We start from the raw sequence: 41457 nt of genomic DNA, 5'->3' as shown, positions 1-41457 counted from the left end.
CGCGCGCGCTCGGCCAGCGCGGCTACGCGGTGACGCTGGCGGAGGCGCGCCGCGAACTGGGCGGCCGCGTCAGCCGCGAGGCGCGCCTGCCGGGGCTGGCGGAATGGGCGCGCGTGCGCGACTGGCGCGTCGGCCAGATCGGCAAGCTGGCCAACGTCGCGGTCTACCTCGAATCGCCGATGGCCGCGCAGGACGTGCTCGACTTCGGCGCCGAGCACGTGGTGCTGGCCACCGGCTGCCGCTGGCGCCGCGACGGCTTCGGCCGCAGCAACGGCCTCGGCATCGCCGCGTTCGCCGATCCGGCGCGCGTGTTCACGCCCGACGACGTGATGGACGGCCGCCTGCCGCAGGGCCGCGTGGTCGTCTTCGACGACGACGGCTTCTACTACGCCAGCGTAGTCGCCGAGGCGCTGCGCAGGCACGGCTGCGAGGTGGTCTACGTCACGCCAGAAGACGTGCTGGCGCCGTGGAGCCAGCACACGCTGGACTACCGGCACATCCGCAAGCGCCTCGCCGAACTCGGCATCGAGGCGATCGTCTCGCACAACATCGCCGGCTTCGACGGCGCGACGCTGACCATCGAACATGTCTGGGAGCACACGCGGCGCGAGCTCGCCTGCGATGCCGTGGTCGCCGTCACCGCGCGCCTGCCCGAGGACGCGCTGTATCAGGAGCTGTTGCGGCGCGAATCGGCATGGGCCGACGCCGGCATCCGCACGCTGCGCTGCATCGGCGACGCCGAGGCGCCGGGCCTGATCGCGCACGCGGTCTACGCCGGCCACCGCTACGCGCGCGAGCTGGACGAGCCGCGCGGCGGCGAGGTGCCGTTCAAGCGGCACTTCCATGGCGCGGACGCCGGCGATTTGTCCAAGGACGCGAAGCCGTAGCGGACGCCGGCGGCCGGCGGCGCGGCACGCCTTCCTGGGCGCAGACCGCGCCCGCCGCTATCATCGGCGCTCGATTCCCAGCCGCCGACCTGCCATGAGCGTCCTCGCCACGCAAATCGATCCGCGCTCGCCCGAGTTCCAGGCCAACCACGCGCAATTGCGCGGCCTGGTCGACGACCTGCAACGGCAGCTCGAGCGCGTCGCCGAGGGCGGCGGCGTCAAGGCGCGCGAGAAGCACACCGCGCGCGGCAAGCTGCTGCCGCGCGAGCGCATCCGCGCCCTGCTCGATCCGGGCTCGCCGTTCCTCGAGCTGTCGCCGCTGGCCGCGCACGGCATGTACGAGGACGCCGCGCCGGCGGCCGGCATCATCACCGGCATCGGCCGCGTCCACGGCGTCGAGACGGTGGTGGTCGCCAACGACGCCACGGTCAAGGGCGGCACCTACTTCCCGATCACGGTGAAGAAGCACCTGCGCGCGCAGGAAGTGGCGCTGGAGAACCGCCTGCCCTGCGTCTACCTGGTCGATTCCGGCGGCGCGTTCCTGCCGCTGCAGGACGAGGTGTTCCCGGACAAGGAGCACTTCGGCCGCATCTTCTACAACCAGGCGCGCATGTCCGCACTGGGCATCCCGCAGATCGCCGTGGTGATGGGCTCGTGCACCGCCGGCGGCGCCTACGTGCCGGCGATGAGCGACGAGACGATCATCGTGCGCGAACAGGGCACGATCTTCCTCGGCGGCCCGCCGCTGGTGAAGGCGGCGACCGGCGAAGTGGTCGACGCGGAAGCCCTGGGCGGCGCCGACGTGCACACCGCGGTCTCCGGCGTGGCCGACCACTACGCCGAGAACGACCCGCACGCGCTCGCGATCGCCCGCGACATCGTCGCCAGCCTGAACCGCCGCAAGCAGGTGGCGCTGGCGCTGCGCGAGCCGCGCGAACCGCTGTACGCGGCGGAGGAACTGTACGGCATCGTGCCGCGCGACACGCGCCGGCCGTTCGACATCCGCGAGGTGATCGCGCGCATCGTCGACGGCTCCGAGTTCCACGAGTTCAAGGCGCGCTACGGCAAGACCCTGGTCACCGGCTTCGCGCACATCCACGGCTATCCGGTAGGCATCGTCGCCAACAACGGCATCCTGTTCTCGGAATCGGCGCTGAAGGGCGCGCACTTCATCGAGCTGTGCAACCAGCGCGGCGTGCCGCTGGTGTTCCTGCAGAACATCACCGGCTTCATGGTCGGCAGGAAGTACGAGAACGCCGGCATCGCCAAGGACGGCGCCAAGATGGTCACCGCGGTGGCCTGCGCCTCGGTGCCGAAGTTCACCGTGATCATCGGCGGCAGCTTCGGCGCCGGCAACTACGCCATGTGCGGCCGCGCCTACGGCGCGCGCTTCCTGTGGATGTGGCCGAACGCGCGCATCAGCGTGATGGGCGGCGAGCAGGCGGCGTCGGTGCTGGCGACGGTGCGCCGCGACGGCCTCGAGGCCGCGGGCAAGGCCTGGAGCGCGGAAGACGAAGAGGCGTTCAAGGCGCCGATCCGCGAGCAGTACGAGCGCCAGGGCCACCCCTACTACGCCAGCGCGCGGCTGTGGGACGACGGCATCATCGATCCCGCCGACACCCGCCGCGTGCTCGGCCTGGCGATCTCGGCCTCGCTGAACGCGCCGGTCGAGCCGACGCGCTACGGCGTGTTCCGCATGTAAGCGCGACGACGCCCCGCAAGGCGCGGCAGCGTCGCCGCGGGCGGCTCGCTCAGAAGAACTCGTACTCGAGCTGGAAGCGCAGCGTGCGGTCCGGGGTGCCGCGGGTGGCGCCGACGAGGAACGCGGCGTCGTACTTCAGCGCGCGGCCGCTGCCCAGCGCGGCGCGACCGAAGAACGCCGGGCCGAGCTTGGCCTCCTCGCTGCGCAGGCTGCCGAACCTGCCGAGCGAGCCGAAACCCTGGACGCCCGGCTCGAACAGCGGGTTGCCGCGCCATTTCCACTGCCAGGCGTACTCGAACTCGGTGCCGCCCTCGTCCGCGACGTCGCCTTCCTCGTCCGCTTCGGCGTGGCGGATGCCGAGCTCGCGCTTGAACAGCAGGTTGAGGTTGAACTGCGCGCGGCCGAATTCCTTCTGGAACATCGGGCCGAGCTCGATCTCGTTCTTGCCTTCCTCGCGGTCGCGCGCCAGCTCGGCGAACAGACCGACGTCCATCCAGTGCGCGCCGATCTCGGTGAGCTGGATCACGTTCTCCCACTCGATCTCGTCGACGCGTCCGGCGCTGCCCGGCTGCTTGGCGTAGCTGACCGCCAGCTCGGTGAACCAGCGCGGCGCGATGCCGTAACCGATGTCGGCGACGTACTGCTGCGCGTTGTCGCCGTCGTGGCCGGGCCAGTCCTGCGCGCCGCCGCGGAACTCGACCTCCCACTCGCGATAGCTGACCGTGGGCATGTACACCTTCTCGGCCGGGCCGGCGGCGACCAGACCCGGCGCCAGCGCGCCGGCGCACGCCAGCGCGGCCGCGGCCAGCCGGGCCGCGTGTCGGGTGCGAACGTTCATTGCGATGCTCTTCCTTTTTGTCGGGGCCGTGCGCGAGGCACGCGTGTCGCCTGGCCCGGCCGGCGGCCGGGCTGGGTGGTTGGCTTGCGGGAGGCCGCTGCTAGTGCGCCGGGTTGGGTGCGTTCGCCGCCGGGCTGCGCTGCGGCGGCGCGCCGCCGAACAGGCGCATGCCGATCAGCAGCAGCGCGGCGATGGCGACGTAGAACAGCAGCTGCATGCCGGAGGGCTGCGCGTCGTAACCGATCAGCACGTGCAGGGTCTGCCCCGGCAGCGAACCGTTGGACAGCAGCCAGGAGCTGTCCCACAACTGGTTGCCCCAGGCCGGCAGCAGGTTGGCCTGCACGAGATAACGCGCGGCGGTCGACGCCAGACCGGCGGCCAGCAGCACCAGCAGCCCGTTGGTGGCGCTGAAGAAGTGCTTCAGCGGAATGCGCAGCAGGCCGAAGTACAGCGCGAAGCCCACGGCGACGCCGCCGGCGACGCCGATCGCGAGGCCGCTGCCCATGCCGGCGGCGCCCGTGCCGCCCGCCGCCATGCCGTACAGGAACAGCACCACCTCGGAGCCTTCGCGCAGCACCGCCAACGCGACCACGGCCAGCAGCATGCTCAGCGAACTGGAACCGGCGCGCACCGATTGCCCGACCTGCTGCATGTGCCTGGCCAGCTCGCGACCGTGCCTGGACATCCAGATCACGTGCCAGCCGATCATCGCCACCGCGGCCAGCAGCACCGCGGCGTTGAACAGCTCCTGGCCGACGCCGCTGGCCAAGTCGGCGATCGTGCCGGCGAACGCCGCCACCAGCACCGCGCCGATCACGCCGAGCGCGATGCCGCCGCCGATGAAGGCGCCGCGCCGCGTCACGCCGCGCGTCGCCGCCGCCACGATGGTGACGATCAACGCGGCTTCCAGCACCTCACGAAAGACCAGCAGGGCGACGCCGAGCATGGCGGATCACTCCACGATGAGCACACCGTTGCCGGTGTCCTGGTGGAAATCGTCGAAGAACTTGTAGCGGCCCTTGGCGAGCGGGCCGACGAACACGGTCACCGTGCTGTTCGGCAGCACGATCTTCTCGCGGTTGAACTCGTTGCTCTCGAACTCCGACGGCGTGGGATCCTGGTTGGTCACCACCAGCTTGATCTTGGTGTCCGCCGGCACCTTCAGCTCGACCGGCTGGAACTTGTGGTCCTTGATGACCAGCTTGTATTCGGGCACGTCCGCGGCCTGCGCGGCGACGGCCGCCAGCGCGATCGGGATGCCGAGCAACAGCGACTTCATGAAACCGCCTCCGATGGGGACGGACAAATAGTAATCGTTCTCATTTGAGCCCGCAAGCGGCGACGGCGTCGCGGGCGCAACCGTTATCATGGGCGTCTTGCCCAGGGAGCCGCGCATGACCGAAAGCGCCAGCATCGCCCTCGCCCGCCGGGGCGGCGTCGCCACCCTCACCCTGCAGCGTCCGCAGGTGCACAACGCCTTCGACGACGCGCTGATCGCCGAACTGACCGCGGCCCTGCGCGACCTGGACGGGGACGACGCAGTGCGCGCGGTGGTGCTGACCGGCTCCGGCGCCAGCTTCTCCGCCGGCGCCGATCTCAACTGGATGCGCGGCATGGCCGCCGCCGACGAAACGGAGAACCGCGCCGACTCGCTGCGCCTCGCCGCGCTGATGCGCACGCTCAACTTCCTCTCCAAGCCGACGGTGGCGCGCGTCAACGGCGCGGCCTACGGCGGCGGCGTCGGCCTGGTCGCCTGCTGCGACGTCGCCATCGGCGTCGAGAGCGCCAAGTTCGCGCTGAGCGAGGTCAAGCTGGGTCTGGTGCCGGCGGTGATCTCGCCCTATGTGATCGCCGCGATCGGCGTGCGCCAGGCGCGCCGCCTGTTCCTCGGCGGCGAGGTGTTCGACGCCGCCGAAGCCGCGCGCATCGGCCTGCTGCACGCGGTCGTGCCCGCCGCCGAACTGGACGCCGCCGTCGACCGCGCGCTGCACTGGCTGGCCAAGGGCGGCCCGCAGGCGCAGCGCGAGGCCAAGCAGCTCGCGCTGCGCGCCGCCGGCATGACGCCGGAGGCGCAGCAGCGCATCGACGAGGAGAATGCCGCGCTGATCGCCCGTCTGCGCGTCTCCGCCGAGGGCCAGGAAGGTCTCGGCGCGTTCCTCGACAAACGACCGCCGCGCTGGGCGCGCGGCTAGCCCCCCTGCCGAAGGAGCCTGTCCGTGGACGCCAGCCCATCCCCCGTGCTGAACATCGCCGACGTCGAGCTGCAACCGCGGCCGCCGGCCTTCGCCGCCAAGGGCGAGGCCGCGCAGCGCTACGACGCGCGCATGGGCTTCATCGGCCCGCGCGTCGGCGCGCAGAAGCTCGGCTACAACATCACCGCGGTGTCGCCCGGCAAGCGCGCCTTCCCGCGCCACAACCACCGCGTCAACGAGGAAATGTTCTTCGTGCTGGAAGGCAGCGGCGAGGTGCGCATCGGCGACAGGACCTGGCCGCTGCGCGCCGGCGACATCGTCGCCTGTCCGCCCGGCGGCCCGGAAACCGCGCACCAGATCGTCAACACCGGCACGACCGAGCTGAAGTACCTCGCCGTCAGCACCAGGCAATACCCGGAAATCTGCGATTACCCCGACTCCGGCAAGTACGGCATCCTCGCCGAATGGCCCGGCCCCGACGGCAAGCCGCAGCCGTTCCGCGTGGTCGGCCGCCACGGCGAATCCGTCGACTACTGGGAAGGCGAATAAGTGGCTGCGCCGTTTGAAACCATCCTGATCGCCAACCGCGGCGAGATCGCCTGCCGCGTGATCCGCACCTGCCGCCGGCTCGGCATCCGCACCATCGCGGTGTATTCCGAAGCCGACGCCGACGCGCAGCACGTGCGCCTGGCCGACATCGCCTACCCGATCGGCGGCCCGCGGCCGCAAGACAGCTATCTGCGCATCGAGGCCATCCTCGAGGCCGCGCGCGCCGGCGGCGCGCAGGCGATCCATCCGGGCTACGGCTTCCTCTCGGAGAACGTGGCCTTCGCGCGCGCCTGCGCCGAGGCCGGCATCGTCTTCATCGGCCCGCGACCGCAGAGCATCGAGGCGATGGGCTCGAAGGCCGCCGCCAAGGCGCTGATGGAGAAGCACGGCGTGCCGCTGGTGCCGGGCTACCACGGCGACGGCCAGGACGGCGCGTTCCTCGCCGAACAGGCGCGCCGCACCGGCTTCCCGCTGATGATCAAGGCCGCGGCCGGCGGCGGCGGCAAGGGCATGCGCATCGTGCGCGAGGAGTGCGCCTTCGCCGAGGCGCTGGCCTCCGCGCAGCGCGAGGCGCAGTCCGCGTTCGGCGACGCGCGCGTGATCCTCGAGCGCTACGTCGAGCATCCGCGCCACATCGAGTTCCAGGTGTTCGGCGACGCGCACGGGCGCGTGATCCACCTGAACGAGCGCGAGTGCTCGGCGCAGCGCCGCTACCAGAAGGTGCTGGAGGAAACGCCCTCGCCGTTCCTCACGCCCGAGCGCCGCGCCGCGATGGGCGCGGCCGCGGTGGCCGCCGCCCGGGCGGTGGACTACGTCGGCGCCGGCACCGTCGAGTTCATCGTCGGCCAGGACGGCAGCTTCTACTTCATGGAAATGAACACGCGCCTGCAGGTCGAGCATCCGGTGACGGAGATGACGCTCGGCCTCGACCTGGTCGAATGGCAGCTGCGCGTCGCCGCCGGCGAGCCGCTGCCGCTGGCGCAGGAGGACATCCGCGCGCGCGGCCACGCCATCGAGCTGCGCCTGTACGCCGAGGATCCGCAGCAGGGCTTCCTGCCCGGTTCCGGCCGGCTGGAGCGGCTGCGCCTGCCGCAGCCGTCGGCGCAGGTGCGCGTCGACGCCGGCGTGATCGAGGGCGACACGGTGACCATCTTCTACGACCCGATGATCGCCAAGCTGATCGTGCACGACGCCGACCGCGATCTCGCGCTGCAGCGCATGCGCGAGGCGCTGGCGGGGTGCGCGGTGGTCGGACCGAAATCGAACGTCGAATTCCTCGAACGGCTGGTGCGCCATCCGGCGGTGACCGAAGGCCGCATCGACACCGGCTACATCGACCGCCACCTCGACGAATTCCTGCCCGCCGACGGCGAGGCCGACCGCGACGCGCTGTTCGCCGCCGCCGTCGTCTGCCTGCTCGACGAGGAGGCCGCCGCGCAGGCGCATGCCGCGCGGGACGGCGACCCGCACTCGCCGTGGGCGCAGGCCGACGGCTGGCGCCTCGGCCACGCCGGCCGGCGCGTGGTGGTGCTGGACGGCCGCGGCGGCCGCCACACCGTCGACGCGCGCGGCCACGCCGGCCGCTACGCGCTCGCCTGCGGCGACGACGCCTGCGCGGTCGACGGCGCGCGTCTGGCCGACGACACGCTGAGCGCGCGCTTCGACGGCGTCGGCCGGCGCTGGCGCGTCGGCCGCCACGGCCCGCGCGTGACCGTGCACGACGGCACGCGGCGGCACGGCTTCACGCACGCGCCCGCCTTCGCCTTCGAGGCCGGCGCCGCCGACGCCGCCGACCGCGTGCTGGCGCCGATGCCCGGCCGCATCGTGCTGGTCAAGGCCGAGGTCGGCGCGGCCGTGCAGGAAGGCGACGAACTGCTGGTGATGGAGGCGATGAAGATGGAACTGACCCTGCGCGCGCCGCGCGGCGGCACCATCGAGGCCGTGCAGGCCGCGCCCGGCGAATTCGTCGAGGCGGACGCGATGCTGGTGCGCCTGGCCGAGGCTTGAGCTTGCCGGGCCGCGCCCCGATGCTGCGCGGGAGGCCCGCCGTCCGCCGCCGCGAACCCCCGACACCACGAGCGCCGATCATGACCGTCGAACGCTTCTACGAGGATCCTTACCTGCGCCGCTGCGAGGCGCGCGTCGTGCGCCACGACGACGCCGGCCTGGTGCTGGACGCCAGCGTGTTCTATCCGCTGGGCGGCGGCCAGCCGGGCGACACCGGCGCGCTGATCCTCGAGGACGGCACGCGCCTCGCGATCGCCGACACCCGCCGCGACCGCGAGACGCGCGCGATCGTGCACCTGCCCGCCGCCGGCGCGCCGCGGCTCGCGCCCGGCGCGCCGGTGACGCTGGAGCTGGACTGGGAACGCCGCCACCGTCACATGCGCATGCACACCTGCCTGCACCTGCTGTCCGCGGTGATCAAGGCCGGCGTCACCGGCGGCAATCTCGGCGACCGCAGCGGCCGGCTGGACTTCGACGCCGCCGGCATGGAACTCGACGCCGAGGCGATCACCGCCGAGCTGGCGCGCCTCATCGCCGCCGACCTGCCGGTGCGCGTGCGCCACATCAGCGGCGCCGAGCTGGCCGCGCAGCCCGAGCTGATCCGCACCATGGCGGTGACGCCGCCGCTGCACCTGCCGGACATCCGCCTGATCGACATCGCGGGCGCCGACCTGCAGCCCTGCGGCGGCACCCACGTCGCCCGCACCGGCGAGATCGGCGCGGTGCGCGTCACGCGCATCGAGAACAAGGGCGCGCGCAACCGCCGCGTGACGCTCGGCTTCGTCGAGGACGCCGCATGAACGCCGCACCCGCCCGCGTGCGCATCGTCGAGGTCGGCCCGCGCGACGGCCTGCAGAACGAGAAGGCCATCGTGCCGACGGCGACCAAGATCGAGCTGATCGACCGCCTCTCCGCCACCGGCCTCGCCACCATCGAGGCGACCAGCTTCGTCAGCCCGAAATGGGTGCCGCAACTCGCCGACGCCGCCGAGGTCTACGCCGGCATCGCCAAACGCCCCGGCGTCGCCTATCCGGTGCTGGTGCCGAACGAGAAGGGCTACGAACGCGCGCGCGCGGCCGGCGCCGCCGAGGTGGCGGTGTTCACCGCCGCCAGCGAGGCGTTCAACCGCAAGAACGTCAACGCCTCGATCGACGAGTCGGTCGAACGCTTCGCGCCGGTGCTGGAGCGCGCGCGCGCCGACGGCGTGCGCGTGCGCGGCTACGTCTCCACCGTACTCGGCTGCCCCTACCAGGGCGCGGTGCCGCTGGCCGACGTGGTGCGCGTGGCGAAGCGCCTGCACGCGCTCGGCTGCTACGAGATCTCGCTGGGCGACACCATCGGCGTCGGCACGCCGGCGAAGGCGCGCGCGATGCTGCGCGCGGTCGCGGCCGAGGTGCCGATGCCGGCGCTGGCCGTGCATTTCCACGACACCTACGGGCAGGCGCTGGCGAACATCCTCGCCTGCCTGGAAGAAGGCGTGGCGGTGGTCGACAGCGCGGTGTCCGGCACCGGCGGCTGCCCGTACGCGCGCGGCGCCACCGGCAACGTCGCCAGCGAGGACGTGGTGTACATGCTGGAAGGCATGGGCATCGCCACCGGCGTCGATCTCGACAAGCTGATCGAGACCGGCCTGTGGCTGTCCGCCGCGCTGGGCCGGCAGACTTCCAGCAAGGTGGCGCGCGCGGCGCCGCCTGAACGCCGCGACCCGGGGAGGTTCGACCATGCACGCGATCCTGCGCCTGCTGCGCCGCGCCGCGCTGTGCCTGCCGCTGCTGGCGGCTGCCGCCCATGCCGCCGAGCCGGGCGGCTACGTGCTGCGCCCGGACGCGGTGTGGACCGGCGACGGCGACAGGGCGCACCGCGGCTGGGTCGTCGTCGTCGCGGGCGGGCGCATCGCCGCGATCGGCCCGCAGGATCGCGTGACGGCGCCGGCGGACGCGCAGCGCATCGACCTGCCCGGCACCACCCTGCTGCCCGGCCTGATCGACCTGCATTCGCACCTGTTCCTGCATCCGTACGACGAGACCTCCTGGAACGACCAGGTGCTGAAGGAGCCGGTGCCCTACCGCACGCTGGAGGCGGCGCAGCACGCGCGCGCCACCCTGCTGGCCGGCTTCACCACGCTGCGCGATCTCGGCACCGAGGGCGCCGGCTACGCCGACGCGGCGCTGAAGCGCGCGATCGACGAGGGCATGATTCCCGGCCCGCGGTTGTTCATCGCCACCCGCGCGATCGTCGCCACCGCCGCCTACGGACCCGGCCCGCGCGGCTTCCGCCCGGACGCCGAACTGCCCACCGGTGCCGAAGAGGCCAGCGGCGTCGACGCGGTGATCGCCGCCGTGCGCGAACAGGCCGGCCGCGGCGCCGACTGGATCAAGGTCTACGCCGACTACCGCTGGGGCGCCGACGGCAGCACGCAGCCCACCTTCACCCTCGCCGAGCTGAAGGCGCTGGTGGACGCGGCGCACACCGCCGGCCGCCCGGTCGCCGCGCACGCGCAAAGCGACGCCGGCATGCGCCTCGCCATCGAGGCCGGCGTCGACAGCATCGAGCACGGCTACGGCGGCAGCGCGGCGACCTTCAAGCTGATGCGCGAGCGCGGCATCGCCTACCAGCCGACGCTGACCGCGGTCGAGGCCTACGCGCAGTATTTCGAACACTACGTGCCCGGCCGCTCCGCGCCGACGCCGCGCATGCAGGAGGCCGCGCAGGCGTTCCGCCGCGCGCTGGACGCCGGCGTGACCATCGGCTGCGGCAGCGACGTCGGCGTGTTCCCGCACGGCGACAACGCGCGCGAGCTGGCCTGGATGGTGCGCCTCGGCATGTCGCCGGCGCAGGCGCTGCGCGCCGCCACCAGCGTCGCTGCGCGCATCCTGCGCCGGCAGGACACGCTGGGGCGCATCGCGCCGGGGCTGGACGCCGACCTGGTCGCCGTGCGCGGCGATCCGCTGCAGGACATCGCCGCGGCCGGCCGCGCCGCGTTCGTGATGAAGGGCGGCGTCATCTACCGCCGGCCCTGAGCCGCGCCATCCTTGACCCGATCGACATCCCGATCCGCGCAGCCGCGTGTATCCTAGGCGCACCGCCGGCCGCTCCGCGCTTTCGAGGGATGGCATGCGACACGAGTCGCGATCCCCCAACCCGAACGTCGCCGCCGCAGATGCGACGATGCGCGAACCGCCGCTGCGGCTCGCTTCCGGCATGCTTGCCGCGCTGGAGGCGCTGCGCAACCACGCCGTCGATCCGCCGCAGCGCCGCAACCTGGATCGGGTGATCGAGAACGTCCGCCGCCTCGCCGCCGACGCCGACGCCAGCACGGCCCGCTTCCGCATCCTGCTCGACGCCGTCCCCGACGCCGTCACCCTGCACGACGAGGAAGGCCGCATCCTCGACGCCAACGCCGCCGCCTGCCGCAGCTACGGCTACACGCTCGAGGAATTGCTGCACATGCGCGTGCACGATCTCAACCCGAGCCTGCCGCACGACCACATGCGCCGTCTGCTCGAAACCTTCGAGCTGGGCCGCACCGTCACCGAAGAGACGACCAACCGCCGCCGCAACGGCGACATCTTCCCGGTCGAGGTGCATTCCAGCGCGTTCCTCGACGGCGGCAAGCGGCGCATCGTCGCCGTCGCCCGCGATCTCAGCGGCCGCCGCAACATCGATGCCGAGCTGCGCACCTCGGAGGCGCGCTACCGCCTGCTGCTGCAGGCGATGGACAAGGGCGTGCTGGTGCAGGACGCGAACGGCAGCATCGTCTCCGCCAACCCCGCCGCCTGCCGCATCCTCGGCATGAGCGAGGCGGAGGTGCTGGCGCTGCGCCGCGACGACCTGCGCGACTGGCGCTTCGTCGACGAGCACGGCGACGCCGTCGATCTCGGCCATCTGCCCGGCTTCCGCGCCATCAAGCTCGGCCGCAACGTCGAGAGCTCGTTGCTCGGCGTGTATCTGCCGCACCTGCACCTCTACCGCTGGCTGTCCGCCACCGCGGTGCCGCAGTTCGAGGCCGGACAGGCGCGGCCGTTCCAGGTGATCACCACCTTCAGCGACGTCACCGCGCTGAAGCGCCAGGCCGACCTGTTCGACAAGACCCAGCGCCTGGCCGGCATCGGCGGCTGGGAGCTGGACGACCTGCGCGGCACGCTGTTCTGGACCGAGGAGATGTACCGCATCCACGACCTGCCGACCGGCAGCGCGGTCAACGAGGCGCGCGCGCTGGCCTTCTACGACGAGGAGGAACGCAGGCAGCTGCGCCGCGCGCTGCAGGAGGCGCGCACGGCGGCGCGGCCGTTCGATCTCGAGCTGCGCATGACCACCGCGATCGGCCGCAGCCGCTGGGTGCGCGTGATGGGCCAGCCGCTGGTGCGGCACGGGCGCATCTACGGCGTCGCCGGCACCGTGCAGGACATCACCGAGCGCAAGCTGGTCGAGGATCAGTTGAAGCGCCAGGCCTCCACCGACCGCGTCACCGGCCTGCCCAACCGCGAGGCCGCGCTGGCGCAGCTCGGCCGCATGCTGGCGGAAAGCGGCGACGGCGCCGGCCCGGCGGTGCTGTACGTCGACATCGACCGCTTCAAGCTGGTCAACGACGTGCTCGGCCACGTCGAGGGCGACCACGTGCTGCTGGAGGCGGCGGAACGCCTGCTGCGCTGCGCGGCCGGCACGCAGGCCACGGTGGCGCGCTTCGGCGGCGACGAGTTCCTGCTGCTGGTGCGCGACATCGCCGACTTCGCGCTGCTGATGGCGCTGGCCGAGCGCATCACCGCCACCTTCCACCGCCCGTTCCACCACGGCGGCTCCGAGTTCCTGCTGACCGTCTCGGTCGGCATCGCGCGCGCGCCGAACGACGGCGACAGCGTGCAGCAGCTGGTCAACCACGCCGAGGCGGCGATGCTGGAAGCCAAGCGCCGCGGCCGCAACATCTGGCAGCCGTTCGACCACGAACTGGCGCGCGACCTCGGCGACCGCCTGCTGATGGAATCGCTGCTGCGCCGCGCGCTGGACAGCGGCGAATTCCGCCTGGTCTACCAGCCGAAGATCGACCTGGCGCGCAGCAGCGTGATCGGCATGGAAGCGCTGCTGCGCTGGAACAGCCCGCAGCTCGGCGAAGTGTCGCCCTCGCACTTCATCCAGCACGCGGAAAACTCCGGCGAAATCGTGCGCATCGGCGCCTGGGTGATCGGCGAGGCCTGCCGCGCGCTGCGCGCCTGGCGCGACGCGGGCCTGGGCCTGCGCCACGTCGCCGTCAACGTGTCGTTCCGCCAGTTGCTGGGCGGCTCGGTGCTGGACGCGGTGCAGTCGGCGCTGCGCGAATGCGGCCTGCCCGGCAACGCGCTCGAGATCGAGATGACCGAGCGCGTGCTGATCGAGGACGCCGGCGACACCGTGGAGATGTTCAGCGCGCTGCGCCGCATGGGCGTCAGCCTGACCATCGACGACTTCGGCGAGGGCTATTCCTCGCTGAACTACCTGCGGCGCCTGCCGATCGACGGCCTGAAGATCAGCCACACCTTCATGCAGGGCATCCCGGTCAATCCGGTCGACAGCAACATCTGCCAGGCGATCGTGCAGATCGCGCGCAGCCTGGGCATGAAACTGACCGCCGAAGGCGTCGAGACCGACGCGCAGCGCGAGTTCCTGCTGCAGCTCGGCGCCCCATACGCGCAAGGCTACCTGTTCAGTCCTCCGCTCGAGGCTGCGCGCGTGGCCGACTTCCTCGAAGCCTGGGGCGACAACGGCAACGGCTGAGCCGGCGCGGGACGCAGCCGCCCCGCCCTATCGCGCCGGCACGAGCCGCTTCGACCGGCGACGACCGTTCGCCCTTCGACTTCGCTACGCTCAGGGCGAACGCAGATCCGAGTCCCGCGCACCGCACGCCCCCATCCCTCTACGCCCTTCTCCCTTCGACCTCCAACCTCCGACCTTTACCCTCCCCACATGACCGCGCCTTTCACCATCCGCCCGATCACCCCCGCCGACGACGCCGCCGTCGCCGCCATCATCCGCACGGTGATGCCCGAATTCGGCGCCGACGGCCCGGGCTTCGCCATCCACGATGCCGAGGTCGACGCCATGGCCGCGGCCTACGCGCGGCCGGGACGCGTCTACTTCGTGGTCGAACAGGACGGCCGCGTGCTCGGCGGCGGCGGCATCGCGCCGCTGGACGGCGGCGAGGCCGACGTCTGCGAACTGCGCAAGATGTATTTCCTGCCGGAGCTGCGCGGACGGGGCGCCGGCAAGGCGCTGATCCGGCGCTGCCTGGCCGCCGCCCGCGAACTGGGCTACCGGCGCTGCTACCTGGAGACGCTGACCGGCATGGAGGCCGCGCAGACGCTGTACGCGAAAGAAGGTTTCCGGCGCATCTGCGCGCCGATGGGCGCCACCGGCCACGGCGGCTGCGACCGTTGGTATCTGCGCGAGCTTTGAGCATCCATCGGGGTCGCGGCGACCGAAAGCCCGGCGCAAGGCTCCCCCGCCAGAGTGCGGGCGGGGTTGAAGCGGCATCCGCCGCGGCATAAGGTGGCGGTCGTGACACGGCCGGGACGCCGGATCGCCGCCGGACGGCACATCCCATCCGCAAAGGATGCACGACAGGACGACGCCTCGCGGGTGGAACACTGCAGTGGCCGCGAGACGGACGTCCGGAACCAAGGGGGAGCGCCATGGGCGCTGAGGGGGATCGCCGCGTGCCCGCCATCGTCGTGGGCAGCGGACAGACCGGGCTCGGCACGCTGCGCTGCCTGCGGCTCGCGGACATCCCCGCCTTCGTCGCCTGCCCGGCCGGCGACCTCGCCGCGCGCTCGCGCTGGTACCGGCCGACGCCAGGCGAGACCGCCTGGGACGGCGTCTGCAACGATGCCGCGCTCGACCTGCTGCGCCGCATGCCGCTGGAACGCGCGGTGCCGATTCCCGGCGCGGACGACGCCGCGCTGTGGCTGTCGCGCCTGCCCGACGATCTGCGCGCGCGCTTTCCCGTCAGCGGCAGTTCCACGCGCACGCTGGAGATCCTGCAGGACAAGGCGCGCTTCGGCGAGCACCTCGCGGCGAGCGGCATCCCGCATCCGCGCACTTTCCCGATCCGCCGCGCGGCCGACATCGACACGATTCCGTTCGGCGAGCTCGACCGCGTCTTCCTCAAGCCGACCAACTCGCAACTGTTCCTGCGCGCCACCGGCGCCAAGGGCCTGTGGGCGCGCAACCGCATCGAGATGGAGGCGATCTGGCACCGGCTGGAAGCGCATGGCCTGGAGGTGCTGGCGCAGGAGTACGTGCCGGGCGACGCCACCCGGCACTACTTCGTCGACGGCTTCCGCGACCGCAACGGCACGCTGACCGGCCTGTTCGCGCGCCGCCGCTGGCGCATCTTCCCGCCGGATTTCGGCAACAGCTCGTACTGCCGCAGCGTGCCGTTGAAGGAAGTCGGCAACGCCGTCGAAAGCCTGGAGCGGCTGCTGGCGGGGCTGGACTACCGCGGCATCTTCAGCGCGGAATTCAAGCGCGATGCGCGCGACGGCACCTTCCGCATCCTCGAGGTCAACACGCGCGCGTGGTGGTACGTCGAATTCGCCGCGCGCTGCGGCGTCAACGTCTGCCGCATGGCCTGGCAGGATGCGCTCGGCCTGCCGGTGCAACCGTCGCCGCGCGACTATCCGGCGGGCGAAGGCTGCGTCAACCTGCCCGGCGACATCATCACCGTCCGCTCGCAGCCGCGCGCCGTGCGCGGCCCGTTGCACCGCATCCTCGCGCAGTGGCTGCGCGCGCACTACCACGTATTCCGGCTGGACGATCCGCGTCCCGGGCTGTCGGTGGCCCGGGAGATCCTCGGCCGCCTGCTGCGCCGTGCGGGTCGCCGCCCGCGCGCGGCGGCCGCCACGCCGGGCGGCGAGGCCGCCGCGACCGACGTGCGCACGCCGTGACGGCATCCGCGCGGCCGCGCGCCGGCGCTTCGGCTAGAATGGCCGGCTGGCGCATTCGCGGAGGATCCCATGCAGCTCGATCAGATCAAGGCCGTCGTCACCGGCGGCGCGTCCGGTCTCGGCTTCGCGGTGGCGAAGCGGCTGGTCGGCCACGGCGCGCAAGTGGCGCTGCTCGACGTCAACGACGAAAAGGGCCAGGCCGCGGCCGCCGAACTCGGCGCCCACGCGCGCTTCTTCCGCGCCGACGTCACTTCCGAGGACGGCATCGCCGCGACCGTGCTCGAGGCGCAGCGGGCGATGGGCGGCCTGAACGCCGCGATCAACTGCGCCGGCATCCTCGGCGCCGGCCGCGTGCTGGGCAAGGAAGGGCCGATGCCGCTGAAGACCTTCGCCGGCACGGTGATGGTCAACCTGGTCGGCAGCTTCAACGTGGCCAAGGCCGCCGCCGCGCTGATGCAGCACAACGCGCCGGGGGAGGACGGCGAGCGTGGCGTGATCGTCAACACCGCCTCGATCGCCGCCTTCGAAGGCCAGATCGGCCAGGCCGCCTACTCGGCGTCGAAGGGCGGCGTGGTCGGCATGACGCTGCCGATGGCGCGCGAGTTCGCCCGCATCGGCGTGCGCGTGATGACCGTCGCGCCGGGCGTGTTCCACACGCCGATGGTCGACGGCATGCCCGAACAGGTCTACCAGTCGCTGTGCGCGCAGGTGCCCTACCCCTCGCGCCTCGGCAAGCCGGAAGAATTCGCCGACACCGTCGCCTTCATCCTGCAGAACCGCTACCTCAACGGCGGCGTGATCCGCATCGACGGCGCGATCAGGATGCAGCCGAAATGATGGGCGTCGGAAAAAATGGGAGTAGGGAGTAGGGAGTAGGAAGTAGGTAGAAAGAGCGCGGCGAGCGGTCGCGTTCCCACTTCTCACTTCCTCTCCCCGCACCCGCCCCGCAACCTCCACCAGGCAATCCATGAAAGCCTCCGAAATCAAACGCGGCTTCGTCGTCGAGCACGAAGGCAAGATCTACCAGGTGCGCGAAGTCGAGCGCAGCGCGCCGACGGCGCGCGGCGGCAACGTCACCTTCCGCTTCGCGCTGTACGCCATCCCCGGCGGGCAGAAGTACGATCTCAGCCTGCGCGCCGAGGACGAGCTGAAGGAAGTCGACCTGACCCGCCGCCAGTCGACGTTTTCGTACAAGGACGGCGACGCCTTCGTGTTCATGGACGCCGAGGACTACACGCAGTACGTGCTCGGCCCGGAACTGGTCGGCGACGCCGCCGGCTACATCGCCGACGGCCTGGAAGGCTGCTACGTGCAGTTGATCGACGAGCAGCCGGTAGCGCTGCAATTGCCGCCGTCGGTGGCGCTGACCGTGATCGACACCGCGCCGGAATTGAAGGGCGCCACCGCCACCAAGCGGCCGAAGCCGGCGCGCCTCGAAACCGGCCTCGAGATCCTGGTGCCCGACTACATCGCCAGCGGCGACCGCGTGCTGGTCAGCACCGCGACGGGAGAATTCGCGGGTCGAGCCTGAGGTGCTTATGCGATGCCATGAATGGCATCGCATGCCTCAGGCTCGGGCGAGGCAGGATGCCGAGCGGGCGGCGCCGCGGGGACGCCTGGGTGCGGGATCCGCCCTTGCGCAGCGCGCGCCCGCAGGATTCCTACCCGCCCCGCGCCAGCCACTTCCGCGCCATGCGCCGCAGCGAATCGTCGGCCTGCGCGTCGGCGGCGACGTCCGCGATCCGCCGCCAGGCCAGCGCGTGCGATTCGGCACCGACCACGAAACGCTCGTCCTCGCCGGCGCGCACCACGTAGCGCACGTCGTAGTGCCAGTGCTCGGGTTCCGCGCCGCGCGCCGGGATGCGGTGGCGGTCGAGATCGAAAATGCCGGGTTCGAGCGCCAGCGCGCCGAGCCCCGATTCCTCCTCCGCCTCGCGCAGCGCCACACGGCCGAGGTCCGCGTCGCCGTCGGCATGGCCGCCCAGTTGCAGCCAGCGGTCCAGCTTGCGGTGGTGGGTCAGCAGGACACGTTCGCCGTCCGCGCTGACCAGCCATGCCGAGCCGGTGAAGTGGCCCTCGCGGGTGGAACGCTCGAAGCAGCGCGGCTGCCGGCGCGCGAACTCGAGAAACCGCGGCGGCGCGCCCTCCAGCGGCCAGCGTCGGGCGTAGGCTTCCAGTTCGGCCAGCAGGGACGGGGGCGCCATGGTCGATCCTTGCCGCGGACAGCCGCGCAGAGTGCCGCAGCCGTCCCGCGGGCGCAAGCGCCCTCCGCCCGGCGCCCGGCCATGACCATGCGCGCTTGTGCATACACCGCGCATTTGGCAAGGTACGCCGCGCCATGCCGCGGCATGGTCGCCTTGCGACGTCTGCGCCATTTTCCACAAGAGCGCCCGCGCATCCATGCCGATTTGCTCGGAGGGGAGTTCATGTTTCGAGATTTGTTCGTCACCAAGCCGGTGCAGACGGTCGCCCAGGCCGATGCCGAGGCGGTCGCCAACGGCGTCACCCTGCGCCGGGCGCTGACCGCGCGGCACCTCGTGCTGCTCGGCATCGGCGCGGTGATCGGCGCCGGCATTTTCGTGCTGACCGGCCAGGCCGCGGCGGTGCATGCGGGTCCGGCGGTCGTGCTCAGCTTCGTGATCGCCGGCTTCGCCTGCGCCTTCGCCGGCCTGTGCTACGCCGAATTCGCCTCGATGCTGCCGGTGTCGGGCAGCGCCTATTCCTATTCCTATGCGACGCTGGGCGAATTCGTCGCCTGGTTCATCGGCTGGATGCTGGTGCTGGAGTACCTGTTCGCCGCATCCACCGTGGCGGTCGGCTGGTCCGGCTATCTCAACAGCGTGCTCAGCGACTTCGGCCTGGGGCTGCCCTCGGTACTGGCTTCGGCGCCGCTGGCCCTGGTCGACGGCTCGTTCCAGTTCACCGGCGCGATCATCAACCTGCCGGCGGTGCTGGTCATCGGCGCGATCAGCATCCTCTGCTACGTCGGCATCACCCAGTCCGCTTTCGTCAACTCGATCGTGGTGGCGATCAAGCTGGTGGTGATCCTGATGTTCGTCGGCTTCAGCCTGCGCTACGTCGATCCCGTCAACTGGCATCCCTTCGTCCCGCCGGCGCAGGGCGACGGCCACTTCGGCTGGGACGGCGTGATCCGCGGCGCCTCGGTGGTGTTCTTCGCCTACATCGGCTTCGACGCGGTTTCCACCGCGGCGCAGGAGTGCAAGAACCCGCAGCGCGACATGCCGATCGGCCTGCTCGGCTCGCTGTTCATCTGCACCCTGCTCTACATCGTGGTGTCGGCCGTGCTTACCGGCATGCTGCCTTACCTCAAGCTCAACACCGCGCACCCGGTCACCACCGCCCTCGACGCCTACCCCAGCCTGCGCTGGCTGAAGGACGTGGTCGGCATCGGCGCGATCGCCGGCCTGACCTCGGTGATCCTGGTGATGCTGATGGGCCAGCCGCGCATCTTCTACACGATGGCGAACGACGGCCTGTTGCCCGCCGCGTTCGGCAAGATCCATCCGAAGTTCCAGACGCCTTACGTCGGCACGGTGATCGTCGGCATCGTCGCCGCCGTGCTGGCCGGCCTGCTGCCGATCGGCGTGCTGGGCGACCTGGTGTCGATGGGCACCCTGCTCGCGTTCGCCACCGTCTGCGTCGGCGTGCTGGTGCTGCGCCGCACGCGCCCCGACCTCGCCCGCCCGTTCCGCGTGCCCGCGGTGTGGCTGATCTGCCCGGCGGGCGCGATCGCCTGCCTCTACCTGTTCGGCCGCTCGTTCGTGGACAACTGGAAGTGGATGGGCGCGTGGATCATCCTCGGCCTGCTGATCTACTTCCTCTACGGCTATCCGCGCAGCAAGCTGCGCCGCTGATCGGCCTGGCCGACGGGGCGACCCGTCGGCCTTTTTCGTATCGCCGCGCGGCGGGCATCGCCGCCGTCCACCGGATCGACCATGCTCTCCCAACTGCTTGCCAAGAAGCATCCCCAGGCCGAGGCCTATGAGGCCGGCCAGCCGGCGCTGCGCCGCACGCTCGGCCCGTGGGGTCTGACCGCGCTCGGCATCGGCGCGGTGATCGGCGGCGGCATCTTCGTGATCACCGGCCAGGCGGCCGCCGACCACGCCGGCCCCGCCATCGTCGTCTCCTTCATCCTCGCCGCGATCTGCAGCGGCTTCACCGCGCTCTGCTACGCGGAATTCGCCACGCTGATCCCGGTGTCGGGCAGCGCCTACTCCTACGCCTACGCCACGCTCGGCGAGCTGGCGGCATGGTTCATCGGCTGGAACCTGGTGCTCGAGTATGGCGTCTCCGCCTCGGCGGTCGCCGTGAGCTGGACCGGCTACTTCCTCAGCCTGCTCGACCACTTCGGCATCCACCTGCCGGCGGCGCTGACCAACGCGCCGCTCGACTACGTCGACGGCCACCTGGTCGTCACCGGCGCCCTGTTCAACCTGCCGGCGGTGGCGATCACCATGGCGCTCACCTGGGTGTGCTACGTCGGCATCCGCGAGTCGGCGGGCGCCAACATGGCGATGGTGATCCTCAAGGTCAGCCTGATCCTGATCGTCATCGTGGTCGGCGCGCGCTACGTCGACCCGGCCAACTGGCATCCGTTCATCCCCGAGCAGCAAGGTCCGGACAAGTACGGCTGGCCGGGCATCCTGCGCGGCGCGGCGATGGTGTTCTTCGCCTACATCGGCTTCGAGGCCACCTCGACCGCCGCCCAGGAATGCAAGAACCCGCAGCGCGACATGCCGTTCGGCACGCTGGCCTCGCTGGCGATCTGCACGGTGCTGTACATCGCCATGGCGGCGGTGCTGACCGGCCTGCTGCCCTACGCCCGGCTCGGCACCGACGAGCCGGTGGTGACCGCCGTGCGCGCGCACCCGCAGCTCGCCTGGCTGCGCTGGCTGGTCGAGGTGGGCGCGCTGATCGGCCTGTCCTCGGTGGTGCTGGTGATGATCATCGCGCAGCCGCGCATCTTCATGATCATGGGCCGCGACGGCCTGCTGCCGGAAGTGTTCACCCGCATCCACCCGAAGCACCGCACGCCGCACATCAACACCGTGATCACCGGCATCGGCATCGCCCTGCTCGCCGCGGTGTTCCCGCTGAACGTGCTGGGCGACCTGGTGTCGATGGGCACCCTGGTGGCGTTCTGCGCGGTGTGCGGCGGCGTGCTGCTGCTGCGCCGCACGGCGCCCGAGCTGCCGCGCACCTTCCGCGTGCCGTGGGCGCCGGTGATCTGCACCGCCGGCATCGCCAGCTGCATCGTCCTGCTCACCACGATGAGCTGGTACAACTGGACGCTGATGGTCGTGTGGACGGTGCTCGGCTTCGCGCTGTATTTCGGCTACGGCTTCCGCCACAGCCGACTGCGGGCGGAACGTGCGGCGTCCTGAGGCCGACGGCAACGTACGCATACGTATGGACGCGCCATGCTCGACATGGGACGAGTCCTTTGCAGCAAGTCATTGATGGATCGCTTATTCTCAACAAGAGAATAAATCATCACTTCCGTCTATTGGCCCATCGGGGCCGACCCGCGCTATGATCCGTGGTCCGCGGGTTAGTCAACTTGGCAGTGGACCCCTCGGATTGCCGCTCGGGCGCGTCCAGGCGACCCAGCTCCTCGACCTGGGCGCGCTCGAGCAGCGATATCTCGGGCGCCCGCCCGCTCGCATCCCCTTCCGCAGATCGCGCGCCCGCTCCGGCGCCGCGCACGTGCGTCCCGAAAACGCCGAAGCCGGCCCGCGGGCCGGCTTCGCTGCGTCGCGGTTGAAGAACGAGGCTCAGGCCTTCGGCGCGTGCGCCGAACACCATCCCTTCGCGTTCACCGCCTTGCCGGGGAACAGCTGGCAGCCCGCATAGGCTTCGCCCGGCTTGCCCTGGAAGAACTTGCAGTTGGCGCAGTTGTCGCTCGCCTTGTGGTTGGCGTACTTGGTCTGGTCGACCTTGCTGGTGTCCTCCACATAGCCCAGCGCCTTCGCCGCCGGATCGTTCGGCGACAGGTGCGGCAACGCCTGCGCGTTCACCATGCGCGGCAGCATCGCGGCGAGCGCGGCGGCGCCGGCGGTGCCTGCGGCGACCTTGAGGAAGCGGCGGCGGGACGCGCTGTTCTGGTCGTTCGACATGGGTAGAACCTCCGTCGTTGAATGTGGACGCGGCACGGCCGCGGAGATGCACCGGCCGTCTATCCTACGCCCCGCAGCCGAACGCTGCATGACCTGCGTCAGCCGCGGCGGGCGGCATGCATGCGCGTGCTATAGTGCCGCTTCACGTCTGGCCGTCCGCACACGATGCCGATGACCGTTCCCGCCGGCTACGACCGGACCCGACTCGCCGCCTGCGCACGCAGCATCGCCGACGCCGGCCGCGCACTGGCCGCCCAGGGCTGGACGCCGGCCACCAGCAGCAATTTTTCCGAACGCATCGACGCCGGCCACGTCGCGATCACCATCTCGGGCCGCGACAAGGGCCGGCTCGGCGAGGACGACGTGATGGTGGTCGATCTCGACGGCAAGGCGGTCGGCACCGACGCCCGCCCCTCGGCCGAGACCGCGCTGCACACGCAGATCTACCGCCGCTTCGCCGAGGCCGGCGCGGTGCTGCACACGCACTCGCGCACGCAGACCGTCGCCTCGCGACTGTACGCCGCGGCCGGCGTGGTGCGCCTGCAGGGCTGGGAGCTGCAGAAGGCGATCACCGGCTACACCACCCACGAGAGCGTGCTGGAGCTGCCGGTGTTCCCCAACACCCAGCACATGCCCGAGCTGACCGCGCGCGTCGACGCCTGGCTGGATGCCGGCAGGCCGCTGTACGCCTACCTGATCGAGGGCCACGGCATCTACACCTGGGGCCGCGACATGGCCGAGACGCGCCGGCACCTCGAAGCGCTCGAATTCCTGCTCGCCTGCGAGCTCGACCTCCGGAGGCTGTCCGCATGAGCCGCCTGCGCATTTTCGACGAGACCGACGGCAGCACGCCGCTGCGCACCATCGAGTCCCACGCCGAGATCGTCCGCGCGCTCGGCGCCGCCGGCATCCGCTTCGAGCGCTGGGAAACGGCGCGGCCGGTCGTTCCCGGCGCCAGCCCGGACACGGTGATCGCCGCCTACCGCGGCGACATCGACCGACTGATGCGCGAGGAAGGCTACCGCTCCGTCGACGTGGTCAGCCTGACCGCCGACCACCCCGACAAGGACGCCCTGCGCCGCAAGTTCCTCGACGAGCACACCCACGCCGAGGACGAGGTGCGCTTCTTCGTCGCCGGCTCCGGGCTGTTCAGCCTGCACCTCGGCGACAAGGTCTACGAAGTACTGTGCACCCAGGGCGACCTGATCGGCGTGCCCGACGGCACGCGCCACTGGTTCGACATGGGCCCGCAACCGTACTTCGTCGCCATCCGCCTGTTCACCAACCCGGCGGGCTGGGTGGCGAACTTCACCGGCGACGCGATCGCCGCACGCTTTCCGCGCTACGAGTGAGCGACAGGGGCGTCGCCGCACGCGCGTGAGCGTGCCGCCCCGCGGCTTGCTACGCTCGCCCCGTCTCCCGTTTCCCCTCTCCCGCCCATGACCGAAACCCGCGCCATCGTCACCGACATCGAGGGCACGACCAGCTCGATCAGCTTCGTCAAGGACGTGCTGTTCCCGTACGCGCGCAAGCGCCTGCCCGCCTTCGTCGAGACCCACGCCGACCGCCCCGAGGTGCAGCACTGGCTGCACGAGGCGGCGAAGGAAGGCGGGCTGATCGCGGCCAGCCGCACCGAGGTGATCGACCTGCTGATCGGCTGGATCGACGCCGACCGCAAGGCGACGCCGCTGAAGGCGCTGCAGGGCATGATCTGGGAGGCCGGCTACGTCGACGGCGACTACCGCGCCCACGTCTACCCCGAGGTCGCGGCGAGGCTGCGCGCCTGGCGCGCGCAGGGCATCCGCCTCTACGTCTACTCCTCCGGCTCGGTGCAGGCGCAGCGGCTGTTCTTCCGCTACAGCGACGCCGGCGACCTGACGCCGCTGTTCGCCGGCTATTTCGACACCGAGACCGGCGGCAAGCGCGAGCGCGCGTCCTACGAGCGCATCGCCGAGGCCATCGGCGAATCGCCCGCGCACCTGCTGTTCCTGTCCGACGTGCTTGAAGAGCTGGACGCGGCCCGTGCCGCCGGCTTCCGCACCACCTGGGTGCAGCGCCCGCCGCTGGCCTGCCCCGCCGACGCGCGCCATCCCTGCGTCGCCGACTTCGACGCCATCGCCGTCTAGGGATGTTCTCTCCGCCGGCGCGCCCGTGATCCGCGTGCAGACAGCGCCGGCGACGCCTGCGTAGAATGGATCAGAGCATCCCGAACCATGCGCACCCTGCTCACCGCCCTGTTCGCGTTCCTCACCGGCGCCGCGCTGGCGCTTTCGCTGGCCGGCGAACGCGCCGCGCCGGTCGCGTCCGGCGACGGCGCCGCCGCGACGGCGCCGGCCGACCCGGACACCGGCGGCGCAGCCTGGGCCGACACCGACCTCACCCCCGAACAGGCGCTGTACGAGCAGGCCGATCTCGTGCAGGACGCGCTGGCGAAACTGAAGCCGCGCACGCCGGGCCAGGTCAACCTGTACACGCTGATCTTCGCCGGCGACGGCGGCGAGGACGTGTTCCGCAACGAGGCCGAGTACGCCGAGCGCATGCTGGGCCAGCGCTTCGCCGTCGCCGGCCGCACCCTGCTGCTGGAGAACCATCCGGCCACGGTCGACCGCCGTCCGCTGGCCACCTGGAGCAACCTGGAAGCCGCGCTGGACGGCCTCGCCAAGGTGATGGACCCGCAGCAGGACGTGCTGCTGCTGTACTTCACCTCGCACGGCAGCGAGGACCACACGCTGATGGTCGACCTCGACCCGCTGCCGCTCGATCAGATCGGCGCCGAGGATCTCGGCGACATCCTCAAGCAACGCCCGTTCAAGTGGAAGGTCGTGGTGGTCAACGCCTGCTACTCGGGCGGCTTCATTCCGCCGCTGCGCGGCGACGGCACGCTGGTGATCACCGCCGCGCGCAGCGACCGCAGCTCGTTCGGCTGCGACAGCGATTCCGAGATCACCTACTTCGGCCGCGCCCTGCTGGCCGATGCGCTGAACCGCACCGCCGACTTCGTGCAGGCCTTCGGCTACGCCCGCGACGACGTCGCCCGCTGGGAACGCCGCGACCAGTTGACGCCGTCCGAACCGCAGATCGACGTCGGCAAGGGCATCGCCGATCGGCTCGCCGCCTGGCGCCGCACCTTCAAGCCGGGCGTGCCGCTGCCGTTCGATACCCAGCAGATCGTGGTCGCGCGCTGAAGGCCGGCACCCTCAGCGCCACGCATGCGCGGCCCGCGCGGCCACGGCGGTGTCGGGAAAATCGCAGAACAGCGCGTCCACGCCCAGCGCGAACGCCGCGCGCAACTCGGCGCGCACGTCGGCGAACGGCGCGTAGCCGAGGTCGTCGCGGAAGGTCCAGGCGTGCACTTCGAGGCCGACCGCGTGCGCCGCGTCGACCAGACCGCGATCGCGCCCGCGGGCATCCCACAGCAGGCGCTTGTCCGGCGCGATGCCGCGCGCCCAGGTCGCCAAGGCGCGCAACCTTGCGCCGCGCGCGTCGGCTTGCGCCGGCAGCGTCTCGACCAGCGCGTAGCACGGATTGCCGAGGCGCTCTCCCGCCTCGCGCAGCACGCCGTGGTCGAAGCACTGCAGCCAGACCGGCGCCTGCGGACCGGCCAGGCCGCGCGTCTGCAACTCCGCCGCCAGCAGCGCCACCGGATCGAGGCCGCGCGCGCGGCAGCGCTGCGGATGCTTCAGCTCGGGATACACCGGCAGCACGCGACCCTGCTCGGCACCGAGGCGCGCGGCGAGCTCGAGCACGGCGGCGAAACGCGGCAGCGCGTGCCGGCCGTCGTGCGCGTGGTCGCGCTGCGCGAACGGCTGGATCGCGCGCAGCGTGTCCAGCTCGGCGGCATCGAAATCGGTGATCCACCAATCGCGCGTGCCGTCGCGTTCGCGGGCGCGCGAGGCGAACGCGGGCCGCGACGCCACGTCGGTGCTGCGCGCCAGGCCGTAGTCGTGGCGCGCATACAGCACGCCGTCGCGGCTCGGCAGCAGGTCCGGTTCGAGCACGTCGGCGCCCTGTTGCGCCGCCAGCGCGTAACCGGGCAGGGTGTGCTCGGGCAGGTAGCCGCTGGCGCCGCGGTGCGCGATCACGCGCGGCGGCCGGCCGTCCAGGGTGCGCCAGGCGGGCATGCGGAATCCATCGGGAAACCGTGCGCAGCATGCCGCGCGCGACCGCGGCTGCCAAGCGCGCGGCGCTCAGCGCGCGTCGTGACGCGCCTGCAGGCGTGCCGCCACCTCCGCCAGTCCGCGCCCGCGGGCGCGCAGCAGCACGGCGAGGTGGAACAGCAGGTCGGCCGCTTCGTCGAGCAGCGCCTCGTCGTCCTGCGATGCGCCGGCCAGCGCGGCCTCGACGCCCTCCTCGCCCACCTTCTGCGCGATGCGGCGCACCCCGGCCTCGAACAGCGCGCTGGTGTAGCTGCCCGCCGGGCGCGTGCGCGCGCGCTCGGCGATCAGCGCGTCGAGCCGGCCGAGGAAGCTCAACGCCGGCGCCGCCGCCTCGTCGAAACAGGTGTCGGTGCCGCGGTGACAGACCGGTCCGGCCGGCTCGGCCAGCAGCAGGATCGCGTCGGCGTCGCAATCCGCATGCGCCGACTGCAGCGCGAGGGAGTGGCCGGAGCGCTCGCCCTTGGTCCACAGTCGGCCCTTGCTGCGGCTGTAGAAGGTCACGCGCCGCTCCATCAGCGTGCGCTCGAGCGCCTCGCGGTTCATCCAGCCCTGCATCAGCACGCGGCCGTCCAGCCCATGCTGCACGATCGCCGGCAGCAGGCCGCCGCCCTTCGCCCAGTCCAGCGCCGCCGGATCGATGCCGTTCATGGCCGCACCTCGATGCCCTGCCCGCGCAGGTACGCCTTGAGTTCCGCGATCGCGATCGCGCCGCCGTGGAACACGCCGGCCGCCAGCGCGGCATCGACGTCGGCCTCGCGGAACGCGGCGAGGAAATGCGCCGGCGCGCCGGCGCCGCCGGAGGCGACCAGCGGCACGCGGCAGCGCGCGCGCACCGCGCGCAGTTGCGCGAGATCGTAGCCGTCGCGCGTGCCGTCGCTGCCCATGCAGTTCAGCACGATCTCGCCGGCGCCGCGGCGCTGCGCCTCGTCAACCCAGTCCAGCGTGCGCCGCGGCAGCGCGCGCGTGCGGGCCGGATCGCCGGCGTACTGGCGCACGCGCCAGACGCCGTCGGCGTCGCGCAGGCTGTCGATGCCGATCACCACGCACTGCGCGCCGAAGGCGCCGGCCAGTTCCTCGATCAATCCGGGCCGTTCCAGCGCCGGCGAGTTCACCGACACCTTGTCGGCGCCGGCGTGCAGCACCTCGCGCGCGTCCTCGACGCTGCGGATGCCGCCGGCGACGCAGAACGGGATGTCGAGCACGCGCGCCACGCGTTCGACCCAGGCGCGCTCGACGCGCCGCCCCTGCGGGCTGGCGGCGATGTCGTAGAACACCAGCTCGTCGGCGCCCGCGTCGCGGTAGCGCGCCGCCAGTTCGACGATGTCGCCGACCACGGCGTGGTCGCGGAAGCGCACGCCCTTGACCACCTTGCCGTCCGCCACGTCGAGGCACGGGATGATGCGACGCGTCAGCATGCCAGCGCCTCCGCCAGCATCAGCCGGCCCTCCAGCAGGCTGCGGCCCAGCACGGCGCCGGCGACGCCGGCGGCGCGCAGCGCGCGCACGTCGCCGACATCGCGCACGCCGCCGGAGGCCTGCACGGCCAGCTTCGGCGCCAGCACGGCGAGGTCGGCATAGAGATCGAGATTGGGGCCGGCCAGGGTGCCGTCGCGGTCGATGTCGGTGCACAGCAGATGGCGCGCGCCGGCGGCGGCGTAGCGCGGCGCGAGCTGATCCAGCGTCGCCGTCTCCTGCTCGGTCCAGCCGGCGCTGGGCAGGCGCCAGGCGCCCCCGCGCCAGCGCGCATCCAGCGCCGGCACCACGCGCTCGGCGCCGAACGCGACGAGCCAGCCGATCACGCGCGCGGGCTCGCGCACGGCGAGGCTGCCGATCACCACGCGCGCGACGCCGGCATCGAACAGGCGGCGCACGTCGTCCTCGCCGCGCACGCCGCCGCCGGCCTGCACGCGCAGGCCGATGCGGGCGATCGCCTCGATCGCGCGCAGGTTGGCGAAGGCGCCGTCGCGGGCACCGTCGAGATCGACCACGTGCAGCCACGCGGCGCCGGCGTCGGCGTAACGCTGCGCCAGCGTCACGGGTTCGACGGCGTAACCGGTCTGCCGCGCGTAGTCGCCCTGCTGCAGGCGCACGACGCGGCCGCCGCGCAGGTCGATGGCGGGAATGGCGGTGAAGGTCGTGGCCATGCTCAGGTTCCCGTCGCGCCGGCGCGGACCGCGGCCGGCTCCCGCAGAAAGTTCGCCAGCAGCCGCGCACCCGGCGCCGCCGAGCGTTCCGGATGGAACTGCATGCCGACGAAGTTGCGCCGGCGCACCATCGCGCTGAAGGCGCCGCCGTAATCGGCGCTGGCCAGCGTCCACGGCCCGACCGGCGCGGCGTAGCTGTGCACGAAATAGGCGTAGGCCGGCTGCGCCAGTTCCGCCAGCAGCGGATCGTCGCGCTCGATGCGCAGGCGGTTCCATCCCATCTGCGGCACGCGCGGCGCGGCGCCGTCGAAACGACGCACACGCGCCGGGATCACGCCGAGGCAGGCGGTGTCGCCCTCCTCCGAGGCCTCGAACAGCAATTGCATGCCGAGGCACACGCCCAGCACCGGCTGGGTCAGCGTCGGGATCAGGCGGTCGAGGCCGCTCTCGCGCAGGCGCGCCATGCCGGGCGCGGCGGCGCCGACGCCGGGCAGGATCACGTGCGTGGCGGCGCGGATGCGGCCGGCGTCGGCGCTCACCTCGGCCTCGACGCCGAGCCGCCGCAGCGCGCAGCGCACCGAGCCGAGGTTGCTGCCGCCGGCATCGACCAGCACCACGTCGACATTCGGCCGCGCTCGCATCACAGCGTCCCCTTGGTGCTGGGCAGCGCGTCGCCGTCGCGGCGCAGCGCCGGCCGCAGCGCGCGCGCGACCGCCTTGAAACAGGCCTCGACCATGTGGTGCGCGTTGTCGCCGCGCACGGCGAGGTGCAGGTTGGCGCCCAGCGCGTCGCACAACGAGCGGAAGAAGTGCGGCACCAGCTCGGTGGGCAGCTCGCCGACGCGCTCGCGCGGGAACGCGCCGGCGAAGGCGAAACACGACCGTCCGCACAGGTCGATCGCGGCGCTGGCCAGCGCCTCGTCCATCGGCAGCGTGCAGCCGGACTGCGCGGGTCGCGTCTCCCGCACGGGAAGATCCTCGGGCGAGAAACCGTAGCGGCCGATGCCGCGCTTGTCGCCGAGCGCGCGCCGCAGCGCCTCGCCCAGCGCCAGCGCGCAGTCCTCGACGGTGTGGTGCTCGTCGACGTGCAGGTCGCCGGCGCAGTGCAGTTCCAGCGCGAAATCCGCGTGCTTGCCGAGCTGCGCCAGCATGTGATCGAAATAGCCGATGCCGGTGGCGACGCGCGGCTCCGCCGCGTCGTCGAGATCGACGCGCACGCGGACGCGCGTCTCGCGCGTGCTGCGCTCGACCTCGGCGATGCGCGGCGCGTCGCACAGCAGGTGCGCGATCGCCGGCCAGTCGAGGCCCTGCGCGCCGATGCGCAGGCCGCGCACGCCGAGGTTGGCGGCGAGCTGCATGTCGGTCTCGCGGTCGCCGACCACCGCCGAAGCCGCGCGGCTCCAGCCGTCGTCGGCCAGCCAGTGGCGCAGCATGCCGGTGCCCGGCTTGCGCGTGTCGCGGCCCTCCTGCGGCAGGCTGCGGTCGATCAGGATCTCGCGGAAGACGACGCCCTGCGAGGCGAGGATCCGCAGCAGCAGGCGCTGCGGCCCAGCGAACGCCTCCTCGGGAAAGGCCGGCGTGCCGAGGCCGTCCTGGTTGCTGACCATCACCAGCTCGTAGCCGGCGGCGACGCAGCGACGCAGCGCCGGAATCACGCCGGGCAGCAGCGCGAACTTGGCGTAGCTGTCGACCTGCTCGTCGGCCGGCTCCTCGATCAGGCAGCCGTCGCGGTCGAGGAACAGCAGCTTGCGCATCACGCCGCCTCCGCGCGCGCCGCCAGCGCGGCGAGCAGACGCTCGTTCTCGGCCGGCGCGCCGACGCCGATGCGCAGACAACCGGCGAGGCCGCGCTGGCGGCCGACGTCGCGCACGACGATGCCGGCGTCGAGCAACGCGCGCCACGTGGCGGCCGCATCGGCGAAGCGCACGGCGAGGAAGTTGGCCTGCGACGGCAGCACCGCCAGCACGCCCGGCAGCGCCGCGAGGCGCACCGCCAGCCGCGCGCGCTCGGCGCGCAGCAGCGCCGCGCGCTCGTGCATCAGCGCGACGCCGCGCGCGTCCAGCGCCGCCAGCGCGGCGTCGACGCACGGCGTCGGCAGCGGGTACGGCGGCATGATCCGCCGCAGCAGGGCGACGATCTCCGGCGCCGCCAGCAGCGCGCCGATGCGCGCGCCGGCCAGCGCCCATGCCTTCGACAGCGTGCGCAGCACGACGAGGTTGTCGAAGCGCGGCAGCAGGGCCGCGGCGCTGGGCGTCCCGGCGAACTCGACGTAGGCCTCGTCCACCACCAGCAGGGCGCGCCCCCGCAGCGCTGCAGCGAGGCGTTCGAGCGTCGCCGGCGGCACGACGCCGCCGGTCGGGTTGTTCGGCGTGCAGACGAACACCAGCTTGACCGCCGGCGTCGCCGCCGCCAGCAGCGCGTCCGCGTCCAGCGCGAAGCCGTCCGCGAGCGGCGCCTCGATCACCTCCGCGCCCTGCACGCGCGCGCTCACCGCGTACATGCCGAAGGTCGGCGGACAGACGACGACGGCATCGGCGCCGGCGCGGCAGAACGCGCGCACCAGCAGGTCGATCGCCTCGTCGCTGCCGCGTGCGGCCAGCACCTGCCCGGCGGCCACGCCGTACAGCGCGGCGAGGCGCGCCACCAGCGCGGCGGGCTGCGGACCCGGATAGCGGTTCAGCCCGCGGCCGCCGTCGCCGGGCGGCGGCCACGGCGACTCGTTGGCGTTCAACAGCACCTGGCCGCCGCTCGCCTCCATGCGCGCGGAGGAGTACGGCTGCAGCGCGCGGATCTCCGGCCGCGCCAGCTCGAGCACGCTCATGCCGCCGCCTCCAGCGCCGCCAGCCGCAGCGTCACCGCGGCGGCGTGCCCTTCCAGCGCTTCGGCGCGCGCCAGCGTCGCCGCGCACGGGCCGATCGCGCGCAGGCCGTCCGCGCTCAGTTCCTGCACGGTGATCTGCTTCTGGAAGCTCGCCACCGACAGCCCGCTCCATGCTCGCGCATGGCCCCAGGTCGGCAGCACGTGGTTGGTGCCGCTGCAATAGTCGCCGATCGATTCCGGCGACCACGCGCCGAGAAACACCGATCCGGCGGCGTCGATGCGCTCCAGCAGGGCGCGCGGCTCGCGCACGTTGAGGATCAGGTGCTCAGGCGCGTAGGCGTTGCTGATCTCGGCCGCCTGCGCCAGCGAGGCGGTGCGGATCAGTCGCGCGTTCGCCAGCGCGGCGCGCGCGATCGCCGCGCGCGGCAGCGCCGCGCACCGGCGCTCCAGTTCGCCGGCGACGGCTTCGAGCAGCGCCGGCTGCGGCGACAGCAGCAGCGCCTGCGAATCCGGCCCGTGCTCGGCCTGCGCCAGCAGGTCGGCGGCGACGAACCGCGCGTCGGCCGCGTCGTCGGCGATCGCCAGCACCTCGGAAGGCCCCGCCGGCATGTCGATCGCCGCGCCCTGCGGCTCCGCCGCCACCTGCAGCTTGGCCTGCGTCACCCAGGCGTTGCCCGGGCCGAACAGCTTGTCGCAGCGCGGCACGCTGGCGGTGCCGTAGGCCATCGCCGCGATCGCCTGCGCGCCGCCCAGCTTGAACACGCGGCGGATGCCGCACAGCCGCGCGGCGTACAGCACGGCCTCGTCGCAGCGTCCGTCGCGCGCGCGCGGTGGCGTGCAGAGCACGATCCCGGTGCAGCCGGCGATCTGTGCCGGCACCCCCAGCATCAGCGCGGTGGACGGCAGCGGCGCGCTGCCGGCGGGCACGTACAGGCCGACGCGCGCGATCGGCCGCGGCACGCGCTCGCAGACCACGCCGGGCGCGGTCTCGACGCGCACCGGCCCCGGCGCGGTCGCGCGATGGAACAGGGCGATGCGCTCATGGGCCTCGCCGATCGCCGCCTTCAGCGCGGCCGGCAGCGCCGCCTCGGCGGCGGCCCATTCGTCGTCGCCCACCTCCAGCGCATCGAGTTCGCAGCCGTCGTAGCGGCGCGTCAGCAGGTGCAGCGCGTGGTCGCCGTCGGCGCGCACCTGCGCGAGGATGCGCGCCACCGCGCGCCGCAGCGCCTCGTCGTGCGCTGACGCGGGCCGCGCCAGCGCAGCGGCGCGCGCGGCGGCGTCCAGCGCGTTCCAGTCCAGTATCGCCGGGGCGCATGCGTTCATATCAGCATCCGCTCCACCGGCATCACCAACATCTGGCTGGCGCCGGCGCGCTTCATCTCCTCGAGGTGCTGCCAGGTGACGCTGCCGTAGCACAGCGCCTGCAGCGCCACCTTGTCCTCGCTGCCCTCGATCGGCATCACCGTCGGCTGCTGTCCCTGCGGCAGGATGCGCTCGATCTCCGCCAGCGCCGCGCGCGGCGCGTGCAGCAGCACCAGTTTCGAATCGCGCACCTGCAGCACGCCGTCGAGGCGCCGCAGCAGCAGTTCGGTGAGGTCGCCGCGGGCATCGGCCGGCAGGGCGCGCGGACCGGCCAGCACGGCCTCGCACTCGAGCAGGGCGGCCGCTTCGCGGAGCTGGTTGGCGGCCAACGTGGCGCCGCTGGCGACCAGGTCGCAGATCAGGTCGGCGCTGCCGAGGCGCGGCGCGATCTCGACCGACCCCGACAGCACCACCACGCGCGCATCGACGCGCTGGCGGCGCAACCAGTCGGCCAGCAGGTTCGGATAGCTGGTGGCGATGCGCAGCCCGGCCAGGCCCTCGGGGCCGGCATATCCCTGGCCTTGCGGCAGGGCCAGCGCCAGCCGGCAGCGGCCGAAGCCCAGCGCGCGCAGTTCGCGGTACGGCGCCGCGTCGACGCCGTCGGCGATGGCGAACGCCTGCTCGCGCAGCACGTTGCGGCCGACGATGCCGAGATCGCACACGCCCTCCGCGATCAGGCCCGGGATGTCGTCGTCGCGCACCAGCAGCAGGTCCACCGCCAGGCTTTCGCCGAAGCAGAACAGCTTGTCGCGGCTCTCGCGGAATTTCAGTCCGCAGCGCGCCAGCAGGTCGCGGGAGGCATCGGCCAGGCGCCCGGACTTCTGCAGGGCGATGCGCAGGCGTTCGCGCGGCGGGCTCATGCGCGGCTCCTGCGCCCGGCGGCGGCGCGCGCCGTGCGGCGCGGCGCGATGTTGCGCGCGGCGGCGGCCAGGTAGCCGCCGCTGCCCTGGTTGAGGAAGCGCGCGACGCGGCCGATGGTGGTGATGCTGACCGCGGTGCGCTCGTGGATCTCGCGGTAGGAAACGCCTTCCAGCAGGTAGGGCACCACCCGCCAGCGGTCGACCAGCGCCTCCAGTTCGGCCGGCGTGCACAGGTCGTGCAGGAACGCCCGCATCTCCTCCACCGTGCGCAGCGCCAGCAGGGCGCGGCACAGGCTCTCTTCGGCGGAATCGGCAGGGGTCTCGGGTTGCAGCGATCGGCGCTTCATATCGTATTAACGCGTTAGCACATTAAAGCGCATCATAGCGCCGCCCCTGCCCGACCGCAAGGGGCGGCGGGCGGCGGGTGAGGAACACGGGCCGGCGCGGCCGCGGCTCAGGCCAGCAGCGCGCCGCTGGCCACCAGGGCGCAGATGCGCTGCACGTCGCCGTCCATGGCGCGGTCGCGAGAGATGAAATCGATGTGTTCGCGGATGACCGCGAAGGCCTTGCGCACGGCGGCGCCGGCGTGGAAGTCGCCGGCCTCGGCCAGCGCCTTCTGCAGCGCGCGCACCTCCTGCTCGAACCGCGCGCGCTGCGGATGCGCGGGATCGGGCGCGTTGACCACCTTCGCCGCCAGCGCCGTCCAGCCGCCGCGCTCGGCCAGGCGACGCGCGGCGTTGAGCATGTCCTGGCGGTACTCCAGCGCCTGCGCGGCGGTGTACAGTTCGAGCGCCAGCACGTGGCCGAGGTCCTCGCACATTTCCAGCACGTGGCGCGCCTCGTTGGCGCCCATCGAGACGTGGTCCTCGGCGTTGGCGCTGGTCGGGATCGAGTACACCGAGGCGGGGTGCGCGCGCGTGGCGAGATCGTTGACCAGCGCCGCCGCGGTGTACTGCACGATCATGAAGCCGGAATCGGTGGCGTCCTCGTTGCCGGTGAGGAAGGCCGGCAGGCCGTCGTTGGTGGCGGGGTCGACCAGCTTGTTGAGGCGGCGCTCGGAGATCGACGCCAGCACCGGGATCGCCGCCTTCACGTAGCTCATCGCCAGCGCCAGCGGCATGCCGTGGAAGTGGCCGGCGGAGATCACCTGGTCCTCGATGTAGCGCGGGTTCTCGGCGTCGGGGAACACCAGCGGGTTGTCGGTGACCGCATTCAGTTCGACGTCGATCACGCGGCAGGCCTGCGCCCAGGCATCGCGCACCGCGCCGTGCACCTGCGGCATGCAGCGCAGGCAGTAGGCGTCCTGCGGCTGGTGCTTCTTGCCGCCCTTGAACGGCAGGAAGCGCTGGTAGAACGCTTCGCGGCCGTGGCGCTGGTGCGCCGGCACCCACTCCCAGGCGATGTCGAAGCGCTGCGCCTGCTCCTCCGGCGTCGACCAGGCATCCGCCGACCAGGTGCGGAAGCGCGGCACCAGGTGGTAAGGGATGTCGACGAGGTTGGAGCCTTCCAGCAGGCCGCGCACGCGCGCCGCCGTCTCCACCTGGCCCGGATGCGGGCGCAGCGCGTGCACCTCGGGACGCAGCGCGCCGCTGCGGCCGGCGAAGGCGTCCAGCGTCATCGCCGCGGCGAGGTCGGCGGTGTCGAGCAGGGCCTGCAGCCGGTCCAGCGCCAGCACGGCGCAGGCCAGCATCTGCGTGGTGCCGTTGTTCAGCGCCAGACCTTCCTTGAACGAGAGACGCACGGGCGCGAGGCCCGCCCGCTTCAGCGCCTCGGCGCCGGACATGCGCTCGCCCAGGTGGAACGCCTCGCCGCCGCCCAGCAGCACGATCGCCAGATGAGAGAGCGGTGCGAGGTCGCCGCTGGCGCCCACCGAGCCCTTCTCCGGGATCACCGGGATCACGTCGCGGTTGAGCAACTCGGCCAGCGCCTGCAGGGTCGAGGCGCGGATGCCGGAATGGCCGCGCATCAGCGTATTGATGCGGATCGCCAGCATCGCGCGCACCACGTCGGCGGCGAAAGGCTTGCCGACGCAGACCGCGTGCGTGATCACCAGGTTGCGCTGCAGCTCCTCCATCAGGCTGCCGTCGACGGCCTCCGGGTTGCCGCCCGGCAGCTCGTCGCGCGCGCGGTGCGCGCCGAGCAGCTTGTCGGCGTTGCTGCCGAAGCCGGTGGTGACGCCGTAGATCGGCTCGCCGCAATCGACGCGCTCGGCGAGGAAGTCGGCGGCGTGCTGCACGCGCTCGAGCTGCTTCGCGTCGAGGGCGACGCGCGCGCCGTGGCGGGCGATCGCGACCACCTGCCCGCGGGTCAGGTGGCTGCCGTCCAGAACGATCGTGTCTTCAGTCTTCACCGTGCCGCCTCATCGCCTTCATTCGTGTCGATTGCGCGCCCGCGGAAGCGGGCATCGATGCTGCACGCTAGCGCGCGCGCCCAATGGATTCCTGCCTGCGCGGGAATGACGCCATGGGGTGCGTGGGTCCTTTGCATTCACCCCATCGCCGCCGCCTGCTCCAGCTCGACGCGCAGCGTCTTGGCCAGTTCCGCGCGCGGCACCTCGAACTGCTCCTGCCGGCGCATGTCCTTGATCGTGACCACGCCCTTGGTCAGCTCGTCGGGGCCGAGCACCAGCACGAAGCGGATGCCGGCGCGGTCGGCATACTTGAACTGCTTGGCCAGCTTGCCCGGCTCCAGCACCGCCTCGGTGGCGATGCCGGCTTCGCGCAACTGCGTCGCCAGCTCGAGGCAGGCCGGCAGCGGCACGTCCTCCATCAGCGTGACCAGCGCCTGCACGGTGCTGGCGGCGGCGCCGAGCAGGCCGGCCTCGCGCAGTTGCCAGAACAGACGCGTGGCGCCGATCGAGATGCCGACGCCGGGCAGGTGCGACCTGGTGTAGTGCCCGGCGAGGTTCTCGTAGCGGCCGCCGGAGCAGATCGAGCCGATCTGCGGATGCTCGACCAGGTGCGTCTCGTAGACGGTGCCGGTGTAGTAGTCGAGGCCGCGCGCGATCGACAGGTTCAGGGCGAAGTGGCTCTGCGGCACGCCGAACGCCTTGACCAGGTCCAGCACCTCCTTCAGTTCCGCCCTGCCCTGCTCGAAGGTCGCGCTGCCGGCGCCAAGCGCGTCCAGCTTCGCGTGCGCGTCGGCCAGCGAAGTGGAGCGGATCGAAACGAACGCCATGATCCTGTCGGCCGTCTCGGCGGACAGGCCGAACTCCGGCCCGGTCAGCGTGGCGCGCACGGCGTCGGCGCCGCGCTTGTCCAGCTTGTCGACCTCGCGCAGCACCAGCGTCTGCCGCTCCGCGTCGTCGATGCCGAGGCCCTCGAACCAGCCGCGCATCAGCTTGCGGTTGTTCAGCTGGATCACGAACGGGCCGATCGCCAGCTCGCGGAACACGCTGTGGATCACCGCCGGCAACTCGGCGTCGTAGCGGATCGACAGGCTGTCCTTGCCGATCACGTCGATGTCACACTGGTAGAACTCGCGGAAGCGGCCGCGCTGCTGGCGCTCGCCGCGGTAGACGCGCTGCATCTGGTAGCGGCGGAACGGAAAGCTCAGCTCGCGCTCGTGCTCGGCGACGTAGCGCGCCAGCGGCACGGTGAGGTCGAAGCGCAGCGCCAGCTCGGGCCGGCCGCCCTTCTCCAGGTCGCCGGTCGACTGCACGAAGTAGACCTGCCGCTCGGTCTCGCCGCCTTCCTTGGTCAGCAGGATGTCGGCGTATTCCATCGCCGGCGTCTCCACCGGCAGGAAGCCGTAGCGCTCGAAGTTGCGCCGGATCGTGTCCAGCATGTTCTGGAAGGCGACCTGGTCGAGCGGAAGCAGCTCGAGCACGCCGGGCATGGTGCGGGCCTTCGTCTGCGCCATGGATGCCTCGGGGGTGACGGAACGGCGGGAAGCCGCATAGCCTAGCAGATGCGGCCCTCCGGGCCGCCGCGGGCGGGCCGCCCGCGGCCGGCGGAAGTTGCCAAGGCGCGGGGCCGTCGCTATCATGCGCGGCTCCCGGTCGGGGTGTAGCTCAGCCTGGTAGAGCGCTACGTTCGGGACGTAGAAGTCGCAGGTTCAAATCCTGTCTCCCCGACCAATTTTTCCGCACGCGAACGCCCGGCCCCGCCGGGCGTTCGCGTTTTCCGGCACCGCTCAGAAGCTGCAGACCGCGGCCAGGTCGAGGTAGCGGTAGGCGTAGGTGTAGGTGGCGTTGATCGGGGTGTTGCTGTAGCCGGCGGTCAGCCGCAGGCGCCAGCCGCGCGCGCCCTCGGGCGAGACCGCCGCGAGCTCCGCCAGCCGGGCCGGATCGGCGCCGGCGCCGGCGACCCACTGGCGGCCGTAGCCGGCCGCGGCGCGCAGGCGCCAGCCGTGCACGAAGCGCTGTACGTTCACGGTCGGCACCGCCTCGCCGAACCAACGCGGCGAGAAGTAGTCGAACTCGCGCGGCGTGCTGTCGTGGAAGTACCGCGTGCGCAGCTGCAGCGACACGCCGTAGCGTTCCGAGGCCACCCAGATGGCGCGCCCGCGCAGCACGGTGCGCAGGTTGCTGCCGGTGAAGTCCTGCACGGCGGCGAGGCCGACCAGGGTGAAGCGCGGCGCCACGGCGAAATCGCGGGTGACGCCGGCGTAGGTGTAGTACAGGCCGCGCTCGGCGCCCGATCGGGTCTCGACCAGGTCGCGCTCGACGAACGCCTCGCGGTGTTCGCCGCCGGCGTCGCTGTACAACGAGGCGCTGCCGAGCGCGCTGTCGCCATCGCTGCCGATCCTCGCATTCCACTTCCAGGCGCCGCCGGCGTCGCCGGCGAAGCGCCCGTACAGGCGCCAGGCGTCGTCGTGCCAGCCCGGGCCGCCGAAGCGGGCGTGCTGCGCCTCGATGCCGGCATAGTGGTCGGCGTCGCGCCACGCCGGCAGCCAGCCGGCACCCAGCTTCAGCACCTCGGCGTGATCGGCGTCGGAGGACGCGAAGGCGTCGAACACCAGCGCCTCGCCGGCGTGCGCCGACGCGCCCAGACCCAGCAGCAGCGCCGCGCACAGAAAACGGCGCATCACTTCGTCCCCCAGGTTTTCTTGAAGTGCAGCAACTCGGCGACGTAGCCCCACACGCACACCGGTTGCAGGATCATGGTGTACACCAGCGTGTACAGCAGCAGGCCGCGGCGGTTGCGCCTGACGCGCAGGCCCTGGGCCTTGAACATTTTCGACTGCACGCGGAACAGCGCGCCGTTCCACAGCACCGCGAACGGCAGCACCGCCAGCGTCATCGGCCCGGCGATGTAGTAGTAGCCGCACAGGCCGAGCAGGATGCCGGGCAGGAAGGCGAAGGTGTAGACCAGGTCCATCGGCAGGAAGCACAGGTTCCACCAGATGAACAACGTGGTCATGCGCGGCCTCAGCAGCAGCCTGCCGTGGCGCTGGAACGCCTCGACCAGGCCGCGCGACCAGCGCTGGCGCTGGCGCGCGAACTGGCGCAACGTTTCCGGCACGTTGGTGAACATGCAGGCGTCCTCGCAGTAGCCGACGCGCCAGCCGCGCTCGAGCATCGCCCAGGTCAGGACGATGTCTTCGCCGACGCACTGCGGCCAGCCGCCCAGTTCGAGCAGCGCCTCGCGCGTGTACAGCGAGAACGCGCCCTGCGCCACCAGCGTGCCGTGGTACATGCTCTGCATGCGCTTGACCGCGGCGATGCCGTGGAAGTAGTCCCACTCCTGCGCGCGCGTCAGCCAGTTCACGCGCGAGTTGCGCGCCAGCACCGCGCCCGCCACCGCGACCGTGCCCTCGGGATCGCCGAGGAAGCGTTCCACCAGCTTGCGCACCGCGTCGGCGCGCGCCCAGGAATCGCCGTCCACGGTGACCACCAGCGGCTCCGTCGACTCGGCCAGCGCGCGGTTCAGCGCGCGCGACTTGCCGCCGTTGCGGCCGTGTTCGATCAGGCGGAAGCGGCGGTTCGGCCCGCTGTGCCGCGCACAGGCCTCGCGGGCGATGTCGGCGCTGCGGTCGCGCGAACCGTCGTCGACCACCACCACCTCCATGTCCCCCGGATAGTCCTGCCGCGCCAGGCTGTACAGCGTGTCTGCGATGTTGGCCTCCTCGTTGTAGCAGGCCACCAGCACCGAGACGCCGGGATAGCTCGACAGCGGCCGCCGCGGCGGCCGCCGATCCAGCGCCATCGTCGCCATCAGGAAGCTGTTCATGAAACCCGGCAGGTAGGCGATGAAGGCGATCAGGAGCACCGCCAGCCACGCCGGCAGCACCGCCGACAGTTCGTGCAGCCAGGGCAGCGACAGCCACACGCTGGCCGAGGTCCAAAGCAGCGCCGTCGCCACGGCGATCAGGAACTTGACGCGCACCGTCAGATAGGGACGCTGCGCGCGCTCGGCCACGACCACGGCGCCCGAGTTCGGGCCGCTGTCGTCCTTGCGCATGGGGGGCTGCTCCGGTTCGGCGCAGTCGGTCCGACTGCGGGTCACCCGGGGTTGTGCAGGAAGCGTGCCCCTCCGTGCGCGTGCGCGCAAACAATCGTGTCGATCAGGCGATCGCGCGCTGGCGCTCGTAGGCCGCCACGTGCGCGTGCGCCGCGGCCAGCAGCGGCGTGTCCAGCCCGGCGCGGCGCGCGCGATCGCGCAGGTCGCCGAGGATGTGCTCGCCCTCGGTGCGGCCGCCGCGCTCGATGTCGCGCAGCATCGAGGCCTTCAGCGGCGAGCCCGGCGCGGTGAGGATGCGTTCGGCCTCGAGGCATGCGGCCGCGTCGAGCGGGTGTCCTTCGCGGGCGGCGACCGCCGCGCATTCCGCGTACAGCCGCCGCGCCAGCACCGCGCCCTCCCCGCTCGCCGCGATCACGCCTACCGGCGCGCGCAACAGGCAGGTGACGCCGGCCAGGGCGGCGATGAAGGCGAACTTCTCCCACATCGCGCCGAGGATGTCCGCGGGCTCGCGCACGTCGCCCGGCATGCGCCGCAGGGTGGCGCGCAACGCGGGCAGCGCGGGGTCGTCCGCGCGCCGCGCGCCCCAGGTGAGGCGCTCCAGCGCGCCGAACTGGCGGATCGTGCCGTCCGGCTCCAGCGTCGCCGAGATATGGCAGAGGCCGCCCAGCACGCGCGGCGCGCCGAACGCCGCGTCCAGCGCGTCGAGATGGCGCAGGCCGTTCAGCAGCGGCAGCACGCGCGTGTCCGCGCCCACCGCCGGGCGGATCGCCTCGATGGCCGCGTCGAGGTCGTAGGCCTTGCAGGACAGCAGCACGAGATCGTAGCGGGCGTCGCCGGGCACGGCGGTCAACGCGCGCACCGGCGCGGCGAACGGCCGCGACGTGCCGTGGATGCGCAGGCCGTCGGCGGCGAGCGCGGCGGCGCGCGCGGGCCGCACCAGGAAGGCGACGTCGGCGCCGGCCTCGATCAGCCGCGCGCCGAACCAGCCGCCGGTGGCGCCGGCGCCGAGCACCAGCACCTGCAGGGAACGTGACGTCGGAGGCATGCGCGTGCGGGCGGCGGCCGGCGCCGGAGCTACATCGTGTGCGTGCCGCGATCGGAGCCGATGATGCCGGCCAGGATCGACTCGATCTTGGTGCGCGCCGCCTCGCCGTCGGCGGATTCGTTGAACTGGATGCCGATGCCGGCGGTGCGGTTGCCCTGCGCGCCGGGCGGGGTGATCCATACCACCTTGCCGCTGACGCCCAGCCGGTCCTTGTCGTCCATCAGCGTGATCAGCAGGAACACCTCGTCGCCGAGGTTGTAGCGCTTGGCGGTGGGCACGAACAGGCCGCCGCCCTTCACGAACGACATGTAGGCGTTGTACAGCGCACCCTTGTCCTTGATCACCAGCGGCAGGATGCCCTGGCGCGGCATGCCCGCGCCCGTCGGTCCGCTCATCTGCCCTCTCCCGTCGGCCGCTGCCGCGTTCGGCACCGGCGGCA

General features: G+C 72.2%; 39 protein-coding genes, 1 tRNA gene and 1 pseudogene. 20 read left to right on the top strand and 21 right to left on the bottom strand.

The window, feature by feature from the left end; all coding sequences use genetic code 11:
* The coding region (locus tag MBSD_RS15830; protein WP_237071826.1) for an NAD(P)/FAD-dependent oxidoreductase at window positions 1-887 on the top strand (887 nt) is incomplete at its 5' end.
* 94 nt (window positions 888-981) lie between these two features.
* Complete coding sequence (locus tag MBSD_RS14710; RefSeq protein ID WP_062538039.1) at window positions 982-2589, top strand: carboxyl transferase domain-containing protein; 1608 nt, start codon at window positions 982-984, stop codon at window positions 2587-2589.
* 49 nt (window positions 2590-2638) lie between these two features.
* On the opposite strand, the gene MBSD_RS14705 is transcribed toward MBSD_RS14710, so the two are convergent.
* The 3 genes from MBSD_RS14705 to MBSD_RS14695 form a co-directional block, all read right to left on the bottom strand.
* On the bottom strand, window positions 2639-3427 hold the full coding sequence (locus tag MBSD_RS14705) for a hypothetical protein (protein ID WP_062538038.1): 789 nt from the start codon (window positions 3425-3427) through the stop codon (window positions 2639-2641).
* A 100-nt stretch (window positions 3428-3527) separates the two neighbouring features.
* Entirely contained in the window at window positions 3528-4373 is an 846-nt protein-coding gene (locus MBSD_RS14700) for an FTR1 family iron permease (protein WP_062538037.1), read from the bottom strand.
* 6 nt (window positions 4374-4379) lie between these two features.
* Window positions 4380-4706: a cupredoxin domain-containing protein gene (locus MBSD_RS14695; protein ID WP_062538036.1), complete on the bottom strand. Its 327-nt coding sequence runs from the start codon at window positions 4704-4706 to the stop codon at window positions 4380-4382.
* 115 nt (window positions 4707-4821) lie between these two features.
* On the opposite strand from MBSD_RS14695, the gene MBSD_RS14690 reads away from it, so the two are divergent.
* The 11 genes and pseudogenes from MBSD_RS14690 (at window position 4822) to efpL (ending at window position 17622) form a co-directional block, all read left to right on the top strand.
* Window positions 4822-5619 (top strand): enoyl-CoA hydratase/isomerase family protein, encoded by a 798-nt coding sequence (locus tag MBSD_RS14690; protein WP_062538035.1) that lies wholly within the window; start codon window positions 4822-4824, stop codon window positions 5617-5619.
* Window positions 5620-5643: 24 nt separating this feature from the next.
* Window positions 5644-6168 (top strand): cupin domain-containing protein, encoded by a 525-nt coding sequence (locus MBSD_RS14685; protein WP_062538034.1) that lies wholly within the window; start codon window positions 5644-5646, stop codon window positions 6166-6168.
* Window positions 6169-8175 carry an acetyl/propionyl/methylcrotonyl-CoA carboxylase subunit alpha gene (locus MBSD_RS14680; RefSeq protein ID WP_062538033.1) on the top strand — a complete coding sequence of 669 codons (2007 nt, stop codon included), beginning with the start codon at window positions 6169-6171 and terminating at the stop codon, window positions 8173-8175. It begins immediately after the preceding gene.
* Window positions 8176-8255: 80 nt separating this feature from the next.
* Entirely contained in the window at window positions 8256-8975 is a 720-nt protein-coding gene (locus tag MBSD_RS14675) for an alanyl-tRNA editing protein (RefSeq protein WP_062538032.1), read from the top strand.
* Window positions 8972-9859 (top strand): annotated as a pseudogene (locus MBSD_RS14670) (hydroxymethylglutaryl-CoA lyase); the annotation flags it as partial. The gene MBSD_RS14675 and the pseudogene MBSD_RS14670, both read left to right, overlap by 4 nt.
* Window positions 9860-9896: 37 nt before the next feature.
* Window positions 9897-11195, top strand: coding sequence for a metal-dependent hydrolase family protein (locus tag MBSD_RS14665; RefSeq protein ID WP_062538031.1), 1299 nt, complete (start codon window positions 9897-9899; stop codon window positions 11193-11195).
* 148 nt (window positions 11196-11343) lie between these two features.
* Entirely contained in the window at window positions 11344-13923 is a 2580-nt protein-coding gene (locus MBSD_RS14660) for a sensor domain-containing protein (protein ID WP_062538030.1), read from the top strand.
* A 189-nt stretch (window positions 13924-14112) separates the two neighbouring features.
* Complete coding sequence (locus MBSD_RS14655; RefSeq protein WP_062538029.1) at window positions 14113-14601, top strand: GNAT family N-acetyltransferase; 489 nt, start codon at window positions 14113-14115, stop codon at window positions 14599-14601.
* 260 nt (window positions 14602-14861) lie between these two features.
* Window positions 14862-16091, top strand: a complete 1230-nt coding sequence (locus tag MBSD_RS14650; RefSeq protein WP_062538028.1) for a carboxylate--amine ligase — start codon at window positions 14862-14864, stop codon at window positions 16089-16091.
* Between the two features lie 69 nt (window positions 16092-16160).
* Window positions 16161-16928, top strand: a complete 768-nt coding sequence (locus MBSD_RS14645; protein WP_062538027.1) for an SDR family NAD(P)-dependent oxidoreductase — start codon at window positions 16161-16163, stop codon at window positions 16926-16928.
* A gap of 130 nt (window positions 16929-17058) precedes the next feature.
* Complete coding sequence (gene efpL / locus MBSD_RS14640; RefSeq protein ID WP_062538026.1) at window positions 17059-17622, top strand: elongation factor P-like protein EfpL; 564 nt, start codon at window positions 17059-17061, stop codon at window positions 17620-17622.
* 130 nt (window positions 17623-17752) lie between these two features.
* Here efpL and MBSD_RS14635 read toward each other — a convergent pair whose 3' ends face one another.
* The gene (locus MBSD_RS14635; RefSeq protein WP_062538025.1) at window positions 17753-18295 is read right to left on the bottom strand and encodes an NUDIX hydrolase; all 543 of its coding nucleotides are present in this window, start codon (window positions 18293-18295) and stop codon (window positions 17753-17755) included.
* A 222-nt stretch (window positions 18296-18517) separates the two neighbouring features.
* Between MBSD_RS14635 and MBSD_RS14630 the strand changes: the two genes are divergently transcribed.
* Together MBSD_RS14630 and MBSD_RS14625 are read left to right on the top strand one after the other, a co-directional pair.
* Window positions 18518-19966 (top strand): amino acid permease, encoded by a 1449-nt coding sequence (locus MBSD_RS14630; protein WP_062538024.1) that lies wholly within the window; start codon window positions 18518-18520, stop codon window positions 19964-19966.
* Between the two features lie 81 nt (window positions 19967-20047).
* Window positions 20048-21496, top strand: coding sequence for an amino acid permease (locus tag MBSD_RS14625; RefSeq protein WP_062538023.1), 1449 nt, complete (start codon window positions 20048-20050; stop codon window positions 21494-21496).
* Window positions 21497-21886: 390 nt separating this feature from the next.
* Here MBSD_RS14625 and MBSD_RS14620 read toward each other — a convergent pair whose 3' ends face one another.
* Window positions 21887-22228 carry a high-potential iron-sulfur protein gene (locus MBSD_RS14620; RefSeq protein ID WP_062538022.1) on the bottom strand — a complete coding sequence of 114 codons (342 nt, stop codon included), beginning with the start codon at window positions 22226-22228 and terminating at the stop codon, window positions 21887-21889.
* Window positions 22229-22393: 165 nt separating this feature from the next.
* Here MBSD_RS14620 and MBSD_RS14615 point away from each other — a divergent pair, with 165 nt between their 5' ends.
* From MBSD_RS14615 to MBSD_RS14600, 4 genes are all read left to right on the top strand, one after another.
* Window positions 22394-23041 carry a methylthioribulose 1-phosphate dehydratase gene (locus MBSD_RS14615; RefSeq protein WP_062538021.1) on the top strand — a complete coding sequence of 216 codons (648 nt, stop codon included), beginning with the start codon at window positions 22394-22396 and terminating at the stop codon, window positions 23039-23041.
* Entirely contained in the window at window positions 23038-23580 is a 543-nt protein-coding gene (locus MBSD_RS14610) for a 1,2-dihydroxy-3-keto-5-methylthiopentene dioxygenase (RefSeq protein ID WP_062538020.1), read from the top strand. The genes MBSD_RS14615 and MBSD_RS14610 overlap by 4 nt, the downstream gene beginning before the upstream one ends.
* Before the next feature lie 87 nt (window positions 23581-23667).
* On the top strand, window positions 23668-24354 hold the full coding sequence (gene mtnC, locus MBSD_RS14605) for an acireductone synthase (protein WP_062538019.1): 687 nt from the start codon (window positions 23668-23670) through the stop codon (window positions 24352-24354).
* 87 nt (window positions 24355-24441) lie between these two features.
* A complete protein-coding gene (locus MBSD_RS14600) occupies window positions 24442-25413 on the top strand; it encodes a C13 family peptidase (RefSeq protein WP_062538018.1) in 972 nt (323 codons plus the stop codon).
* Between the two features lie 12 nt (window positions 25414-25425).
* Here MBSD_RS14600 and MBSD_RS14595 read toward each other — a convergent pair whose 3' ends face one another.
* The 12 genes from MBSD_RS14595 to hisS all read right to left on the bottom strand — a co-directional run bounded on the left by MBSD_RS14595 (window position 25426) and on the right by hisS (window position 37430).
* Entirely contained in the window at window positions 25426-26349 is a 924-nt protein-coding gene (locus MBSD_RS14595; protein WP_062538017.1) for a glycerophosphodiester phosphodiesterase family protein, read from the bottom strand.
* Between the two features lie 66 nt (window positions 26350-26415).
* Entirely contained in the window at window positions 26416-27033 is a 618-nt protein-coding gene (gene hisIE / locus MBSD_RS14590) for a bifunctional phosphoribosyl-AMP cyclohydrolase/phosphoribosyl-ATP diphosphatase HisIE (protein WP_062538016.1), read from the bottom strand.
* Window positions 27030-27800: an imidazole glycerol phosphate synthase subunit HisF gene (hisF, locus tag MBSD_RS14585; RefSeq protein WP_062538015.1), complete on the bottom strand. Its 771-nt coding sequence runs from the start codon at window positions 27798-27800 to the stop codon at window positions 27030-27032. Before hisF ends, hisIE begins: the two co-directional genes overlap by 4 nt.
* Window positions 27794-28528: a 1-(5-phosphoribosyl)-5-[(5-phosphoribosylamino)methylideneamino]imidazole-4-carboxamide isomerase gene (locus MBSD_RS14580; protein WP_062538014.1), complete on the bottom strand. Its 735-nt coding sequence runs from the start codon at window positions 28526-28528 to the stop codon at window positions 27794-27796. Before MBSD_RS14580 ends, hisF begins: the two co-directional genes overlap by 7 nt.
* A 2-nt stretch (window positions 28529-28530) precedes the next feature.
* Entirely contained in the window at window positions 28531-29169 is a 639-nt protein-coding gene (hisH, locus tag MBSD_RS14575) for an imidazole glycerol phosphate synthase subunit HisH (RefSeq protein ID WP_062538013.1), read from the bottom strand.
* Window positions 29169-30281, bottom strand: a complete 1113-nt coding sequence (gene hisB, locus MBSD_RS14570; RefSeq protein ID WP_062538042.1) for a bifunctional histidinol-phosphatase/imidazoleglycerol-phosphate dehydratase HisB — start codon at window positions 30279-30281, stop codon at window positions 29169-29171. Before hisB ends, hisH begins: the two co-directional genes overlap by 1 nt.
* Entirely contained in the window at window positions 30281-31348 is a 1068-nt protein-coding gene (gene hisC, locus MBSD_RS14565) for a histidinol-phosphate transaminase (RefSeq protein ID WP_062538012.1), read from the bottom strand. Before hisC ends, hisB begins: the two co-directional genes overlap by 1 nt.
* On the bottom strand, window positions 31345-32670 hold the full coding sequence (gene hisD, locus MBSD_RS14560) for a histidinol dehydrogenase (RefSeq protein ID WP_062538011.1): 1326 nt from the start codon (window positions 32668-32670) through the stop codon (window positions 31345-31347). Before hisD ends, hisC begins: the two co-directional genes overlap by 4 nt.
* Complete coding sequence (gene hisG, locus MBSD_RS14555) at window positions 32667-33569, bottom strand: ATP phosphoribosyltransferase (RefSeq protein WP_062538010.1); 903 nt, start codon at window positions 33567-33569, stop codon at window positions 32667-32669. Before hisG ends, hisD begins: the two co-directional genes overlap by 4 nt.
* The gene (locus MBSD_RS14550; RefSeq protein ID WP_062538009.1) at window positions 33566-33916 is read right to left on the bottom strand and encodes a YerC/YecD family TrpR-related protein; all 351 of its coding nucleotides are present in this window, start codon (window positions 33914-33916) and stop codon (window positions 33566-33568) included. The genes hisG and MBSD_RS14550 overlap by 4 nt, the downstream gene beginning before the upstream one ends.
* 107 nt (window positions 33917-34023) lie before the next feature.
* On the bottom strand, window positions 34024-35919 hold the full coding sequence (locus MBSD_RS14545) for an HAL/PAL/TAL family ammonia-lyase (RefSeq protein ID WP_062538008.1): 1896 nt from the start codon (window positions 35917-35919) through the stop codon (window positions 34024-34026).
* 137 nt (window positions 35920-36056) lie between these two features.
* On the bottom strand, window positions 36057-37430 hold the full coding sequence (gene hisS / locus MBSD_RS14540) for a histidine--tRNA ligase (RefSeq protein ID WP_062538007.1): 1374 nt from the start codon (window positions 37428-37430) through the stop codon (window positions 36057-36059).
* A gap of 140 nt (window positions 37431-37570) precedes the next feature.
* Between hisS and MBSD_RS14535 the strand changes: the two genes are divergently transcribed.
* Window positions 37571-37647 (top strand) — tRNA-Pro (locus MBSD_RS14535).
* Between the two features lie 56 nt (window positions 37648-37703).
* Here MBSD_RS14535 and MBSD_RS14530 read toward each other — a convergent pair.
* The 4 genes from MBSD_RS14530 to MBSD_RS14515 form a co-directional block, all read right to left on the bottom strand.
* Entirely contained in the window at window positions 37704-38597 is an 894-nt protein-coding gene (locus MBSD_RS14530; RefSeq protein ID WP_062538006.1) for a hypothetical protein, read from the bottom strand.
* Window positions 38597-39973 (bottom strand): glycosyltransferase family 2 protein, encoded by a 1377-nt coding sequence (locus tag MBSD_RS14525; RefSeq protein WP_082306696.1) that lies wholly within the window; start codon window positions 39971-39973, stop codon window positions 38597-38599. The genes MBSD_RS14530 and MBSD_RS14525 overlap by 1 nt, the downstream gene beginning before the upstream one ends.
* Before the next feature lie 103 nt (window positions 39974-40076).
* On the bottom strand, window positions 40077-40997 hold the full coding sequence (locus MBSD_RS14520) for a ketopantoate reductase family protein (RefSeq protein WP_062538040.1): 921 nt from the start codon (window positions 40995-40997) through the stop codon (window positions 40077-40079).
* A gap of 50 nt (window positions 40998-41047) precedes the next feature.
* Window positions 41048-41389 carry a PilZ domain-containing protein gene (locus MBSD_RS14515; RefSeq protein WP_425478123.1) on the bottom strand — a complete coding sequence of 114 codons (342 nt, stop codon included), beginning with the start codon at window positions 41387-41389 and terminating at the stop codon, window positions 41048-41050.
* Between the last annotated feature and the right edge of the window lie 68 nt (window positions 41390-41457).

The organism is Mizugakiibacter sediminis, from assembly GCF_000953855.2.
Classification (GTDB): domain Bacteria; phylum Pseudomonadota; class Gammaproteobacteria; order Xanthomonadales; family Rhodanobacteraceae; genus Mizugakiibacter; species Mizugakiibacter sediminis.
The sequence above is the reverse complement of the archived record's forward strand: the minus strand, read 5'-3'. Positions and strand labels throughout refer to the sequence as shown.

Bases quoted from the DNA above. Each gene is read 5' to 3' on its own strand.
- MBSD_RS14710 (WP_062538039.1), top strand. From the start codon at position 982: ATGAGCGTCCTCGCCACGCAAATCGATCCGCGCTCGCCCGAGTTCCAG.
- MBSD_RS14705 (WP_062538038.1), bottom strand. From the start codon at position 3,427: ATGAACGTTCGCACCCGACACGCGGCCCGGCTGGCCGCGGCCGCGCTG.
- MBSD_RS14700 (WP_062538037.1), bottom strand. From the start codon at position 4,373: ATGCTCGGCGTCGCCCTGCTGGTCTTTCGTGAGGTGCTGGAAGCCGCG.
- MBSD_RS14695 (WP_062538036.1), bottom strand. From the start codon at position 4,706: ATGAAGTCGCTGTTGCTCGGCATCCCGATCGCGCTGGCGGCCGTCGCC.
- MBSD_RS14690 (WP_062538035.1), top strand. From the start codon at position 4,822: ATGACCGAAAGCGCCAGCATCGCCCTCGCCCGCCGGGGCGGCGTCGCC.
- MBSD_RS14675 (WP_062538032.1), top strand. From the start codon at position 8,256: ATGACCGTCGAACGCTTCTACGAGGATCCTTACCTGCGCCGCTGCGAG.
- MBSD_RS14665 (WP_062538031.1), top strand. From the start codon at position 9,897: ATGCACGCGATCCTGCGCCTGCTGCGCCGCGCCGCGCTGTGCCTGCCG.
- MBSD_RS14660 (WP_062538030.1), top strand. From the start codon at position 11,344: ATGCGCGAACCGCCGCTGCGGCTCGCTTCCGGCATGCTTGCCGCGCTG.
- MBSD_RS14655 (WP_062538029.1), top strand. From the start codon at position 14,113: ATGACCGCGCCTTTCACCATCCGCCCGATCACCCCCGCCGACGACGCC.
- MBSD_RS14645 (WP_062538027.1), top strand. From the start codon at position 16,161: ATGCAGCTCGATCAGATCAAGGCCGTCGTCACCGGCGGCGCGTCCGGT.
- efpL (WP_062538026.1), top strand. From the start codon at position 17,059: ATGAAAGCCTCCGAAATCAAACGCGGCTTCGTCGTCGAGCACGAAGGC.
- MBSD_RS14635 (WP_062538025.1), bottom strand. From the start codon at position 18,295: ATGGCGCCCCCGTCCCTGCTGGCCGAACTGGAAGCCTACGCCCGACGC.
- MBSD_RS14630 (WP_062538024.1), top strand. From the start codon at position 18,518: ATGTTTCGAGATTTGTTCGTCACCAAGCCGGTGCAGACGGTCGCCCAG.
- MBSD_RS14625 (WP_062538023.1), top strand. From the start codon at position 20,048: ATGCTCTCCCAACTGCTTGCCAAGAAGCATCCCCAGGCCGAGGCCTAT.
- MBSD_RS14620 (WP_062538022.1), bottom strand. From the start codon at position 22,228: ATGTCGAACGACCAGAACAGCGCGTCCCGCCGCCGCTTCCTCAAGGTC.
- MBSD_RS14615 (WP_062538021.1), top strand. From the start codon at position 22,394: ATGCCGATGACCGTTCCCGCCGGCTACGACCGGACCCGACTCGCCGCC.
- MBSD_RS14610 (WP_062538020.1), top strand. From the start codon at position 23,038: ATGAGCCGCCTGCGCATTTTCGACGAGACCGACGGCAGCACGCCGCTG.
- mtnC (WP_062538019.1), top strand. From the start codon at position 23,668: ATGACCGAAACCCGCGCCATCGTCACCGACATCGAGGGCACGACCAGC.
- MBSD_RS14600 (WP_062538018.1), top strand. From the start codon at position 24,442: ATGCGCACCCTGCTCACCGCCCTGTTCGCGTTCCTCACCGGCGCCGCG.
- MBSD_RS14595 (WP_062538017.1), bottom strand. From the start codon at position 26,349: ATGCCCGCCTGGCGCACCCTGGACGGCCGGCCGCCGCGCGTGATCGCG.
- hisIE (WP_062538016.1), bottom strand. From the start codon at position 27,033: ATGAACGGCATCGATCCGGCGGCGCTGGACTGGGCGAAGGGCGGCGGC.
- hisF (WP_062538015.1), bottom strand. From the start codon at position 27,800: ATGCTGACGCGTCGCATCATCCCGTGCCTCGACGTGGCGGACGGCAAG.
- MBSD_RS14580 (WP_062538014.1), bottom strand. From the start codon at position 28,528: ATGGCCACGACCTTCACCGCCATTCCCGCCATCGACCTGCGCGGCGGC.
- hisH (WP_062538013.1), bottom strand. From the start codon at position 29,169: ATGCGAGCGCGGCCGAATGTCGACGTGGTGCTGGTCGATGCCGGCGGC.
- hisB (WP_062538042.1), bottom strand. From the start codon at position 30,281: ATGCGCAAGCTGCTGTTCCTCGACCGCGACGGCTGCCTGATCGAGGAG.
- hisC (WP_062538012.1), bottom strand. From the start codon at position 31,348: ATGAGCGTGCTCGAGCTGGCGCGGCCGGAGATCCGCGCGCTGCAGCCG.
- hisD (WP_062538011.1), bottom strand. From the start codon at position 32,670: ATGAACGCATGCGCCCCGGCGATACTGGACTGGAACGCGCTGGACGCC.
- hisG (WP_062538010.1), bottom strand. From the start codon at position 33,569: ATGAGCCCGCCGCGCGAACGCCTGCGCATCGCCCTGCAGAAGTCCGGG.
- MBSD_RS14550 (WP_062538009.1), bottom strand. From the start codon at position 33,916: ATGAAGCGCCGATCGCTGCAACCCGAGACCCCTGCCGATTCCGCCGAA.
- hisS (WP_062538007.1), bottom strand. From the start codon at position 37,430: ATGGCGCAGACGAAGGCCCGCACCATGCCCGGCGTGCTCGAGCTGCTT.
- MBSD_RS14530 (WP_062538006.1), bottom strand. From the start codon at position 38,597: ATGCGCCGTTTTCTGTGCGCGGCGCTGCTGCTGGGTCTGGGCGCGTCG.
- MBSD_RS14525 (WP_082306696.1), bottom strand. From the start codon at position 39,973: ATGCGCAAGGACGACAGCGGCCCGAACTCGGGCGCCGTGGTCGTGGCC.
- MBSD_RS14515 (WP_425478123.1), bottom strand. From the start codon at position 41,389: ATGCCGCGCCAGGGCATCCTGCCGCTGGTGATCAAGGACAAGGGTGCG.